General features: G+C 37.1%; 37 protein-coding genes, 3 tRNA genes and 1 pseudogene. 18 read left to right on the forward strand and 23 right to left on the reverse strand.

What is annotated here, in order from left to right:
• Nucleotides 1-309 precede the first annotated feature (309 nt).
• On the forward strand, nucleotides 310-633 hold the full coding sequence (locus CER18_RS07035; protein ID WP_245410064.1) for a hypothetical protein: 324 nt from the start codon (nucleotides 310-312) through the stop codon (nucleotides 631-633).
• 229 nt (nucleotides 634-862) lie between these two features.
• Here CER18_RS07035 and CER18_RS07045 read toward each other — a convergent pair whose 3' ends face one another.
• From CER18_RS07045 to folE, 4 genes are all read right to left on the reverse strand, one after another.
• A complete protein-coding gene (locus CER18_RS07045) occupies nucleotides 863-1,357 on the reverse strand; it encodes a hypothetical protein (RefSeq protein WP_100129361.1) in 495 nt (164 codons plus the stop codon).
• Between the two features lie 136 nt (nucleotides 1,358-1,493).
• Nucleotides 1,494-2,681, reverse strand: coding sequence for an alpha/beta hydrolase (locus tag CER18_RS07050; protein ID WP_100129362.1), 1,188 nt, complete (start codon nucleotides 2,679-2,681; stop codon nucleotides 1,494-1,496).
• Between the two features lie 196 nt (nucleotides 2,682-2,877).
• Nucleotides 2,878-2,962: transfer RNA gene (locus CER18_RS07055), tRNA-Leu, on the reverse strand.
• A gap of 137 nt (nucleotides 2,963-3,099) precedes the next feature.
• Nucleotides 3,100-3,720 carry a GTP cyclohydrolase I FolE gene (gene folE / locus CER18_RS07060; RefSeq protein WP_100129331.1) on the reverse strand — a complete coding sequence of 207 codons (621 nt, stop codon included), beginning with the start codon at nucleotides 3,718-3,720 and terminating at the stop codon, nucleotides 3,100-3,102.
• Nucleotides 3,721-3,852: 132 nt separating this feature from the next.
• Here folE and CER18_RS07065 point away from each other — a divergent pair, with 132 nt between their 5' ends.
• The 3 genes from CER18_RS07065 (at nucleotide 3,853) to thrS (ending at nucleotide 6,717) form a co-directional block, all read left to right on the forward strand.
• Nucleotides 3,853-4,311, forward strand: a complete 459-nt coding sequence (locus CER18_RS07065) for an iron-sulfur cluster assembly scaffold protein (protein WP_100129332.1) — start codon at nucleotides 3,853-3,855, stop codon at nucleotides 4,309-4,311.
• Nucleotides 4,281-4,628, forward strand: a complete 348-nt coding sequence (gene yidD / locus CER18_RS07070; protein ID WP_100129333.1) for a membrane protein insertion efficiency factor YidD — start codon at nucleotides 4,281-4,283, stop codon at nucleotides 4,626-4,628. Before CER18_RS07065 ends, yidD begins: the two co-directional genes overlap by 31 nt.
• A 112-nt stretch (nucleotides 4,629-4,740) precedes the next feature.
• The gene (gene thrS / locus CER18_RS07075) at nucleotides 4,741-6,717 is read left to right on the forward strand and encodes a threonine--tRNA ligase (protein WP_100129334.1); all 1,977 of its coding nucleotides are present in this window, start codon (nucleotides 4,741-4,743) and stop codon (nucleotides 6,715-6,717) included.
• Nucleotides 6,718-7,836: 1,119 nt separating this feature from the next.
• Here thrS and CER18_RS07080 read toward each other — a convergent pair.
• The 5 genes from CER18_RS07080 to CER18_RS07100 form a co-directional block, all read right to left on the reverse strand.
• A complete protein-coding gene (locus CER18_RS07080; RefSeq protein WP_100129335.1) occupies nucleotides 7,837-8,340 on the reverse strand; it encodes a MerR family transcriptional regulator in 504 nt (167 codons plus the stop codon).
• 181 nt (nucleotides 8,341-8,521) lie between these two features.
• The gene (locus tag CER18_RS07085) at nucleotides 8,522-8,845 is read right to left on the reverse strand and encodes an integration host factor subunit alpha (protein WP_100129336.1); all 324 of its coding nucleotides are present in this window, start codon (nucleotides 8,843-8,845) and stop codon (nucleotides 8,522-8,524) included.
• Nucleotides 8,846-8,921: 76 nt separating this feature from the next.
• On the reverse strand, nucleotides 8,922-9,896 hold the full coding sequence (locus CER18_RS07090; RefSeq protein WP_100129337.1) for a beta-ketoacyl-ACP synthase III: 975 nt from the start codon (nucleotides 9,894-9,896) through the stop codon (nucleotides 8,922-8,924).
• A gap of 49 nt (nucleotides 9,897-9,945) precedes the next feature.
• The gene (gene plsX / locus CER18_RS07095) at nucleotides 9,946-11,016 is read right to left on the reverse strand and encodes a phosphate acyltransferase PlsX (protein WP_100129338.1); all 1,071 of its coding nucleotides are present in this window, start codon (nucleotides 11,014-11,016) and stop codon (nucleotides 9,946-9,948) included.
• Between the two features lie 153 nt (nucleotides 11,017-11,169).
• Nucleotides 11,170-11,727 carry a YceD family protein gene (locus CER18_RS07100; protein ID WP_100129339.1) on the reverse strand — a complete coding sequence of 186 codons (558 nt, stop codon included), beginning with the start codon at nucleotides 11,725-11,727 and terminating at the stop codon, nucleotides 11,170-11,172.
• A 223-nt stretch (nucleotides 11,728-11,950) separates the two neighbouring features.
• Here CER18_RS07100 and CER18_RS07105 point away from each other — a divergent pair, with 223 nt between their 5' ends.
• Nucleotides 11,951-12,430, forward strand: coding sequence for an outer membrane protein assembly factor BamE (locus CER18_RS07105; protein ID WP_100129363.1), 480 nt, complete (start codon nucleotides 11,951-11,953; stop codon nucleotides 12,428-12,430).
• A gap of 75 nt (nucleotides 12,431-12,505) precedes the next feature.
• On the opposite strand, the gene nusB is transcribed toward CER18_RS07105, so the two are convergent.
• From nusB to glyA, 6 genes are all read right to left on the reverse strand, one after another.
• Nucleotides 12,506-12,976, reverse strand: coding sequence for a transcription antitermination factor NusB (gene nusB, locus CER18_RS07110; RefSeq protein ID WP_100129340.1), 471 nt, complete (start codon nucleotides 12,974-12,976; stop codon nucleotides 12,506-12,508).
• A gap of 2 nt (nucleotides 12,977-12,978) precedes the next feature.
• Nucleotides 12,979-13,434, reverse strand: a complete 456-nt coding sequence (locus CER18_RS07115; RefSeq protein WP_100129341.1) for a 6,7-dimethyl-8-ribityllumazine synthase — start codon at nucleotides 13,432-13,434, stop codon at nucleotides 12,979-12,981.
• 81 nt (nucleotides 13,435-13,515) lie between these two features.
• Nucleotides 13,516-14,133 (reverse strand): riboflavin synthase, encoded by a 618-nt coding sequence (locus CER18_RS07120; protein ID WP_100129342.1) that lies wholly within the window; start codon nucleotides 14,131-14,133, stop codon nucleotides 13,516-13,518.
• Complete coding sequence (gene ribD / locus CER18_RS07125) at nucleotides 14,115-15,242, reverse strand: bifunctional diaminohydroxyphosphoribosylaminopyrimidine deaminase/5-amino-6-(5-phosphoribosylamino)uracil reductase RibD (RefSeq protein WP_100129343.1); 1,128 nt, start codon at nucleotides 15,240-15,242, stop codon at nucleotides 14,115-14,117. Before ribD ends, CER18_RS07120 begins: the two co-directional genes overlap by 19 nt.
• Nucleotides 15,235-15,717, reverse strand: a complete 483-nt coding sequence (nrdR, locus tag CER18_RS07130; RefSeq protein WP_100129344.1) for a transcriptional regulator NrdR — start codon at nucleotides 15,715-15,717, stop codon at nucleotides 15,235-15,237. The genes ribD and nrdR overlap by 8 nt, the downstream gene beginning before the upstream one ends.
• Before the next feature lie 13 nt (nucleotides 15,718-15,730).
• Nucleotides 15,731-17,044, reverse strand: coding sequence for a serine hydroxymethyltransferase (gene glyA / locus CER18_RS07135; RefSeq protein ID WP_100129345.1), 1,314 nt, complete (start codon nucleotides 17,042-17,044; stop codon nucleotides 15,731-15,733).
• 329 nt (nucleotides 17,045-17,373) lie between these two features.
• Here glyA and argC point away from each other — a divergent pair, with 329 nt between their 5' ends.
• Nucleotides 17,374-18,306 (forward strand): N-acetyl-gamma-glutamyl-phosphate reductase, encoded by a 933-nt coding sequence (argC, locus tag CER18_RS07140; protein WP_100129346.1) that lies wholly within the window; start codon nucleotides 17,374-17,376, stop codon nucleotides 18,304-18,306.
• Between the two features lie 22 nt (nucleotides 18,307-18,328).
• Here argC and CER18_RS07145 read toward each other — a convergent pair whose 3' ends face one another.
• The 4 genes from CER18_RS07145 to hfq form a co-directional block, all read right to left on the reverse strand.
• Nucleotides 18,329-19,420, reverse strand: coding sequence for a COX15/CtaA family protein (locus CER18_RS07145; protein WP_100129347.1), 1,092 nt, complete (start codon nucleotides 19,418-19,420; stop codon nucleotides 18,329-18,331).
• Between the two features lie 130 nt (nucleotides 19,421-19,550).
• Nucleotides 19,551-21,377, reverse strand: coding sequence for a hypothetical protein (locus CER18_RS07150; RefSeq protein WP_100129348.1), 1,827 nt, complete (start codon nucleotides 21,375-21,377; stop codon nucleotides 19,551-19,553).
• A gap of 144 nt (nucleotides 21,378-21,521) precedes the next feature.
• Nucleotides 21,522-22,865, reverse strand: coding sequence for a GTPase HflX (gene hflX / locus CER18_RS07155; protein WP_100129349.1), 1,344 nt, complete (start codon nucleotides 22,863-22,865; stop codon nucleotides 21,522-21,524).
• Nucleotides 22,866-22,919: 54 nt separating this feature from the next.
• Nucleotides 22,920-23,159 carry an RNA chaperone Hfq gene (gene hfq / locus CER18_RS07160; protein ID WP_005773461.1) on the reverse strand — a complete coding sequence of 80 codons (240 nt, stop codon included), beginning with the start codon at nucleotides 23,157-23,159 and terminating at the stop codon, nucleotides 22,920-22,922.
• Nucleotides 23,160-23,821: 662 nt separating this feature from the next.
• Here hfq and CER18_RS07165 point away from each other — a divergent pair.
• The 8 genes from CER18_RS07165 (at nucleotide 23,822) to mazG (ending at nucleotide 37,249) form a co-directional block, all read left to right on the forward strand.
• Entirely contained in the window at nucleotides 23,822-28,381 is a 4,560-nt protein-coding gene (locus tag CER18_RS07165) for a hypothetical protein (protein WP_100129350.1), read from the forward strand.
• 721 nt (nucleotides 28,382-29,102) lie between these two features.
• Complete coding sequence (locus CER18_RS07170) at nucleotides 29,103-31,421, forward strand: NADP-dependent malic enzyme (protein WP_100129364.1); 2,319 nt, start codon at nucleotides 29,103-29,105, stop codon at nucleotides 31,419-31,421.
• Between the two features lie 192 nt (nucleotides 31,422-31,613).
• Entirely contained in the window at nucleotides 31,614-31,898 is a 285-nt protein-coding gene (locus CER18_RS07175; RefSeq protein ID WP_100129351.1) for an acyl carrier protein, read from the forward strand.
• Nucleotides 31,899-31,908: 10 nt separating this feature from the next.
• A complete protein-coding gene (locus tag CER18_RS07180) occupies nucleotides 31,909-33,084 on the forward strand; it encodes a beta-ketoacyl-ACP synthase (protein WP_100129352.1) in 1,176 nt (391 codons plus the stop codon).
• Nucleotides 33,085-33,099: 15 nt separating this feature from the next.
• Entirely contained in the window at nucleotides 33,100-34,374 is a 1,275-nt protein-coding gene (locus CER18_RS07185; protein WP_100129353.1) for a beta-ketoacyl-ACP synthase, read from the forward strand.
• A 67-nt stretch (nucleotides 34,375-34,441) separates the two neighbouring features.
• Nucleotides 34,442-35,470, forward strand: a complete 1,029-nt coding sequence (locus CER18_RS07190) for a zinc-binding dehydrogenase (protein ID WP_100129354.1) — start codon at nucleotides 34,442-34,444, stop codon at nucleotides 35,468-35,470.
• A gap of 6 nt (nucleotides 35,471-35,476) precedes the next feature.
• Nucleotides 35,477-36,406, forward strand: a complete 930-nt coding sequence (locus CER18_RS07195) for a lipid A biosynthesis lauroyl acyltransferase (RefSeq protein ID WP_100129355.1) — start codon at nucleotides 35,477-35,479, stop codon at nucleotides 36,404-36,406.
• 33 nt (nucleotides 36,407-36,439) lie between these two features.
• Complete coding sequence (gene mazG, locus CER18_RS07200) at nucleotides 36,440-37,249, forward strand: nucleoside triphosphate pyrophosphohydrolase (protein ID WP_100129356.1); 810 nt, start codon at nucleotides 36,440-36,442, stop codon at nucleotides 37,247-37,249.
• Between the two features lie 79 nt (nucleotides 37,250-37,328).
• Here mazG and CER18_RS07205 read toward each other — a convergent pair whose 3' ends face one another.
• Nucleotides 37,329-37,703, reverse strand: a complete 375-nt coding sequence (locus CER18_RS07205) for an iron-sulfur cluster assembly accessory protein (RefSeq protein WP_100129357.1) — start codon at nucleotides 37,701-37,703, stop codon at nucleotides 37,329-37,331.
• A gap of 588 nt (nucleotides 37,704-38,291) precedes the next feature.
• Here CER18_RS07205 and CER18_RS07210 point away from each other — a divergent pair.
• Nucleotides 38,292-38,368, forward strand: a tRNA-Pro gene (locus CER18_RS07210).
• A 213-nt stretch (nucleotides 38,369-38,581) separates the two neighbouring features.
• Here the strand turns inward: CER18_RS07210 and CER18_RS07215 are convergent.
• A complete protein-coding gene (locus CER18_RS07215) occupies nucleotides 38,582-39,049 on the reverse strand; it encodes an Hsp20 family protein (RefSeq protein ID WP_100129358.1) in 468 nt (155 codons plus the stop codon).
• Between the two features lie 281 nt (nucleotides 39,050-39,330).
• Here CER18_RS07215 and CER18_RS07220 point away from each other — a divergent pair, with 281 nt between their 5' ends.
• The 3 genes from CER18_RS07220 to CER18_RS07230 all read left to right on the forward strand — a co-directional run bounded on the left by CER18_RS07220 (nucleotide 39,331) and on the right by CER18_RS07230 (nucleotide 41,547).
• The gene (locus CER18_RS07220; protein WP_100129359.1) at nucleotides 39,331-40,248 is read left to right on the forward strand and encodes an alpha/beta hydrolase; all 918 of its coding nucleotides are present in this window, start codon (nucleotides 39,331-39,333) and stop codon (nucleotides 40,246-40,248) included.
• Nucleotides 40,249-41,011: 763 nt separating this feature from the next.
• Complete coding sequence (gene cpdR / locus CER18_RS07225) at nucleotides 41,012-41,374, forward strand: cell cycle two-component system response regulator CpdR (RefSeq protein ID WP_005773448.1); 363 nt, start codon at nucleotides 41,012-41,014, stop codon at nucleotides 41,372-41,374.
• A 98-nt stretch (nucleotides 41,375-41,472) separates the two neighbouring features.
• Nucleotides 41,473-41,547: transfer RNA gene (locus CER18_RS07230), tRNA-Val, on the forward strand.
• A gap of 455 nt (nucleotides 41,548-42,002) precedes the next feature.
• Here the strand turns inward: CER18_RS07230 and CER18_RS07235 are convergent.
• Together CER18_RS07235 and CER18_RS07240 are read right to left on the reverse strand one after the other, a co-directional pair.
• A complete protein-coding gene (locus tag CER18_RS07235; RefSeq protein ID WP_100129360.1) occupies nucleotides 42,003-44,057 on the reverse strand; it encodes a portal protein in 2,055 nt (684 codons plus the stop codon).
• Nucleotides 44,042-44,789, reverse strand: a pseudogene (locus CER18_RS07240) (PBSX family phage terminase large subunit); the annotation flags it as partial. The gene CER18_RS07235 and the pseudogene CER18_RS07240, both read right to left, overlap by 16 nt.

Raw genomic sequence — 44,789 nt, forward strand, 5'->3', positions numbered from 1 at the left:
GGGCTTTCACAGACTCTTTAAAAATCTTCAAAGGACTTTCAAAGGACTTTCAAAGGCTTTTCTCATTTTTACAATGAAAACGCACTTTTTTCTGATTTTTGGTAATTTTCGCAATTTTAGGTGTCAAAATCTATTTTGACAAAACGCGCATTTAATGCTAAATTTTATGCATAAAAACAACAAATTATCACATATTCCTAACTAATCCCACCTCTTCCCACTTAATCCAAAACCTAATGTCAAACTACAATGAAAAGAAATTGGCAAAAACTTTCATCCTTGGGAAAAAGGCAGAACAGCAAAAGCAAAATGAAAACAAATTTAAGTAGCCGCGTAAGCAATACATTTTTATCCAAAACCCATGCTTTACTACCTCTATTTGAATCAGTTGTGAACTCTATTCATTCCATTGAAGAAATGGGAAACGATTTTTCCTCAAGCTACGTTATATTTTCAGTCATAAGATCAGATCAAGCTTCACTACCACTTGAAAAAGGCAATGAAAAACTAAACAAGACAGAAATTGTAGGTTTTAAAGTAACCGATAATAGTACAGGCTTTAATGACCATGATTTTCAATCATTTGAAACTTTAGACTCAGATTATAAGGTAGAAAAGAGCCAAATCTTATAAATTAATGCGTACCTATACTGCCTTTCTCTTCTTTAAAATCATTAAATGTTCTTCAGCATATTGAATGGATAATATTTTTTCCCTTTAGAATTGCATTTGAAATGCTTTACTAGCTGATATTGTAATAAACTAAAGAAAGAGAAAAGTAACTGTAATCTAAATACATTGCTGGTTAATAAAGAGAGGATATTTTTATCAAGTGCTTGTTTTAGAAAATCTTTTTTGGGCTTTAACATTCTTTTTCAAAAAGGTGCGGACTTTCAACAATAAGCTTTTCTCGCGCTTTTTGTAACTGTTTAATGACTTCATCAATTTTTGATGGAGAACAAATGGATTCTTCGCTATTCAACAAATGTAGCCTCTCCTTTCCCTCATATAAACATTGCATCTGAGATTGAAGTATTCTAACTTCTTGAAAAAAAAGACGTCCAGTTTCCTTAAAACCATTGTTAAGTGAAAAAAGTTGTTCGGAAATGGATAGCAAAATTTGTTTTAAAAAGCGCTCGTTTTCTTGGCGTTTACGATATTCTAAAATAAGAGCATGGCTTATCTCATCTAATTGTTTTTTTGTAGAATCAATTTGACGCAATAAATTTGGTTTTTCCCCCATATCACCTTTTCTCACCTTTACAAGCATAGCATGAATTTCTAACAACTTCATTGCGGAATGAGATAAATAATCAACCACTGTAGGGGTATTGACATAGCTTTTCCGTGCAATCATCACAAACTCACCTACTAACTGTTTTTTTATACTCAACCCACTATTTCTTTTTTATTTTATAAAACCATTCTAAAGAAAGTGCTAAAAAATATTCCTCCAATACATTATTCGATAACCTTCCTTCTTCTTTTTTTGCCTATCGACGTGAAATCCGCGGAGAGAGAAAACGTATAGGTGTATAAAGGATAAGGTGTGTTGTTTTTTCCAATACACTACTACTATCTGCAAGAAGAGCTTGACTAGGAGACAATTCCGTACCTTGCATAATTGTTGAAGCCAAAGAACCTTCTCGAGAAAGAGCCATTAACGTTGGCGAAGATGCAAAAACATTGTGTGCTCCTCCATCTACATGAGAAAAATCAAGAACAGCTATTCCATTTTTACGCAACATTTCAATATCTGAGCCATCACCCACACGATGATGTCCCCCCGTAAGACGTCCTGAAACAGCGAGAGCTTTATCCGCTCTGGATACTAAAATCGCTGTTGGCTGTGGAAGTTTTTTTATATCATTAAGTTGGCGCTCAAATACATCAATATCAATGTCTGGTGCAGCCATTAACAAACTTGTAATACGACGAATAGGCTTATATTTTCCCTGTAGAGCTAAGGTTCTAAATGCCTCCATTATAACAAAATTGCCCATAGAATGTGCAATAACCGAAATTTGATCAGCATTGGTCTCACTAATAAGTGTCAAGAGTTCTATCAGTCCGTCACGGGCAAAATTAGCACTGTCACGATCATAAATGTAAAGAGGGATTGATCCAGCAGAAGGCCAAGAATAATGCACAGCGACAACATTTAAGGAATAATCGTGTGTAAACTGTGCTGTACGAAATGTACCATCTGCAAAATTATTATTATATCCATGGATAAAAAGAAAAATTTCTCTTTTTCCTTTTGGCTTTTTTGCTAAAGCAGCATTTAATTGCTGTTTGAACTGTTCTTTATTATCGTATTTTTGCAATGCTACTGCTGCAAAATACTTATCATGCGTAGGTTTATACGCATTTATTTCAACAACTCCGTTTACATGTTGCTGAGGAATTCCTACGTCAACGCGATTATAATGGACTTTATTTGATCGCTCTGCGCCATAAGGTTGAGCGTAATTATTTTGCATCATACGACTTGTTGCAACATATACTGGAACAATAGCTTTTGGAGCAATCGGTTTTCCTTCAACTTCCCTTTCTACAGCAGTCATAGAAGGAGTTGCATGCACCCCATGCCAAAGAACAGCACGCGAATCACTACATGCTGATAATAAAGAAATACAAATAAGAAGTGTTAAATACCTTAAAACCATTATACTTCTCATTGTAACGCCACCCCACTTATAAAAAATACAACGTTTCAAATAACAGATAAAGTAATAAAAAATGAAACGCTGTGAAGAAAACGCCCAAAATAACACACAAAAAAAGATTTTTCTATAAAGGGAAAAATTTTCCTATAATTTTCATAACCGCCCCCCTCTCTCTGCACAAGATCGTTACAGAGAAATTAATTGCCGATGGTGCGGTCGAGAAGACTCGAACTTCCACGGGTTGCCCCACAGCGACCTCAACGCTGCGCGTCTACCAATTCCGCCACGACCGCACGTGGTTAAACAAAACATTCTGGCTTTCAGCCTTTAACAAATCACAAAGAAAGGTACAAGCCAATTTTCTCTTTCCCACCTTATTTTATCCAGATGATTTATAACTTAGTAAAGGTGACTATAAATATGGGCTTTACTATGATCTTTGAACCATCATCATAAAATGTGCTTGTGCAGCTTGATCTTTTTCATAATAACCATGAAATTTTTTTGTAATTGTTGTAGATCCCTGTTTTTGGATTCCTCTCATAGCCATACACATGTGTTCAGCCTCAATCAATACTGCCACACCACGAGGTTTCAGGTGCATTTCTAAAGCACAAGCCACTTGCGCTGTCATAGCTTCTTGTGTTTGTAAACGACGAGAAAAAATATCTACAACACGCGCAATTTTTGAAAGGCCAACAATTTTTGCATCAGGAAGATAGGCTATGTGTGCTTTCCCAACAATTGGGATCATATGATGTTCACAGTGCGAATAAAAAGGAATATTTTTCACGATTACCGATTCATTGTATCCTGAAACCTCCTCAAAAACTGTTCCTAAGGTTTCTTCAACTGATTGGTTATAACCGTTAAAAAGTTCGCGATATGCCTTGGCTATACGTTTTGGGGTCTCTAAAAGCCCTTCTCTGCTTGGATTTTCCCCTACCCATAAGAGTAATGTACGAATCGCTTTTTCCACCTCTTCAACACTCGGACGCTTTTCTTCAGATAACAAAGAATCCTTTACGCCTCTTTTAACAACATTACGCATTCAAAAACTCCAGCCTTACTCCATACAAAACATTTGCGATAAACCTACACCGTTTTGTATAATTTCTATATAAGATATAAACGAATTAAAAGTTTAAACAATCACGTCTCTCAAAATTTCAGGCAATAGTGCATGATTGATAATATCTATAGTGATAAAATACTCGAATATGCTGCGCATATAAGCAGAATTGGGCGTCTTAATAATCCTGATGCGACATCAAAAAAATATGCATATCCTTGCGGCTCAACAATCACTGTAGATTTAAAGGTGGAAAATCATATCGTGACAGATTTTGCTCATGAAATACATGCATGTGTGCTAGGGCAAGCCTCAGCGTCACTTTTAGCATCTCATATCATCGGACAAACAACACAAGATCTTAAAATATTACGTAAAGTTATCTATCAAATGCTGACGCAAGATGGTCCTTCGCCCCAAGCTCCCTTTGAAAATTTCTCTTGCTTACAACCTATTAAAGACTATAAAGTACGCCATGCTGCAACACTACTGCCCTTTGATGCAACGATAGACTGCATTCAGCAAATTGAAGAAAATAAATGCTCAAATCACAGTTTCAAAAAAAAATGACTCGAAATTACACAGGTGCTTGGCAAAAAACACTTGGACGCTTATTAGGCATTTTCTTAATACGTTTTTATCAAATAACACTTTCGAGCCTTATAGGCAATCAGTGTCGTCATGCCCCAACGTGTTCAGAATATATATATGAAGCAATCGCACGCCATGGGCTTTGGGCTGGAGCATGGATGGGACTCTTTCGTATTATGCGTTGTGGTCCCTTTGGAACAGATGGCTTTGATCCAGTTCCTCCATCACTTGGAAACTCGTGCTGTTTTTATAAACCTTGGCGTTACTGGAAAATTTCTGACAAACACAACAAATAATCCTTTTCTTTTTTCACATGTATTGATAAAAAAATCAGTCTATAAGCTTTTTACTCAGTTTTCACGAAACCATCCGCAATCGTTGGCGGAATTGGATTAAAAGGGTGTTTTTATGTCTTGCTCTATTTCTCTTTCTTTTCCCGATGGTTCAAAACGTAATTACCCCGCCGAAATGACAGGCTTGGAATTAGCAGAATCCATTTCCAAATCACTCGCAAAAAAAGCTGTTGCCTATAGTCTTGATGGCATCACACGAGATTTATCGGATTCATTAGAACAATCTGGTCAAGTAGAGATTATTACCCGAGAAGATTCACGTGCTCTTGAGCTCATAAGGCATGATTGCGCCCATGTCCTTGCTGAAGCAGTGCAAGAGCTCTTTCCTGAAACGCAAGTAACAATAGGTCCTGTGATTGAGAATGGATTCTATTATGATTTTGCACGTCAGCAACCTTTCACATTAGATGATCTCACCGTTATTGAAAAGAAAATGCGTGAAATTATCCAACGCAATAAACCTTTTAGAAAAGAAATTTGGTCTCGAGAAAAAGCCAGAAGAGTTTTTTCTGAGAAAAAGGAATTTTATAAAGTTGAACTTATTGATAGCATCCCTGACGACCAAGATTTAAAAATTTATTATCAAGGGGAGTGGTTTGATCTTTGTCGCGGACCGCACATGCAATCTACAGGACAAATTGGAAATGCTTTCAAATTAATGAAAGTCGCAGGAGCTTACTGGCGTGGCGATGCCAATAATCCAATGCTCACGAGAATTTATGGAACAGCATTTGCAAATGAAAATGACTTAAAAGCCTACCTCCATATGCTAGAAGAAGCTGAGAAACGTGATCATCGCCGCTTAGGACGTGAAATGGACTTATTTCATTTTCAAGAAGAAGGGCCTGGAATGATTTTTTGGCACCAAAAAGGCTGGAAAATGTTCCAAAATTTGATCAACTACATGCGTAGACGCCTTGATGATCATCAATATGCCGAAGTTAATGCACCACAAGTTCTCGATAGGTCACTTTGGGAAATATCGGGGCATTGGGGCTGGTATAAGGAGAATATGTTCAAAGCAATTCCAGCAGCAGAAGATTCAGACCATGGGAATGTTTATGCCCTTAAACCAATGAATTGTCCTGGTCACGTGCAAATTTTTAAACATGGTTTAAAATCTTATCGTGATTTGCCTATTAGACTTGCTGAGTTTGGTCTTGTTCATCGTTATGAGCCTTCAGGCTCTTTGCATGGTCTTATGCGTGTGCGTGGTTTTACACAAGACGATGCACATATTTTTTGTACCGATGAACAATTAGCCGATGAATGTCTTAGTATTAATGACCTTATTTTATCAACTTATGCGGATTTTGGTTTTAAAGAAATCAGCCTTAAGCTTTCAACACGTCCAGAAAAACGCGTTGGATCTGATGCATTATGGGATCATGCAGAAGGTATCATGGAATCTGTCCTTAAAACAATTGAAACAAAATTTGCAGGACAAATCAAAACAAGCATCCTTCCAGGTGAAGGAGCCTTTTATGGTCCAAAATTTGAATATACATTAAAGGATGCAATCGGTCGTGAATGGCAATGTGGAACAACACAAATAGACTTTAATCTTCCTGAACGTTTTGGTGCATTCTACATTGATAAAGATTCAGAAAAACGCCAACCTGTTATGATCCATCGTGCCATTTTTGGATCAATGGAGCGTTTTCTTGGTATATTAATCGAAAATTTTGCTGGACATATGCCACTTTGGCTTGCTCCTGAACAAATTGTTGTCGCAACAATTACATCTGAAGCAAATGAATATGCCCAAAAAATAACAGCAAGGCTTAAAGCTGTTGGGCTTTCAGCAACAACAGATCTCCGTAATGAGAAAATTAATTATAAGATACGAGAACATTCTTTACAAAAAGTTCCCGTCATTTTAGTCTGTGGCAAACGTGAAGCTGAAACAAACAGTGTAAATATGCGTTGCTTAGGAAGTCCAAATCAAACCTTTTTATCTGTAGAAGATGCAATCAAGCAACTCTCAAATGAAGCCACACCTCCAGATTTACAACGTCTAATAAATGCATAACATCATAGAAGATCTAAAACATTAATTTTTTACTATAAATCATTGATTTTTATAAAAGATCAGACGATTTGATAGGTATGATGTCTTTCGATTTCATATATGATGACCAATCATCAGTAAAAATCATGTGATCGCACTTTACAAAACAGGTTGATGAAAAAGTTGAATATAAGAGCCATAAGCTCTTTAAATGCAACAATTATAGACAATTTAATATAAATGACTAGCTGATAACATTCATCTTTTATCATAACAGGAAGATGATGCTACTGTCATGGATAGATCGTTGCGATAATTACATCAACATCAAGTAAAAAACTAAAAATAGGATTATCATAAATACGTAAATGAGCCGAATAATGATGTGTCTTATTCATAAGATACATCATTATCAAAAAAGACAACCATTTGATTTATAAGGATAATATACCTTTGTTCATATTAAACAAGAATTTTAAATATCTTAGGAATTCTCTCATTTCAAATCTGTTTATGTTGCAGCAATTAAAATCATTCATTTGCACATGACAAGCGGAGAAGCTCGTGTGGATAAAAAACTATTTAGAAAAGACTAAAAAATGTCTAAACTATTCCAAATGCCAAGGACTTGTTGCAACATTGGCGCTGACAAAATATGTATTGCTTCTCACAAGCGTAAAAATAGTGCAGCCCAATACGTTTAACGTTATAGCATTCATTTATGGGTGCTGTCACGAAATAGGCTTGAAAAGTCTTAAAAAAGATCTCTTAAAAACAAATATGTAAATGACACCTCAATAACGTTTCTATAAAAGTATCACACAATCTATATTGATGAAGATATACAGCTTTAACTTCCCTTGAAAGTTATAAAGCTAAATCAAAGGAGAATGATAAAATTCGGCGTTCTTTCTTTTCTCTCTTTATATTTAACCAAATGAAGACCCTTTATTAAAAAATTAAACAACTATACAAGATGTTAGGTCAGTTGCTCGTTTAACATATAAAGCTCGGGCCACACTTAAAACATCTAAATATCTACACAATACATTGCTACGCTAAACATCAAATATTGATTTATAAAAAAACTTTTAAAACACATGTTCTGCTAACAAAGAAGTAGAATATAAAATATCATTGTTATCGTGCTCTATCAAGAACACGCTTACATTCTATGAGTTCAAACAGGATTTCTTGCAACAATGCTTTATCGGTTTTATCTTTGTAAAGATTCACAGAACCAATAGAGGTTTCTGCCTCATTCCTCATGAAACTCAAAAGCCCAAAAGAAGACTTCTTAGGTTTATTGCTGGTATTTTCAAAAGTTTTTCCTGCATGTTTTTTCTCTATAACAACATTCATGGCATCAAGATCGCCATTACCAAATGCAGCCACAAAAGCAACACCATTTTCTTTCAAAAGGCGCTGTACACCTTTTATTGTATAACCCTGATCGTACAATAACTGCTTAATACCATTGAGCAAATCAACATCAATTGGACGATAGTAACGCCTTCCACCCCCACGTTTCATTGGTTTAACCTGCCTAAAACGTGTTTCCCAGAATCTTAAGACATGCTGGGGAAGCTCCAATAATTCGGCTACTTCGCTAATTGTGCGAAAAGCATCAGAGCTTTTATCCATTTTGCAACACCTTATCTAAAATACGACAAATGATTTGATAATGATTCATTACGTCTCAATTTCTCAACAAGATTAGTCAAAAATAGGACTTTGACTACTTACTAAACAGTCTTTTTTTAAAAACACAGATCTTTATTTTATATATTTCTTAACAAATACCAAACATTACCATGGCGTTTATTTATAAGAGATCTTTTTTCTGTCTTGCACGATGCGAATCTAAAATTCTCTGTTTAAGGATATTCGCAGCCTTAAACGTCACAACACGTCGCGGCGGAATAGGTGCTTCAACACCTGTTTTGGGATTACGTCCAACACGCTCATTCTTACTGCGAACCTGAAAAGTTGCAAAAGAAGATAATTTAACCGCTTCACCCCTTACAAGTGAGTTGCAAATCTCATCCAAAACCAATTCGACCAAAGCTGCTGATTCAGTATGTGACAAGCCCACTTTTTTACAAACTACGCTCGCTAAATCTGCACGCGTTACTGTCTTACTTGTCATTATAACCACCTATTCAAATATTAAAAATTACAAAATGACTTATACGTTTTATTCAAATATGGTCAAGTAACCATATTTACCAACGAATAAGAATTGCTCCCCATGTAAACCCCCCTCCCATAGCTTCTAACATGATAAGATCCCCTCTTTTTATTCTTCCATCGCAAAGAGCTGTTGTTAAAGCCAATGGAACTGATGCTGCAGACGTATTACCATGTTTATCAACAGTAATCACAACTTTATCTGGTGAAATTTTCAGTTTTTTAGCAGATGCTTCAATAATGCGCTTATTAGCCTGATGAGGAACAAACCAATCTAATTGTGAAGAATTCATACCTGCAGCTGCAAAACAATCATCAACCACATCCGTTATCATACCAACCGCATATTTAAAAACTTCTCGTCCTTCCATACGTAAATAGCCTGTCGTTTGTGTCGTTGAAGGTCCACCATCAACATACAACTTATCGATATAAGCACCATCAGAACGCAGTTTTGCAGACAATATACCACGCTCAAAAGCAATTTCCCCCTCAATTTCTTGCGCTTCCAAAACAGCCGCCCCCGCACCATCACCAAATAAAACACATGTCGTACGATCTTCCCAATCTAAAATTCGAGAAAATGTATCGGATCCAATAACTAAAATTCTTTTAGCTGCTCCACAGCGTAAATAAGAATCTCCTGTTGTTAAAGCAAAAATAAAACCAGAACAAACAGCCTGAATATCAAAAGCAAATCCATGGCTCATTCCCAAAGCATACTGAATTTCAACAGCAGAAGCAGGAAAAGTGCGATTTGGTGTTGAGGTTGCTAAAATAATACAATCAATATCCTTTATTGTAAGACCGGCATTTACAAGGGCTGCTTGCGCAGCCTTAACACCTAAAGAAACCGTTGTTTCATTTTCATTGGCAATATAACGTTGATGTATTCCTGTACGTTGAACAATCCATGAATCTGACGTTTCAACAAACTTTGCAATCTCATCATTTGATAAACTTCTTTTCGGCAAAGCACTTCCTACACCACGTATAATTGATCGAATCATTCAGCTCTCACCTTTTCTTCAGATTTTTCACTTCCATTATAAGAGCGCATCATAAGGATTCCCCACTCATTGCCACTTCATCTTCCTGATCAAAAAGTGTTTCTTTATTTTCATGAAATCGCCGTAAATCAGCCGTTATTTTTTGTAAGAGTCCGTTATTAACCATTTCATAACCAACACGGATAGCAGAAGCAAAACCATTAGCATTAGCACTACCGTGACTTTTTATGACAACACCATTCAAACCTAAAAGCACTCCCCCATTTACCCTATCGGGATCCATTTTATTTTTCAGCGTACGAAAAGCACTTCGCGATAAAAAATAACCAAGAGATGTTAAAAAAGAACTGCGCAGGGCAGAATTTAAAATCTCTGCGATCTGCCGTGCGGTCCCTTCTGCAGTTTTTAAAGCAATATTACCAGAAAATCCTTCTGTCACAACAACATCCACTGTCCCTTTTCCAATGTCATTGCCCTCAACAAACCCTTTATATTCCAATCCTTCTAATTGGACTTCACGCAAGATCATTCCTGCTTTTTTTATTTCATAAAGTCCTTTAACCTCTTCCACCCCCACATTTAAAAGTCCAACACTTGGCTTTTCAATATGATATAAAGCGCGAAACATACCTGCTCCCATAACGGCCAAATCAACCAACTGACTAGCAGATGCACCAATCGTTGCTCCAATATCCAAAACGATACTCTCACTGCGAAGTGTTGGCCAAATACCTGCAATACCAGGACGTTCAGCCTCTGCCAACATTTTTAAACAAAAATAAGACATGGCCATAAGTGCCCCCGTATTACCAGCAGAAACGCAAGCATCAGCTTCACCATTTTTTACCGCTTCAATGGCATACCACATTGATGATTTACCACGTCCATTGCGAAGTGCTTGGCTTGGCTTTTCATCCATACGTGTATAGCTTTCTGTAGGATAAAAGCGCGACACGGAATCCAAACAGGGATATTTTTTTAAAACCGGCTTAACGTCCTCCTCTATCCCATAAAACAGAAAATAAATATTTGACAAATACTTTTGGACAATTGCCGCTCCTGCAATAGTTGCTTCTGGACCATAATCACCGCCCATGACATCCACAGAAATTCTAATCACGCTTCATATCCCACATCTTTTCATTTACATTTTTAAATACATATGATGATTTTTGGTCACTAAACACTCACAAAACATACCGGCGAAAACAACTTCGCAGAAGATACCGTTTTTATCATAACATACAATCGATAATTTTTTATGTTTTTACAATCACTTCCAACCTTTCAAAACAGAAAATGGCGAAAATTTCTGCTCTGCTTCTTCTAAATTTTTTACCTCATGCATCTCTATCCCCTCTTTACGTGGATAATGATCAATAGACAACTCAAAAAACTCTTCCATGATTGCACCAATATCAATTTTATCATCATAAAATACCTCCGGCGTATCAAGTCCCTCCACATCTAAAAACAATTCTCGTGTATCTTCTGATATTTTTGGTTTCATCAAATTTGAATCTTCGGGAATAAAAACAACTTCAATATTTTCACGGATAATATTTTCTAATGGTTCTAATGTAACAACACATAACTGTACGATACGTGCTTGTAACAAACCTTTTATACGCACACCACGTTTTTTCCACGGAAGAATATGAAATTTTCCCTCACAAGATTTTACTTCAACTAAATCATGATTTTGAGCTAAATGTGTACATTCTTTTTTGTTTACACAAAGATGAACTCTTATACCTTTAGCAGGGAGAGAACGCACGGATATTGGATAAGCCAAAGCAAATGCCATTTGAGAAATATTTTGAACATTCATTGACAACTCCCAAACATGAAAACCTATGAATACTGTGCTTTTATTTAGCTCAAGTACATTTCATTCATTTTTTTCTTTTCTAAAGAAATTCTATATGGCATAATTTGTTTTATAACAGGGAAACTCAATGTAAGCTACGGTAGATTAAGCTAAAATTAGAAAAAACTTGGGGTTGCCTTCTTGTCGCACATCTCAGTATAAAAAGGAGATATCATTGTTTCAAATGCCTCACACAGTGGCCTTAATCAAACGTAAATTGTTGGTTGGTCTATCAATAGCAAGCATCGTAACACTTGCGGGTTGTAGTCTTCTTGATTCTTCAGGGTCAAGTCAAATTTATAGAGAGGGCTATATTCTTGATAAAAATGCTCTGAGTTCTATTTCTGTTGGTTCAAGTCAGGAGCAAGTTCTTTTAACTTTAGGGACCCCTTCATTAAAGACAAAATATGATAATGAAGTTTTTTATTACATCTCACAAACACGCTATCGTGGGATGCAATTTATGAAAACAAAGATTATTGATCGCAAAGTTTTAGCTATTTACTTCAATGGAAACAATCAGGTTGCAAAAGTTGCTAACTATGGTCTACAAGACGGTCAAGTATTTGATTTTATTACGCAAACAACACCAACTCTAACAAAAGAACACCCTTTCTTAATTCAAATTATAAAGGGCCCTGCAAATCCACCAATCCCTAATTAAGTATAGCGTCTATTTACCATTTCAACTTTACTAGGTCTGATATTATCAGGCCTAGTAAAATAAAAAATATAGCGATTAGGGGCGGATTTTTTTTGCTATACTGTCAAGAACTGCATTAACAAGTTTTGGCTCATCACCTTCAAAAAACGCTTTGGCTATGTCAACATATTCATCCATGACAACCGCAACAGGAACATCTTTACGGTTGATCAGCTCCCATAAAGCTGCTCGTAAAATTGCTCGCAATATCGAATCAAGACGTGAAAGAGACCATTCTGCGGAAAGCTGTTGATGAAGTAGAGGATCAAGCTGCTTTTGATCTTTTACAACACCCGTTATAATCGCTAAAAACCATTGAAAATCAGCTTCAAGATACTGGTCTCCATCAATATCTTTTCCCAAACGATAAGCCTCATACTCAGAAGCTGTTTCCATCACTCCCGAACCCACAATATCCATTTGATAGAGAGCCTGAACTGCTGCGAGTCTTGCTGCTCCACGTTTATTGGCTGAACGCGGAAAATGTCTGCTTTTTATATCAGCCATATTTAACGATTATCTCCGAATCTCTTTTTTAGAGCGATCATACATAAAGCAGCTTCAGCCGCAAAACCACCTTTATTTTTGTCATCTTGTTTTGCACGCACCCATGCTTGCTCTTCATTTTCAACAGTTAAAATACCATTTCCAATAGCCAAGCACTTATGAATAGTTAAATCCATCAAAGCACGACAAGAATCATTGGCAACGATTTCAAAGTGATATGTTTCACCCCGAATAACACAGCCCAGTGCAACATAACCATCATAAGATATCCTATTTTGTTCAGCAAAAGCTATTGCCGCTGGTATTTCTAAGGCTCCTGGAACAGTTATAATATCATAACTTGCTTCAGCTTTTTGCAAAGCACTCACAGCACCTTTCAAAAGCGCATCAGAAATCTCTTCATAAAAACGCGCTTCAACAATCAATACGTGAGGATTTTTACGTATCTCTTTCATCATAATGAAATTCCACAAAAAACAAATCAAAAACTCAAAGTTTATAGAGCATAAAGTTCTAAAAACAATCAATAGAGCTGTAACTTATTCATCTTCTTTTTTAAAAGCAAAAAACTTAGCAGCATAACGAGCAAGTTGATCAATTTCCAAATTAACCCAATCTCCAATTTTAGCGTATCCCCACGTTGTCACTTCAAGTGTATGACGAATAATAAGAACATCAAAAACACAACCCTCAACACCATTAACAGTCAAAGATGTCCCATTAAGTGCAACAGATCCCTTAGGAACAATGAAAGGCATAAATTGTCTTGCAACTCTTAGATAAAAACGAATGGCATCCCCTTCATTTTTTTGTTCAATGATCTCAGCCAAGCCATCAATATGCCCAGAAACCAAATGCCCTCCCATTTCATCACCCAATCGAAGTGAACGTTCTAAATTAACAAAAGTTCCTTTTTTCCATTGGGCAAGATTTGTTAAACGTAATGCTTCTTCCCACGCCTCAACAACAAACCAATTGGAAGCTTCTTGGTTAAATCCTCTTTCCACAATTGTCAGACAAATTCCTGAACACGCAATTGATGCACCAATTGCTAAACTTTCTACAGCATAGCGTGTAGAAATCTTTAAACGTATCCCCTGTTTTAAAGATTGAACATCTTCAACACAACCGATATCCGTTATAATTCCTGTGAACATAATGTCTTACGTCTCCATTTATAAAAACGGTCATTTCCAAACATTTTTGTCTCAACTTCATGAAATTGCGAGAGATAATTTCCAAAATGGGGGGCTTCAATACGATTTTTCCCTAAAACAATAGGACTATAAAAACATATCAAATGATCAACACAACCCGCATTCAAAAACTTTTCTCCTGTCTTTACGCCCCCTTCCAATAAAACACTATTAACCCCGTGGTTATAAAGCATCTGTAAAAGAACAAAGGGTTCTACATAACCATTATTCATCTCTACCGAATAAACAAACACACCGTATTGCTTCAATGCATTTTTTTTACTTTCCTTTGAAAGACCTACATCACAAATAACCCATGTAGGAATTTTTATGGCTGTTTGGACAACTTTCGCATCAAGGGGAATCGATAAATCTGCATCCAAAATAATACGAATTGGTGAACGCATTTCCATTCCTGGCAAACGACAATTGAGTTGTGGATCATCTGCTAGTATAGTACCAATACCAACGAGAATCGCATTGTTTTGAGCCCGTAGAATATGCGTATGGGTATGAGAAAGCGTTCCACTAATCTTTATTCCCCCCTCCTCTCTTTTTCCCACACTATTATCAGCAGAAACTGCCATTTTAAAAGTGACAGCACAGCGTTGCATCTTTCTTATACACCAATGCGTCCATAAAGATTCAAAAGCCTCTTCAGCTAAAATGCCCTCAACGACTTCAATATCAGCCGCCCGCAAAAGAGCAAGACCACGACCATCCACACGCTTATCACAATCAGTAAGAGCAACAACAACTCGGGAAATACCTGAATGAATAAGTGCATTGACACACGGAGAAGTTTTTCCATAATGGGCGCAGGGTTCTAAAGTAATATAAGCAGTCGCTCCTTGAGCCAGAGAACCGGCCATGTGTAAAGCTTGCACTTCCGCATGAGGTCTCCCGTGAAGAGCTGTTACGCCATAGCCAACAATAAATGGTCCCGCACCATCATTATTTTGTACAATTAATGTACCAACCGAAGGATTTTCGCCTGTAAGCCCCACATGACGCTCTGCTAAACGGATAGCAGCAGCCATAAACCGCTCATCTTGTACTTTTTTATTCATCAAAACAAGATTCTGTATCCGCTATACCCTTTGACAACTCATCGATAATATCGTGAAAATCGCTTGCATTACGAAAATCTCGATACACAGAAGCAAAACGGATATAAGCGATATCATCAATTCTTTTTAATGCTTCCATCACAAGATGTCCAATTTTTTCTGAAGCAATCTCTGGTTCCCCCAAACTCTCAAGCTGGCGTACAATACCAGAGACTGCTCGTTCAATACGATCAGGATCAATATTGCGCTTACGTACAGCCACGTCAACAGATCGCATTAATTTATCACGATCAAATGGCTCACATCGCCCACTTTTTTTAGTAACCAAAAGCTCACGCAATTGAACACGTTCAAAAGTTGTAAAACGGCCACCGCAAACGGAACACACACGGCGGCGGCGAATCACCGCCCCCTCTTCTGCTGGACGTGAGTCTTTGACCTGTGTATCCTCATATTGACAGTAAGGACAGCGCATCTCTTTTTCATCCTTAACGCGTGCTGAGATAAGAGTAAAGAGGAAATTGACTCGTTATATCTTCCACCTTTTTCTTAACAACCATTTCAACGGCATGATTATCTTCATCACTTTTTGCGTTCCGAAGACCATCAAGAACTTCTGCAATCAGATGCGCAACTTGAACAAACTCTTTTTCTAAAAAACCACGCGTTGTGGCAGCAGGTGATCCCAAACGAATTCCCGATGTTATAGATGGTGTTTCAGGATCAAAAGGAATGCCATTTTTATTGCAGGTAATATGAGCGCGTCCTAAAGCCAATTCGGCACGTTTTCCTGTTAGATTTTTCGAACGTAAATCAACCAATAACAAATGATTGTCTGTACCGCCAGAAACAATATTAAAACCATTACTCTGTAATGTTTTTGCTAAAGTTTTTGCATTCGCGACAACATTGACACTGTAATTCTTGAAAGAAGGATGCAAAGCCTCCCCAAATGCAACAGCCTTTGCCGCAATCACATGCATTAAAGGCCCCCCTTGAAGACCAGGAAAAATAGCAGAATTAATTTTTTTGGATAAAGCCTCATCATTTGTCAATATCAAACCACCACGGGGACCTCGAAGCGATTTATGTGTTGTTGTCGTTACAATATGCGCATGTGGAACAGGTGAAGGATGTACGCCACCAGCAACAAGACCAGCAATATGAGACATATCAACGAGGAGATGAGCACCGATTTCATCTGCAATTTCACGGAATCTTTCCCAATCCCAGAATCGAGGATAAGATGAGCCCCCTGCTATAATAAGTTTTGGTTTACGTTCTTTTGCAAGCCGCTCAACTTCATCCATATCAATAATCTGATCTTCTTGACGCACACCATAGGAAACAACATCAAACCATTTTCCTGACATATTGACAGATGAACCATGCGTAAGGTGACCACCAGCATTTAGATCCAATCCCATAAATGTGTCACCAGGCTGGAGTAACGCCAGAAAAACAGCTTGATTCATTTGGCTACCAGAATTAGGCTGTACGTTTGCAAAAGCAGCACCAAAAAGCTGTTTTGCTCTTTCAATGGCTAAATCTTCAACGACATCGACAAACTGACACCCGCCATAGTAGCGCTTTCTTGGATAACCTTCTGCATATTTATTGGTTAAAACAGACCCTTGCGCTTCAAGAACCGCTCTTGAAACAATATTTTCTGAAGCAATCAGTTCAATCTCATGTTGTTGACGCCCAAATTCCCCTCTAATGGCGTTAAAGATTGCACCATCAACTGTCTGTAAATTATCATTAAAAAAGCGCTTTTGTGCGTCATTTTCTTGCTGAGTCATAAAACACGTTCCTAACATTAAAAAATAAAGTCACTAAAAGATAACACAGCAAACCATGCAAACCAAACATTTTAAACCACTTACACTCAAAAATGCTGATACAAACATTTATCTTATTCCTCGTCATAGAAACAGCAAAAAACTTGCCCCACAAGAAGAGTGAAAAATGAAATTAAGTTTCTTCTTTTATGTTCTTATTAATACCTTTTACAAAAAATATTTATAATCTAAAGAAATTCAATAAGTTAATGATTATGATTTAAGTTGGTAATGATTTATAATGAGAAAAGCTAGATATCGTAGAGAAAATTAAGATAGGGCGTTTAAGAATGGTAACCAAAGTTTTTATTGATGGTGAACACGGCACAACCGGACTACAAATACAAAAACGCTTAGAAAAACGTACAGATTTAAAACTTCTCTCTCTTGCTCATGAGGATCGTCATAATGTTTATCTGCGGCAAGATTATCTTAATCAAACCGATATAGCTATTTTATGTCTTCCAGATGATGCAGCACGCGAAACCGTTCATTGGCTAAAAAAAAATAAAAACATTCGGGTTATTGATAGCTCAACAGCTCACCGTATTGCACCAAACTGGGTCTACGGTTTTCCAGAAATGACAGCAGGCCAAAAAAAACGCATTCAAGCAGCCCATTATGTATCTAATCCTGGATGTTATCCTACTGGTGCCATAAGCTTAATTCGCCCACTTCGCGAAGCGGGATTGCTAGACGCCAATTATCCCATTTCGATTCAGGCAACCTCCGGCTATACCGGTGGTGGGAAGCAATTGATTACACAAATGGAAAATCAATCTCAAGAAAATATTCAGGAAAATTATTTTATCTATGGACTTAATCTTGAACACAAACATGTGCCAGAAATTAAACTTCATGGACAAATTAACCAAACGCCACTTTTTATCCCCAGTGTTGGTCGTTTCCCTCAGGGAATGATTGTGAATCTTCCACTGCACCGTCGTCTATTCACAAAATCAGCAAACTGTTCTGACTTGCGCGAAATTCTTGCAAACCATTACGATGGACAAAACATCATTTCAGTTGCATCACAAGATGAAACGGCTTCCCTTCAAAGACTAAATCCAGAATGTTTTGCCCATAAAGATGGTATGAAACTGTTCGTATTTGGAAATGATCGCGAAGGAATTTTTAATCTCTTTGCCCTATTCGATAATTTAGGAAAAGGCGCATCAGCTGCTGCTATCCAAAACCTTGATTTAATGCTTTCAGCCAATTAAACGTTATCTAGATACAACCTGTTTACTCAACAACGCGATATGCCCCTTTTGTTGCTCGCCAGTGCGCAACTGCAAAACATAACACGGCTAATGCCATACTTTGATGAATGAGCCCTAAACTTATCGGAACCTCATGTAACAGTGTCAAGATACCTAAAAGTGCTTGGATAATGATCATAAAGCAGATAAGAAATGCCCGACGAGAGTGAGTTGAATGTGGAACACTCTTTTGTACATAGAAAGCATGAAGAGCCGAGATGATCAATAGAAAATAAGCAAAAAACCGATGAATAAATTGAACCGTTAAGGGATTTTCGAATAAATTGAGCCAAATAGGACGTTGCTGCAACAATCCATCAGGAATAATCTGACCATCCATAAGGGGCCATGTATTATAGACTTTTCCAGCATGAAGCCCTGCAACCAAAGCCCCCAGATAAATTTCTATCAAAACGAAAACAACGATCCAAGCCGCAAAATATTGCACCTTTTGATTGGCTGGTTTTTCTGAATACTCTGCAAGTCCTCGAGATAAATAAGTAACAAAAATAATAACAAAACACGCTGTTATAAGATGAAATGCCAAACGATATTGGCTCACACTTGTTAGATTACTTTGTCCAATTCCTGAGGCAACCATCCACCAACCAATAAAGCCTTGAAAGGCGATAAGGATCGGCACAACAATAAGCGAGAGTAAAATATTTTTTTCAATACGCTTTGTCGCCCAAAACCAAATTAATCCAAATAAAGCGACAAGACCAACAAGACGCCCCAGAACACGGTGCGCCCATTCCCACCAAAAAATGACCTTAAAAGCACTTAAAGTCATATCACGATTAAGCAGCTTATACTGTGTGATCTGTTGATATTTTAAAAATTCCTCTTGCCATTGCTCCTCACCGATCGGTGGAATAACGCCATGAATTGGCTTCCATTCCGTTATCGATAATCCTGATCCCGTCAAACGGGTTGCTCCCCCTACCAAAACAATTGCTAAGCAAAGCAATAAAATAGAATAAAGCCATACCTGAATTTGCTTTCGATTTCTCTTTTGCACAGGTGTTAAAAAGTTATCGTTTAATCTTTTTACTGCTATCTCTGATTGCCCCACGCTTCTCTCCAACTGCAATGCATTTTAAAATTTAAACATAAAATCTTCGTATTTTAAGTATGTACTATAACTTTAGCAAAAAACAAGCATACCGCGAGAATACACGATACATATTTCTTGTTTACGAAGTTTATAATGCAACAACGCGATAAACAATCTTTGGAAAGCTACTGACCATCCGCATCATCCAATCCTGTTTATTAAGAACAGTATGACAAATATAATAGTCTGTTAGTTCTGCAAATTGCTCAAATCCATATTTAGGTTCGCTAGCCATCTCTAAAATGATAAAATCATACTCTTTTTTAAATTCTTGTAATATATGAGAAATATTATCTGAAAAATCTTGTGCAGAAACAGCGCTCGTTAACCCTTGAGGAAGAATATCAACCCCTGTATCATAATCACGGTAAATAACATCATGTAACTGAGCATTGCCGGTTAAAATATCACTCAGTCCCCGATGTGGACCAATAACTTTCTCTATTTGTTGGCCAGAGATATCGACCAACAAAATTGTTTTGTTCTCTTTTATAAGATGAAGTGAAAGCTTTGCCGCTGTCCGCGCTGCTTCTGGTCCAATGATTGAAATAACGCTCGAGGCACGCCATTTCAAAACATCAGATAATCCCTCTATCGTAATAAAAGCTTCAAGATTTTTCATTTCTTGAGAGACTAAAATACTCTCATTTTTCTTGAAAACATTTTCTTTTGATCTCAAATCCTCTTCTGAGAGTTGATCTTTTTTGCTTTTAAAGCATGGATAAAATAACACTATTCCAAGCAAAAGAGTAAGGAAGCTTGCCAATGCACTCACAAGAATATTTTTTCCATAAAGAGCGATAAAAGAAATTGGCACTAACGTTGTTGGCACAACCACGTGGATCTTTGTATTTTGCAAGAGAAGAGAATCATCATTCAATCCCCGATATGAACCAGTAATTTTTTCTCTCCCTCGAGCAAACTTACCCATCGCTTTATTTTGTGCATCGATCTCTACCTTTATTTTATTTTCAAACTCGTTAAATATTTGATTTAAAGATTGGGATTGATCTTTTACAAAAAAGCTCACCCTTTTTTTGAGCTGCTTTTCCAACTCTGTTGCAATAATCTCATCAGAATGGACTTGATAAACGATCTGTAAAATTTTATTTTTTAATTGCTGAGAAACCGCCTCTAATTCCGCAGTCATTGCCTTAATTTGAGGATGAGTCCACCCCAATTGTGCCGCCATATGTGCTCTTTGTGTTTCTAAGAGATCACGTTTAGATTCCAGAGCTACAATGGCTGAATTGTCCGCAATAAACGATAAAGACAGCAAAGACTGCCCATTTTCACGCATCATATTAATCGTTGAATTCAAACTTGTTAAATGAATACGCTTTAAAGTTGCTTGCGTTAATTGCATTGAAAGATCATGAAGCTCTGTTTGTTTTACACCATGCTGAATAAAAGAATCAACAGAGGCACGAAATCCCTGCATGATATTAACGATCGCAGTATTATCATATTGTTTATCTTCTAATTTCTCATTTAATAAAGACTGTTTCTGTTTTATGATTACTTGTGAAAATGCAGAAAACCAAGTTTCCACCCCCCGTTGAGCGGCTTCACCTGTCTCAGCTTCAAAAGTAAGATGGATAAGATCACCATGACGCGATAAACGAATATTTTCCTGTTTTTTTTTCTTATAAGAAGTATTTAAAGAAAAATTCGAATCATCTAAAAATACAGGCTGTGAAAACAAAAAGGCGATAATGTTGTCTTGTTTTTCAGACGGTAATGGCTTTCCTACAGAATCAGATAATGAAAATACTAAAGTTGCTTGGTAACCACGGGGCTGAATAAAATAATAAAACCAAATCAAAGAGATAGACAGCATTTGTAACAGCAAAACAATTAAAATGTTTCGCCATACTGTACATATGAACAGTCTTTTATTACATTTAAGACTCATCTTTATTTTAACCAGCAAAATACTTCTTCATATTGTTTTATTAAGAGAAAGTAGTAACTATCCTCTTAACTTGCTGTCATATTATTTTGAAATAACAAAAACATAAAATTTGAGCAAAAAAGTTCAACAATAGCTTTTAAAGACTTAATGCATATTTTTTTTAATGTTCTCTAATTGTTTTTTTGCTTCAGAAGTAAGAACAGCTCTAATGGTAACAGAGCCATCATCATGCCCCTCCTGCTTTATTTCCGCAGAGTTTTCATAAAACCAATCAATCAGTGACATTTCATGAGGTTTTAAAAGATATTCAATGCTTTGCACCTCTCCAAAAATGCGCTTTTCAATGGTTTTTAATAATTGATCGACTCCATCCCCATTAAGGGCTGATACTATGAGCGCAGGATTTAACCGTGACTTTGCGCTCGTTTGTAAAACATTCAATGCTTGCTCATCTAACATGTCAATCTTATTCCAAACTTCTATAATATGCTCTGTATCGTCAATATCGATATCAAGACTTGAAAGCACTTCTAAAACATCTTGGGCATGGGTTCGATGATCAAGATCTAACATATCTCTGACATGAAGAATAAGATCCGCTTCAACCACTTCTTCAAGAGTTGCTCTAAAAGCTGCAATCAAATTTGTTGGTAAATTAGAGATAAAACCTACAGTATCAGACAAAAGAATAGTTTTTCCATGGGGAAGAACAACTTTGCGCAAAGTCGGATCAAGCGTCGCAAATAACATATTCTTTGCTAAAACATTAGCACCACTTAAACGATTAAAAAGAGTTGATTTTCCTGTATTTGTATATCCTACCAGGGCAACAACAGGATAAGATGTTTTTTTTCTTTTCGCTCTATGAAGTGCACGTGTTTTAATAACTGTTTCTAATTCGCGGCGAATACGAATAATTTTCTCTTGCAAAAGACGCCTGTCTGCTTCAATTTGCGTTTCACCAGGTCCACCTAGGAAGCCTCGCCCACCCCGTTGCCTTTCCAAGTGCGTCCAACTCCGAACAAGACGCCCTTTTTGATAGGATAAATGCGCTAATTCTACTTGCAAAACCCCTTCTTTTGTTCGTGCACGATCACCAAAAATTTCAAGAATCAAAGCCGTTCTATCGATAACTTTACAATTCCATAATTTTTCTAAATTACGCTGCTGTACTGGCGTTAAAAAGTGATCTATAATCGCAAGCTCAATAGAATATTCATCGATATAATCGGTAAGCGCATCTACTTTACCTTTTCCAAAGAGAGTTGCAGGACGAGGTGTTAAAATGTTAATTGTTTCATAATTAACAACTTCTAGCCTTATAGCACGTGCTAACCCCAATGCCTCTTGAACGCGGGAAGATATAGAGCACTCTCTTAGAGAGTTTTCATTTCTATTCTCTTGAAAGATCGGTATCAAAACAAGTGCGCGTACCTGTTTTATGTTTTGCGAAAACACCCCTTCTAATCTCTCATTTTCATTTATCATAGCAATCTAAGTACTTTTAAAATGGGATAAGAGGTTTATCTTAAAATGATGTGTTTACTCAGGACTTTCTCCTTCAAACATCTGTACAGGCTGTCCAGGCATAATCGTAGAAATAGCATGCTTATAAACCAATTGCGCGTGTCCATCTCGGCGCAAAAGGACACAAAAATTATCAAATGAAGTTACAATACCTGTCAGTTTAACGCCATTAACAAGAAAAATTGTAAGGGAAATTTTTTGCTTACGCACCGTATTTAAAAACACGTCTTGCAGGTGTTGTGATCGCTCTGCCATTATTCTTACACCTTCATCTCGATTGCATAAAATATTCGTGCATGCATATCGACTGAAAAATATTCAATTGTCAATGTAGAAGCTTCAAATTTTAGCAACAAACAACTGAAATTAGAGAAAAAACTGCTCTTTAAGACAAAAATCAAAATGCAGCTTATAAAAATCTATCATTAAATTCAAAAATTTTCCATGTTTACTTTTTTATAAACTTACAGTTGCCAGATTTTTATACCTTCCAAACCTATACAAGAGGTCGAAGTCCCTTCTTTTAGAATCAATAAAAGTAAACAGACCACAACATTTATGGTCGATATTCAAAAAATCATTCGCACCGCATTGTTTTTTTATATCAATATATAATCAATATATATAAGTGCCATTAAATTGTCCTTATCTCAAAGAAAAGAGGCCGATAAAGCTTTTTATAAGCACAAGTTGTGAACAGTATTTTTGTTTTTAATTAAAACCAAATAATAATTTGTTTTTATTATATTTTATAACATTTTTAAACAGAGTGTAAGATACCGCGTTAACTTTATTTTGATAAGTTTTTAAAATTTTTTCCTCAGCATATTCCTTTCTAAATAATTAACAGCTAGTATGCGGAGATTATGTGGAAGAGGACGTATCCCTTTTTCGGTCTGTAAGAGTACGAGGCGAGTATGGCACGCAGAACCAAATTGCAAACATTTGAAGTTGAAGTTGAAGAAGCCCTCACAAAAGCGATGAACTTTGATTTCGATGACACAGCATTTGAGACAATAGAATCCAATAATTCTGAAAATATTGTTAATGTTGATGATTTGATTCAAAAAATTGCAATGGCTGAAGAAGAATTTTTTGCTGAAAATGGTTCTTCAACTTTTGTCTCTAATATTAATGATGACGCAGTCATTGACAAATCCGTTGTTGAACAGATTTTTGCTCCAAAACCTTCACCTGATGTTTCAGGGGGAACGGTTCACAATACATTGTTGTCGACAAAGCTTCTGCCTGCAAATGATGATATAACAACCCCTGTAAATTTTGGACTCTTTAAACAGCGTTCTTCCTCTCGAATCTACTGGTATACAACAGCGCTTAGTGCTTTATGGGCAACAGGGGGAGCTTTTATTGCGCATAAACTCGCCCCTACCGGACTGGGCTCCTTATCCAATATCAGCACTTTTGTGACATCCCCGACAGGGCTCGTTGTAGCGGCCGGAACAGCAATTCCTATCCTTATATCTTGGGGTGTTGCTCAATTAACAAAACGTTCAAACGAACTACATAATATTGCCCTTCTTATGACAAATGCTGCTCAACGCCTTAGTGAACCACAACAATTATCTGAAAAACAAGCTATTGCTATAGGGCAAACCATTCGTGAAGAAGTAGCGGCAATGAACGAGGGTATTGAACGGACACTTGGACGTGCTGTTGAACTTGAAGCAATCATACAAGGTGAAGTTCACAACCTAGAACAAGCCTATGCTGAAAATGAATCACGTATTCATACACTCATCAAAGAATTGAGTAATGAACGCATAGCCATTTTGAATCACGCCGATCGCGTACAATCAACGATTAAAGGAACCCAAGAACAACTGAGTGATGAATTTGGCTTGGTTACCTCTAAAATCGTAACCAATGTTGAAAAGCTTGCACAAACCCTTTCTCAAACTTTACAAAAGCAAGGTGAAGACCTTGTTGAAAAACTTTCCCATGCCGGTGATGGTGTAACAAATCAGCTTGTTTCAAAATTTAATGAAACAACAACACAAATTCAGCAGAAAAACACAGAATTTTTCGATGAATTAGGAAAAAACTTTGATGGTTTTGCAAAACGATATGATCATAATGAGAGACAAATAGAAAAAACTTTTAATGAAACAGCAGTAAAAGCAGAAGCGCATGCTGCTAAAATTGCAACACATATACAAACAGTAACAGATCAAACTTTGCACGCTGTCGATGAAAAGTTCAAAGCCTTAGATAAAGCTCTTATTGATCGCAATAAGCAATCTCTACAGAATTTTGATGAAAAGATCTTAAAGCTTGACGACCAAGCCCATAAACTCTCTTCTAAATTTGATCATGTAACCTCGCAAGCAATTGGAGCCTTTGAACAACGTTTAGCAACTGTTGATCTTTCTCTTAAAGAACACAGTGACTCCATTATTGATTCCTTTATAGAACGCAGTCAAGCTTTAGAGAATAATGCTGAAAAACTTGGTAACTTCTTGGAAGCTCATGTCTTGAAAATAAATGAAGACCTTCAAGAAAAAACAGCAGACATTACTCATGCATTTACAAATGGACGTGAATCTATTCTTTCTGCAATTGATAAAAGCAAAGAAAATCTGAGAGAAGAAATTCAACATGTCGACAATGCCATTATTGATATTATACAGGAACGTTCACAAGATTTTAAATTACAACTTTCTGATCAACGAGCTCTCATGGCAGACATGCTCGATAACGAGAAGAATAAAATCGCTGATGCATTAAGAAATCAGATTGATGTCTTCACTCAAAATACTTCTCATATTGAAAAAGTTTTGACTGACAATGCTCAAGTCGTTGATAAACAAGCTGAAAATCATATTGCAAATATTATTCAATGCACTGATAAACTACAAGAAGTCATTGTACAAAGCTGCAATACAACACAAGATGCTTTAGAAGCACAAGCGAGAAATATTGATATCCGTGCCGATGCTCTGCGTGACTCTTTGGCAATTAATAGTTTTTCTCTTAATGAAGTTCTTGCTGATCAAGCACGCACACTCGAGCAACGCATGGAGACAATCCATAATCTCATCGCAAAAAGTGATATACGTGTCGATGTTGCATTGAAACAACAAATAGATTTAGTTGAGAATGCAATTATTGCCAATAATAAAAACATTACTGAAACAGTTCAAGATCATATAAAAAACCTTGAAAGCCATGCCGAAATTCTAAAAAATACTCTCTCTCAATCGAGTGGTGTTTTCTTTGAAACCCTTGAAACGCGTATGGAATCATTCGATACAAATTTAGAAGATCGTGCACACAAAATTTTTGAACGGACGACAACGCTAGAGGAAACATTATCTGAAAAATTTAGCCAAGTCTGTGAAGCCATCGATATGCAAACATCTGTTATTGAGGAACGTTCTGACACATTAAAAACGTCTCTCATGCTTAATAATGAGCAAAGTCAGATAATTCAACAAGCGCTGGAAAGCAGTGTTGACAATATGCGTGTTAGCTTAGAAGATTCTGTTAATACAGTTACAGATAATCTGCATAATAAGGTTATAAAAGCTTCTAATATTCTTTCTTCTACGGGTGAACAAATTCTCTCATCTGTTACGAATGTTACCGCACAAGCTGAAAATATTCTCGCAGAATCAGGCAACCGCATTGTATCAAACGTTAAGAAAACAGTTTACGATACCAGTGAAAAGGTTCTGTCCGTTCTATCTGAACAAACAGCGCATACTGTCGAAGCTTTCACAACAGCCAGTCATAACGCGCAAGCATTATTAAATGAAACAATTCACACATCAACAACAGCAATAGAGCAAGTTCTTAATGAACGTTGTGATGTTCTTCATCACTCTATGCAAAATCTTAAAAACAATTTAGGATATCAGCTCTCTGATGTAACAAGCCGTCTGGAAAACGCAAAGAATCAGACAGCAACACAAATTTCAGAACATGTTGGAAAAATAACAGAGCTGACAAATCACTTAAATCAAGCAGCGCAAAGTACAACAGAATCAATTGATTCTTTAACGCAGCATATTGGTGAACAACTCTGTCTCTCCACACAAGATGCTGAACAAAGAATTTACGCATATAATGAATCTTTAGTGAATAGCTTGAACAAAGCGAACTCTGAAACACTTCAAACAGTAACGGCTATGAAAGAAGAGCTTGTTAATAATGTCTCATCCATCTTGAAACAATTGAATCAATCAATTTACAACTTCCAGGAAAACAATAATGTTTTATTATCGGCTGTTCAAAATATTGACGGTCAACTTAATGAGACGACGAACAATTTTTTCCGCAACACGAACCAAGTCACAGAGTGTTTATCAGCCTCAAATCAAGCACTCAATAATAATGTTGAAATTCTGCAAGGGCTCTCAAAAAATACCTTTGAACAAATTAATCATATAACGAGTAGTTTTGGTGAACATGCAAAAATACTTTCCCAAACGATTCACGTTCTTGAACAGTCTGAAAATTCACTGAATGCAACACTTGAAGAGAAACATAATACGCTTTCTGTATTGAGCGATGCTCTTGTTTTAAAGTCTCATGAAATTAATGAAATGATTGAGCATTATGAAAAAATCTTTAACTTAGCCCTTGAACGCTCTGATAAGAATGCACGTAATGCCACAGATTCATTCCAACAATCGCTTAATAGGCTTATTAGTGAAGCCTCAACGCGTTTTTCAGGAGCAGCAGAAGATATACGTCGCTCCGCGGATGAAGTTCGTTTAGAGCTTTCAAAGATTAATAATGACATTCATGAAAATGCTAAAAAGCTTCCAGAAAAAACAAAAGAAACAACGCAAACAATTCGTACGGCTTTGAATGAACAAATTACAGCATTAAAAGATCTCGTCAGTGTTATACAAAATGATCAAAAGGGGGCAAAAGAACACTTAATATCGGAATTTCCTACATCATCAATGCTTAATAAAAGAAGTGAGAATTCTTCTGAGTCCATTAAAAAGATCATCCCCCCTAAACCTGTTTTGCAACAAGATCAAAGCAAAAAAAGACCCAATAAATGGGTATCGAATCTCTTAGAAAGAGCCTCACGTGATGAAACATTTTATGATGAAACCCCAAATAATGTTGTTTTAACACCTGTGCAAACCAAACCACGCTCTGCAAACAGTTCTCTTAACGCATTAGCATCGGGTATAGTGCAAGCTATTAATCACAATGCCATTGTTGAGCTATGGGATCATTATCAACGTGGACAAAAAAACATTGTAACAGAACACCTTTATACCTTGAATGGAAAAACAATATTTGAAATGATTAAGAAAAAATACATGAGCGATTTTGAGTTTAAACGTTCAGTGAATCAATATGTTGCGGATTTCGAAAAGCTCTTACGTGATATATCGCGCAGCTCTAGTTCTTCCAACTCAGTTCGCAAATACCTGATATCAGATACAGGAAAAGTTTATACCATGCTTGCTCATGCAAGTGGACGAATCCAATAAGCAATAAGAGAAGTGGAGAAAACATTTTTCCACTTTTTCTCCCTCCCGTTGTTTTAATTTCTTATCATAGAGTGCTTTGCAATAAACTTAAAGCTTTGTACTTTAAAGACTGATAATTGGCATACGTTTTTTTGATAGCCTAAGCGATAATCAAAAAAAGAATATTTTTTACTTCTTTTTATTCTTCATAGCTTTATAAAGGCACAAAATCGGTAATATTACTTTTATTTGCTAACTTTCAAAGTTTTTCGTGCTTTTTGTTAAAACAGCTCATAAGAAATATCTCTATTCCTTTCTTAAAGTTTTTTTTATCCACATATTACTCTTTCTTGCAATACGTAAATCATAAAGTAATGCGTTATACGGAATATATGAACTTCATATATCAATTGCACAATAAAAGCTCTTTTATTCTTTCCTTATTTTGTAAGCATTGCAAAAAGAATAATGGCTTGGTAATGTAATCATTATTAGATATTTTATTTGTTTGTAGATTAATCAATTTTTACGCGTTTTATTAAGGAAAGAAAAACAAGCGTGCTGTTATCAATAAAATTTATTCATGCGCACAAATGAAAAGAAACATCAAACTGGTTTTATAATCTAGAAGAATTTTCTCATGCGTTTTGATATTCAGAGAAATGAGGATTTATTAGTGAACAAAACCTTATTGTAGATGGAACACTCAATATAAACACATACTAACTTGGATATCATAAAAATGTCTAGAGAACAAAATAATAATTTCAGTTCACCAATAGCTGAACTTGACAGTGCTGCACTTTTTTATCACCAACACCCCAAGCCTGGAAAATTGGAAGTACAAGCAACAAAACCTCTTGATAATCAACGTGATTTAGCTCTTGCTTATTCCCCAGGCGTTGCAGCACCATGTCTTGCAATTCATGAAGATCCCAATCTTGCTGCTCAATATACGTCTCGTTCTAATTTAGTTGCTGTTATATCCAATGGAACAGCTGTACTTGGTCTAGGAAATATTGGCCCACTCGCTTCAAAGCCAGTTATGGAAGGCAAGGCCGTTTTATTCAAAAAATTTGCGAATATTGATGTTTTTGATATTGAAATTCATGCATCCGATATAGAACAAATGGTACAGACGGTATCGAGCCTAGAACCTACATTTGGTGGTATTAATCTTGAAGACATTAAGGCTCCTGAATGTTTTGAAATTGAGGAAAAGCTGCGCACTAAGATGAATATTCCAGTTTTTCATGATGACCAACATGGAACGGCCATTATTGTTTCAGCGGCTGTATTAAATGCCTTAAATCTTTCAGGAAAAAAAATTGAAAAAGCAAAAATAGTTACCTCAGGTGCAGGCGCTGCCGCTCTAGCTTGTCTTAATCTTTTGGTCCGTCTTGGAGCAAAAGTTGAAAATATTTGGCTTAGCGACTTAGAAGGCGTTGTTTATGATGGTCGCAAGACCCTTATGGATCGTTGGAAAATCAATTATGCACAAAAAACTGACGCACGAACTTTATCCGATATTATTGAGGATGCAGATATTTTTCTAGGCCTATCTGCGGGTGGTGTTTTAAAGCCTGAATATCTTAAAAAAATGGCTGAAAATCCATTAATTTTAGCGCTGGCTAATCCCGTACCAGAAATTATGCCTGAAAAAGCACACTCTATACGGCCCGATGCAATGATCTGCACAGGACGCTCTGATTATCCCAATCAGGTTAATAATGTCCTTTGTTTTCCCTATATCTTCCGTGGTGCATTAGATGTAGGCGCTACTGCAATTAATGAAGAAATGAAAATGGCTGCTGTTCATGCAATTGCTGCCCTTGCGCGTGAAGAAACTTCAGATGTTGTAGCACGTGCATACTCAAAAGAACCACCTAATTTTGGACCAGACTATCTAATCCCCTCTCCTTTTGATCCACGTTTAATACTACGTATTGCTCCCGCTGTTGCTAAAGCAGCAATGGCAACGGGAGTCGCACTTCGTCCCATTGAAAATATGGAAGCCTACCATGATATCCTCAATCGATTTGTCTTTCTTTCAGGTCTAACAATGAAGCCTGTTTTTGCTGCTGCAAAAACAGCAAAACGTAAACGTGTCATCTATGCCAATGGTGAAGATGAACGCGTCCTTCGTGCAGCGCAAGTTGTCATTGAAGAACAAACAGCAACACCTCTCCTTATCGGCCGTCCACAGGTCATAGAAGCAAGATTAAAACGCTTTGGTTTGAAAATTCGCCCTAATATAGATTTTGAATTAACAAATCCTGAAGATGATCCACGTTTTCGTGATTATGTTAATTTATTTTTTCATTATACAGGAAGACGTGGCGTTACGCCTGAAATGGCAAAAACAATAGTGAGAACATCAACAACGGCTATTGCTGCCCTTGCCGTCATGCGTGAAGAAGCAGATGCGATGATTTGCGGCTTAGAAGGACGTTTTGAACGTCAACTTGAATTGATTGAACAAATTATCGGACTTGATCCTCATGTCCACCGTTTTTCTGCTATGAGTTTGCTTATCTCTCAACAGCGTACTCTTTTTCTCACAGATACTTACGTTAATGAAAACCCTTCTGCAGAAGAAATCGCTGAAATGACTGTATTGGCTGCTCAAGAAGTTGAAGCATTTGGAATAACACCCAAAGCAGCCTTGTTATCGCACTCAAACTTTGGTTCTAAAAACACAGAAAGTGCACGTAAAATGCGCCGTGCAACAGAAATTCTTGCCAAAGAACACCCTCATTTAGAAGCAGATGGCGAAATGCATGGTGATGCAGCCCTTTCCAAAGCTTTTCGTGATCGTGTTTTTCCTGATTCTCGTCTTAAAAGTGAAGCGAATTTGCTTGTCTTTCCAACACTTGATTCAGCCAACATCACGCTCAACACAGTTAAAAGCCTTACAAATGCACTCCATGTTGGTCCTATCTTAATAGGGGCAGCACGTCCCGCCCATATCCTAACGCCTTCAGTAACTTCACGAGGCATTGTTAATATAACCGCCCTTGCCGTCCTTGCTGCAAATAGAAAAAATAGTCTCGTAAAATAAACATGTCATAAAACTTCAAATTTTTCTTAAATATTGAAGTGTATTATTTCACGTACTTTAAAGCTCTTTGCTCTATAGAAAAGACAGTTATATTCTGGATTAAGGCTTTTTTTTAAAGAGAAAAAAGGCTAGAAGGATAAAAGTCTATTTTAAATTTACTATTTACTAATGCTATAATAAGGAATCCGTACATTGCCTTCCACGTTTGATAAAGTTGCTGATATTATTGCAGAAATCAGTGAAATTGATCGCAGTACCATCACGCCTGAAAGTCATACAATTGATGATTTGGGAATCGACAGTCTTGATTTTCTTGATATTGTTTTCGCTATTGACAAAGCTTTTGGAATAAAAGTTCCCCTAGAACAATGGACACAAGAAGTCAATGAAGGTACAGTTGCTACAGAAGAATACTTTGTTCTTAAAAACCTTTGTGCAAAAATTGATGATCTCGTTGCCTTAAAAAAGGCGGAGTAATTTTTTCACTATGCATGATCAATCTGTATTCATCACTGGTATAGGCCTCATAAGCTCTCTGGGGGAAGGAACTGATCAACATTGGAATCTTTTAAATGATCCAATCTGTACACCAAACCTAGATTGTACAACTTTTCCACCCTACACAGTTCATAATTTGCCTGAAATTGATTGGAGTTTACAAATCGCGAAAAAAAGCGATCAACGGCAAATGGGAACATGGCAACGTCTTGGTACCTATGCGGCGGGTCTTGCTCTTGATGATGCTGGCATGAAAAACAATGAACAATTCACGTCAACAATGGACATGATCGTAGCAGCAAGTGGAGGAGAGCGTGATATTGCTGTTGATACACAGATTCTTTCCAAAGCGCGCACAGTCACCGATCATGCTTCTATGTTAAATGTTGCGCTTTCAACTGAACTTCGTCCGACATTATTTCTGGCACAACTTTCAAATCTTCTGGCAGGAAACATTTCAATTGTTCATAAAGTCACAGGGTCATCTCGCACATTTATGGGAGAGGAAGGCAGTGGACTTTCTGCCCTTCAAATTGCTGTAGCCCGTATTAAATCAGGACAAAGTACCCATGCTCTTGTAGGAGGTTCCTATAATGCACAAAGTTATGATATGTTGCTGGCTCATGAGCTTGGGGGGCTTTTAACTCATAATGGGTGGAGCGCTGTGTGGAATCGTGAAATTCATCCTGGTGGTGGTATTATCACTGGTTCTGGCGGTATTTTTCTTGTTCTTGAAAGTGGAGAACATGCAAAAAAACGTAACGCACGTGCTTATGCTGAAATTAGCCAAATTATTACAGACCAAATAGATAGAACCAAAACGCCGCTTAAGGAATCAATTGCAACAATGTTGAAAACGGTAGGCGTTAAAGATTCCTTAGCCATTTCAGCAGCCTCAGGTGCTCACGAAGCAACAAAAGCAGAACAAAATGCTCTTGATGATGCTAATCTATCTTACCGTGGTATTACAACATTATTTGGTTATATGCGAGAAGCACAACTTCCTTTAGCTCTTGCTCTTGCAGCACTTTCGATTGAAAAAAAACACTGTTTTCCAGCGTTAAGTTCTCATGAAAAATCTTTTTCTAAAGAAGTACATGAAATATTTGTTACAACGATTGGTATAAAAAGATCTGAAGGTATCGTACGTCTTACTGCTGTTTGAAGGGGAATTTCTATCGTGAAATATCATGACCATTTTGGGCGTCCACTTGTAGCAATAACTGGGGCAGGCGTTGTCACATCACTAGGACAAGGAAAACATGAAAATTGGCAAAAATTAACAAGCGGTATAAGCGGAATCCACAAAATAACGCGTTTTCCCGTTGAGGGATTAAATACATATATTGCTGGAACAATTGATTTTCTCAAAGAAAGTACGCTTGGTGCTTCGGCTCTTTCTGAAAAGCTTGCGCATCTTTCTGCTGAGGAAGCTTTAGAGCAAGCTGCTCTTGATAAAACAAATTTTAATGGACCACTCTTTCTAGCGGCTCCCCCTGTTGAACTTGAATGGCAAGCACGTTTTAGCCTTGATCAAGAGGAAGGATTTAATAATGAACCTTCTTATGCCCATCTTCTTAAAATTTGTGAGCATAAACTCCATGAGGCGCTTTTTGAAACCACACAATTTGGTGCAATTGCAGAAAAACTGCAAAAAACATTTGGCACAAAAGGACTTCCCGTTACACTTTCCACGGCTTGTGCATCTGGTGCAACAGCAATTCAATTAGGCGTTGAATCTATTCGACGAGGAGAAACAGATCGCGCTCTCACCATTGCGACAGATGGATCAGTTTCAGCAGAATCTCTCATTCGCTTTTCATTATTATCTGCTCTTTCCACTCAAAATGAACCTGCAGAAAAAGCAGCAAAACCCTTCAGCCGTGATCGAGATGGCTTTGTTATGGCAGAAGGTTCAGGCGCTCTTGTCCTTGAATCTCTTCAAAGCGCATTAAACCGTAATGCTACAATTTTAGGAATTTTAGCGGGCTGTGGAGAAACAGCTGATGATTTTCACCGTACACGTTCAAAACCCGATGCATCACCAGCAATTGGATCCGTTCGCAAAGCCTTAAACGATGCACAAATAACCATCCATGAAATTGACTATATTAATGCTCACGGAACCTCTACACCTGAAAATGAAAAAATGGAATATCTTGCGTTATCAACAGTTTTCGGTGACATTCTAGAGCATATTCCAGTTTCTTCTAATAAATCAATGATTGGACATACCTTAACTGCTGCTGGTGCCATAGAAGCTGTTTTTTCGCTTTTGACCATTCAATCGGGGATACTTCCACCTACAATAAATTACGATAATCCTGATCCTACGATTCCATTAGATGTTGTTCCTCATCATAGCCGTAAAGCCGATGTCAATGCGGTTTTGTCAAACTCATTTGGATTTGGTGGTCAAAATACAAGTCTTGTTATCACAGCCTATAAAGGATAATTTTTTTCATACTGACCAAAGTTAATCGTACTAAAGCAATAGCAATTATCATTGAAGGGGAATAATAATGCGTGCACTACAATTGCTAAATGAACGCCAACTTGAAATTACCAATATTGCACCACCACCATCTCCACTTCCCAATGAGGTAACAGTACGAATAAAAGCTGTTGCTCTTAATCATATTGATGTATGGGGCTGGCGTGGGATGGCTTTCGCGAAAAGAAAAATGCCCCTTATCATTGGTGCCGAAGCTTCCGGTGAAATTACGCAATTGGGAAGCCATGTTAAAAATTTACACCTTGGACAAATCGTCTCAATTTATGGTGCACAAACCTGCGGAGTATGCCAAGCTTGTCATGAAGGACGGGATAATCTTTGCACAGATGTAAAGGGAGTCCATGGTTTTCATCTTGATGGTTTTGCTTGTGAGCTTGTCAATTTGCCTGCACGTTTATTGGTTCCAGCCCCTCCCCAATGTGATGAATTCCAAGCCGCTGTTGCTCCCATTACTTTTGGTACCGTAGAACATATGCTTTTCGATAACGCAAAACTACAAGCAGGAGAAACGATTCTGATACAAGCAGGTGGTTCCGGTATTGGCTCTGCAGCCATTCAACTTGCAAAACATATGGGATGTACTGTTATCACAACGGTAGGTTCAGATGAAAAAATTGCAAAAGCACAATCCCTTGGAGCAGATCATGTGATTAATTATCGTAAAGATCGTTTTGAAGGTGTGGTGCGTAAATTAACGCAAAAAAAAGGTGTTGACATTGTTTTTGAGCATGTTGGTGTCGATACATGGAACGGTTCTTTGTTGTGTATGAAAAAAGGAGCACGCTTAGTGACTTGCGGTTCTACCTCTGGTGTTTCAGCATCCATAAATCTCATGCAATTATTCCAGCAACAACTTAAGATATTTGGTTCTTTTGGCTGCCGTATGGAAAATATGAAAAATGCCATGCAAAAAATGGCACAAAAAGCTGTACACCCTGTCATTGATACAATCGTTGGACTTGATGAAATGGATACAGCTTTAAAACGAATGGAAAGCCGTGATGTTTTTGGTAAAATTATTCTTAAAATTAATTAAATCATGATGAATCTTTTTCTTAAAAAAATCATATATCATATTAAAATTATAGCTAAAAAAATATCCTACTTGTTGTGGGCATATCTGCTCTTTGGTTCTTTATTTATTTTAAAATGTTTTCCAGCCAAAATGGGAATTTCTTTTTTTTCTTGGTTGGCAAAAAAAATTGGTCCCCTTATCCATCGTCATCAAATAACACTTGCAAACCTTAGGTATGCCTATCCAGAAAAAACAGAGCAAGAACGCCATGCGATTGCAATAGAAATGTGGGAAAATATAGGGCGCTTTCTCGCCGAATATATTTATCTTGATAAAATTTTTGATTTTGATCCTCATGCGAACGAACCAGGTTTTATTGAGGTTAAAGGAGTTGAAATCTTTAAACGCTTAAAAAATGAAAAAAAGCCACATATTTTTTTCACAGCGCATACTGGAAATTTTGAACTTCTTCCTATTTGCGCACAAAGTTTTGATCTGAATGTTACGGTATTATTTAGACCACCCAATAACCCTTATGTTGCCAAACGAGTCCTTAAAGCACGACAAACGTCTATGGGACATCTTGTTCCCTCTAAAGCCGGTGCAGCGTGGGCATTAGCAGGCAAATTAGCAGAAGGTAAAAACGTTGGTATGCTCGTTGATCAAAAGTTTCGTCGCGGTATCATGGGAACATTTTTTAACAGACCCCTTAAAACAAATCCCTTAATTATAAAGCTTGCACGACAATATAACTGTGATATTTATCCAGCACGTTGTATTCGTCTTCCTGGAGGGCGTCATCGTTTGGAATTATATGAACATGTAGAACTTCCACGTGATGAAAAAAATGATATTGATATAGCTGCTTCTACGCAAAAATTAAATGATATTGTTGAAACTTGGGTCCGTGAATATCCTGAACAATGGATGTGGTTACATAGACGTTGGGATATCTAAACATAAGCTCTATTGCTTACAGAGGAAGTGCAAATGTTAGCCTCAAAAGATATCAAAGATCTCACCGCAATTATCAAAGCATTACGAAATCCTGACAATGGTTGTCTCTGGCATAAAAAACAAACTTTTGAATCCCTCATACCCTATATGCTCGAAGAAGCTTACGAAGTCATTGATGCCATTGAACGAAAAAATCAAAAAGATCTTTGTGAAGAACTTGGTGATCTTCTTTTACAGGTTGTTTATCATGCAACCATTGCACAAGAAGAAGGCAGCTTTACTTTTGAAGATGTTATTTATGCAATCACGGCAAAAATGATTCGCCGCCATCCTCATGTTTTTGGCAATGCTGAGCAAAAAAAACGAGGACTTATAAAAGAAGATTGGGAATATATAAAAAAAGAAGAACAGGCTGAACAAAAGAAATTATGCAAAGAAAAAAACAACAATTCAAGCATTCTTGCAAAAGTAAAACCAATCCAGCCAGCAAACCAAGAGGCCCTTTCCTTACAAGAAGCTGCGGCTACAGTGGGATTTGATTGGCAAGAAAGTGATAAAGTTTTTGCAAAAATAGAAGAAGAACTTGAAGAACTCAAAGAAGCCATCAAAAATAAAAAGAAATCAGAAATAGAAGCAGAATTTGGAGATCTCTACTTTATTCTTCTTAATCTCGCACGCCACTTAGCGATTGATTCACAAAAAGCATTAAAAAAAACAAATACAAAATTCCGAAATCGTTTTGCCTATATCGAAGAAAAGCTATCCTCTCAATCTAAGACACTCACTGAGACATCCTTAAATGAAATGGAAGCACTTTGGAAGCAAGCTAAAAATGAACAATAAAAATACTAGATTTTTTCCTACCAAAAAGAACTAGCCTCCTAGAATTACTCAATGATAATTTCTCTAAACTTGGATAATTTCACGAAGCACGATTGGTTTTATATTGATCTTCGGGAACAGGACGAAGTTCTACCGACTCGCCACACCCACATGCTGAAACTTGATTAGGATTTTTAAAAATAAAACCAGAACGAAGCGTTGTCACTTCATAATCCATCTGTGTTCCTAATAAAAATAATACGGCATCATGTGCTACGAAAACACGAGCACCATTCACTTCAACAACATCCGCATCTATTCCCTCTTCTTTGACGAGAGTAATTGTATATTCCATTCCTGCACAACCGCCTTTTTTGATCCCAACAAGAATACCTCGTGCATCTTTTGCATCCATAATCGCTTTAACGCGATTTACAGCAGCTTGTGTTAAACTTATTACCGAAAAACGACTCATTGTTTACTCTTTTCTTGGTTCAATAGACACTTGGAACGTTTTTTCTCTAGCATATTCTATCTGATACTTTAGAAGAAAAACAACAAGACATACATTAAAACATTCTAACCTTTTTATAATCCATCCTCATAAAATGAGATTTTTCATTGTAAAATCTAGAACTTACAATTTTTTGCCCACATAAAACATAAAATATCTCTGCTATAAAAACTCTAAACGAAAGAAAACGTTTCAATGCCATACATTCAATTTTACCCCTTTGAAAATATTTATTTTTAATAACCTATGAGATAAAGAAAATATACCTCTCCCACACTTGTGAGCACTCTTCTTCTCCAATACCCCTAAAATTACAAATCTCTCCCCTTCACAATCTTCAAAAGGAGTTAAACGATAAAACCCTATTGATTATAGAGCTTAAAACTTAACGATAACAAAGAACTTTACAGATTCGTGAGAATAACAATATATCGATAGGCAAAAATTTCGCTTTCAAAAGCTGTAAGTGTAAGAGCATTTTAGATTTTGTTCTGTTTATTTTTTCTCTTGCCTTTAAAGAAACAGTCATTTAATCGTTTCACACAGACTCGGAGCGTAGCGCAGCTTGGTAGCGCACTTGACTGGGGGTCAAGGGGTCGTGGGTTCAAATCCCGCCGCTCCGACCATTTTTAAAACGCTATAAAATAAGCTTGTTTAGACTCTTTTATTTTAATTGCACATACATGTTTTTTTCTTCAACACAGAGTAATATGCAATAAATATTTTATTATTAATTTGAAAAACACAGTCTTTATGAGAAATATCTTCCACGAGGATTCGCAGCAAACGCGAGACCTTTGCCTCGCGTTACTTTATTCTTTTAAAAATTTATAATTTTTTTATGCGATAATGCTGCTCTTATCATTTTTTGTAATGGAAGGTGACGTTTGAACGGTTATTTTTTTTGGTTTTAATTCAGCCGGCATTTCCCTTTTAAGCTGAATATGAAGAAGCCCATCTCCAAGCTCTGCCCCAATAACCTTCACATGATCAGCCAAATGAAAACGCCGCTCAAAAGCACGCGAAGCAATGCCTCGATAAAGAAACTCTCGTTCTTCATCATCCTTTTCAGGCTTTCTCTCTCCCTTAACAATCAACTGATTACAATGTATTTCAATATCAATCTCATCTTGAGAAAAACCAGCGACAGCCATAGAAATTCTATAAGAATCTTCGCTTAAACGCTCAATATTATATGGGGGATAAGAAGAAATTTCCTCTGGTTGTGTTCTAGAATCAAACCAGTTTAAAAGATGATCAAAACCTACTGTGGAACGATAAAATGGTGAAAAATCTACTTGACGCATAATACTGCCCTCCTTTAGAGCGACTATAATTTATGATTGACTCACAAAGCTCCCAAATGGCAAACTTACTTGTGAACCGGTGGCCCCATCATGGCAACCACATATATTATCTGGTAATCATTTTCCCTTATTTCAACTCTTTTGTATCTGAATTGATAAAAACGATCTAAAAAACAACCTCCCCCTTTCTTAATCCTTCTTCTTCATTACATAAATATCAAAGCTTTCTCATTATCTCATGATGCGACAAGTTGCAAAAATACACTTGTAAAGGATGTCCATTGAAAACACCTCTTTATCCCACAGACTGGAATTCCACTCCTCCTAATATTCATCATGGTACCCTTAAAATAGCAATAGATCGCGAAATTCGTTTTGCGATAACGTATCCTGAAGCAAAAAAATCTAAGGGAACAATTGTTATTCTTGAAAGCGAGGTAAATACTTTAGAAACATATTTTTTAGCCATGAATGAAATTTCTCAACGTGGTTTTCATACAGCAATATTTGACTGGTTTGATCAAAAAAAACCAGCCTTTAAGATAAGAAAAAAAAGCCACCTTCATTACTTTGATATAAATAATGATATTAATGACCTATATGAATTTCTTAAAAATATTGTTTATCCTAATTGTCCACCACCTTACTCTATGCTCACCTATGGTATGGGGGGATTGATAGCACTGAGCGGATTAGATCTCATTAATCATCAGTTTAATAGATTGCTCTGTATTTCTCCCCTTTTTGCTCCATTCGGCAATAAAACGAATGGTTTTCAACATAAATTAACACAATTTCTTTCTGATATAGGTTTTGGCTCTATACCAGCAAAAGATGGGAAAAAATTAAAAAAAATAAACTTCCTAAATATACAATTGGGGCACATGCGTCAAGGATCACTGCCTTCCACTAAGCCCCCAACATCGCGATGGATGGCAGCAGTATTTAATGTGATTAATTCTGTGAAGGAAAATATACGCCACCAACATTTACAAATTCCAACACTCTTTATTCTTGCCAATCAAGACAATCTAGCCAACAACATTGAAGTACGGCAATTATGCCAACACACACATCTTACAGAAAGTATTACTATTACAGGTGCCAAACTTGATACAATTATGTATAATGAAAATTACAAAAAACAATTTTGGGCTGCATTTGATGCATTTATCCCTGATAATATATCTATAAAATAATATGAAACTTTAACTTCCATTTTGCTCCACTAAAAACGAAGCTTTCTATGAGCGACACCATTCTATAAATACTCCTTATATAATGGATTATTCCATCTTCTAACAACTCATGTGATTCATTTTATAGACTCTATAGAGAAACCATGAAATAAATATTCACTCACAATTCATAACAAAAGTAATAAATGTAAAAAACTACCTTAATACATCATAATGCGTTTTTATAAATGAGACATCAAAATACTTTTTTTGATATATTATTAAGGAATAATTTTATAGTATTTCTAAAAAATAATATCCTTCATCCACTTAAATAAAAACTCTAAAATAAACATTTTTTATAAAATTTATTTAAAAATCTCTAAAAAAATAAATAACTACAAAAATTTTATTTTTTAGGATAATCTTTTAAAAACAATAAATTAACATAATATACTTCTAATTTCTTGCTACAATCAACCCCTACAGTAACGGTTTTCACAATTTTTTTAATGGAATTCTGATAAGAAACAGATAATTTAAAAGAAAAAATAGCAATGAATCATCTTAAAAGTTTTAGATCATTCCTTCTTTTTTTAAATCACATAGAGTTCGAATTTAACCAACTTACAACGAATATGTTGTATTTTGAATAAGGATATAAGAATTAACCATTTTGCCATTCATTTCAATTATGAGTATTTTACCATCTTTTTTATAAATACTCTGTATTGTATAATGATGCGGCAAAAACTCTGACAAATGGAGCCATTGGAACACAATCATGAAACGAATCCTGCTTGCAGAAGATGATAATGATATGCGCCGATTTCTTGTAAAAGCCTTAGAACGTGCAGGCTACGAAGTCGCCGATTTCGATAACGGTATAAGCGCATATGAACGTTTACAAGAAGAACCATTTTCTCTTCTCCTGACTGACATTGTGATGCCGGAGATGGACGGAATCGAGCTTGCACGACGCGCTACTGAGATTGACCCTGATTTACGCGTAATGTTTATTACAGGTTTTGCAGCGGTTGCACTCAATTCAAATAGTGATGCTCCTCCTGATGCAAAGGTTCTCTCTAAGCCATTTCACTTACGTGAACTCGTCAATGAAGTTGAAAAGATCCTTATTGCTGCTTAAAGGGATATTTTTCTAAATTATTTGTATCTGTTGTAAAAGAAAATGAAATTAAGCATTGACGTTTGTCATTCTATATGGTGTATGCAACATCGGTGAATGGGCGTGTAGCTCAGCGGGAGAGCACTACGTTGACATCGTAGGGGTCACAGGTTCAATCCCTGTCACGCCCACCATTCGCACTTTATATCATAAATAATTTAGTGTTTTGTCGTATTCTTTTCAGAGTACGAGATGCGTAAATAAAGGTTAGGGAATAGGATTTAGCAACCTAATTCTCCAAAGAGCATGTTCTACAGGATATTCTAATATTTTTTGGATTCTGATAAGAATTCTCGGGATAAGCCATCTAAAAAGCATCATAAATGCAACAACAGTTTCAATTGCGACGAATTAGAAGGTTTTATTGTAAAATTCTTTCGACAAAGATAAGCTCTTTTCTAAAAAACTTTTTTATCTTCTAATCGGTCCCCTATTTTTTTGATTCTCTCTTCTCTATTGACGCACCGCTGTTGTCAAAATAAGTAGAGATATAAAAATAAACTCAACAGCATGATCACTGGCAAAATGTTCGTCATAAATTGCTTGTTCTTCAGGTGTAAACTTTTCTTCCATATTCTCTTTTGCTCCTTTAATAGATTTGCGCTCTTGCTGTTGTTGCTCGATACTGTTCCAACTGCGCTCGATACGCCTTTCGCTCTAAGTCACGCTGCGCTATCTCATTTTTTGCCCGTTGAAGTTCGAGCTGCATGCGGGCTTGTTCTTGTTTCAAGAAAAGCTCAATATTTTTCTGCTGCAATGCTACCTGCTTTTGTTGTGCATCAAGTTGATAAAGTGTGCCCTTTGCTTGTGCTTCTTGCTGGAGAGCAGCAATCTTTGCTTGTTGCTCTGGAGTTAATTGTGCTCCTTGGTTTTGTTGCATCATTTTCTGCTGCTGTTGTTCTTGTTGTGCCTGCTGTGCTTTTGCCGTTAAATTTGCCACCAATGTTGCCGGTAGTGGAGAAAGCTTTAAAAGATCTGGAATCATCTCCGGTGTTAAGAAACCACCAAGCAACGGCAACATTTGCGTAATTGCCGCAAAAGTTCTCTCTTTTTCATTGGGGCTTGTTGGTGAATCATCAACAATAATGTCGTATTCAAGCGTTGTGACAGCTTCACGTGTTAAGGGAACATACTGTGCATTTTCTGGTCCAGAAATCCGAACCAAACGCCCATCGGAAAGATAGTTTTGAATCAGATAAAGGATAATTTTTCCCTGTCGACATCGATAAAGCTTAAGATTATCAAATAAACCTGCAAGCAAATTAAGCGTTGATTGCCGGCGTGTATTTTCCAATACATTCGCTTGATTAACCTCTCTTGTGCCTATAAACTCTGCCGACAGTCCTGTAACATGTGTTATCGCTTCACGCGATTCATTAAACAACTGAAAGAAGCCATTAGGGAACTGTGCACTTGGCTTTGGTTGGATTTTTCCTCCTGTAAGCGCCCCATTTTTAACCCACGTAATCGTATCGGTTCGTGTCCAATTTTCTAATGCTTGGCGCTCATCATCAAAAGCGTCACGCTCTGCCATCAAACCACCTTTGGCTTGGCTGTTTAAAATATACATGACTTGGCTAAAATATTTATTCGACCATTTTTGCGGATCTTTTGCGGGGCGAACAATCCCGTAAAACTGGTTTTTAAGCTTATCCAGTGTGCCTGTGATACATTCCCAGCCAAGCTGTCCATCTGGTGCTAAGGGTTTATCGGGCTTTGCTAAAAGACGCCGTCCCAGAAAAGCGCGCTTGACCACCTTTTTATTAAAACGCACCCCTTGTAGTTGTGGCGCCACCCTTTGAATCTGTTCAAACTCTTGTTTACTATAATTGCGCATCTGTCCGGTTTGAAGATCAAGTGCCTTGTAATAAGCTTCATATTCAAACCAACGGCATTCAACCAGCGTAACATAGCGTTTTTCAGAAGCCGACTGTGAGAAAGAATCTGCATTGGCATGATCATTATAAGCATCGAGTGAGACATGATATTCCTCACAAGCGGTTGTATTATCTGTTGCCCAATCAGCATGGAGATCTTCAACTGCTACATCAGGAAAAAGACTTTTAGCATCCTCAATGGGTTTACGATCAACATACCACATACGCTGCGCATCAATGAGATTGGGTCTTACAGCATTGGCATCCCAAACCATTTTCAGTGGATCTAAGCGTTGAATAGCAGGAATTCCTTCAGGATCTATTTCATAATCAAGCCGTGTATCTGTCCAGCCCATGCCGCAAATGACCATATCTTGAAAAGCATCGGAATCGGCATATTCCGCCTCTGCCTCATCACGAAACCATTCTGCTGCTCCAGTGAGTAATTCATTGGATATTGCGGCTCCTGCTTGCCTTGGTTGAAACTGTACTTCACGCTTGTTATTACGTTCAGCCCCAACAATTGCGTTAACAAGGGGGGCAATACGGTTAAAGGTCATAACAGGGCGGCGTTGTGCTTTCAAAACCGCAAGATCTTCTTCAGCCCATTGACGACCATTATAAAAATCAAAATCTTCACGCGCTTGTTCACGCCATTCATTGACGTGTTCAATATCTTCCTTATACCAAGATTTTAAACGCCTATAGAGTTCATCTTCATCAAAATCTGTCGTTTTTTTAGAGTTATAACTTAGAATGCCATCCATGATGCCGCTTCTCTTTCTATAGCGCGATAACGTTCTTGTTGCGGTTTAATGCGTGGTGCTTCATAAACAATGCACATCAATCCAAAGGCATCCGCACCATGACTGGACCAATCATGTTCTGCCCCCAAACCAATACCCCGCTTCTCATCCCATTTCTCATGATACCAATTGAGTGCCTTACGCCCCGCTACGGTCGTCTCTTCATTAAACCAAACTGAAGGCAAAATCCGTCGCACTGCCTCGATACGCATTTTGACAGCACCTGCCCCTTGATTAGGAATGACCTGCGTTTCAAAACCCGCATCATTTAAAGCGCTCTCAAAACTCACATTGTGCACACGGTCTCTGGTCGCACCATCATGGGGTAAAACCATGAGTGCCTTCTCATAGCCATTGTGACGCAACCAACCGATATGCTCGGATAAAGGCTGCCCTTGCGCTTCGTAATAATCAAGCACTCTAATCTCTCTACCAACAAATTGCGCTATCCATATCGCTGTTGCATCTGCCTTGGCTCCTGTGCCCCCAATATCCCAAAAGGCGCGTATCTGCATTAAAGGATCACGAGAAACACGCCCTATCCGCCCCTCTTGCTCGGCTGCCAACATTTCCCTCTGATAGTAAGCACCTTGAACCGCTGTAAGATAAGCCCCTTCCCATATATGCTTATAAGTCTCGGGGCGGTTTCTCAAATCATCAAGCCGTGCTTCATTTAAGATCTTGGGAAACTTC

Source organism: Bartonella tribocorum (assembly GCF_002777915.1).
GTDB lineage: Bacteria > Pseudomonadota > Alphaproteobacteria > Rhizobiales > Rhizobiaceae > Bartonella > Bartonella tribocorum_A.

Excerpts from the sequence above, each read along its gene's own strand:
- CER18_RS07035 (WP_245410064.1), top strand. The coding sequence starts at position 310 with ATGAAAACAAATTTAAGTAGCCGCGTAAGCAATACATTTTTATCCAAA.
- CER18_RS07045 (WP_100129361.1), bottom strand. The coding sequence starts at position 1,357 with ATGATTGCACGGAAAAGCTATGTCAATACCCCTACAGTGGTTGATTAT.
- CER18_RS07050 (WP_100129362.1), bottom strand. The coding sequence starts at position 2,681 with ATGAGAAGTATAATGGTTTTAAGGTATTTAACACTTCTTATTTGTATT.
- folE (WP_100129331.1), bottom strand. The coding sequence starts at position 3,720 with ATGCGTAATGTTGTTAAAAGAGGCGTAAAGGATTCTTTGTTATCTGAA.
- CER18_RS07065 (WP_100129332.1), top strand. The coding sequence starts at position 3,853 with ATGATTGATAATATCTATAGTGATAAAATACTCGAATATGCTGCGCAT.
- yidD (WP_100129333.1), top strand. The coding sequence starts at position 4,281 with ATGCTCAAATCACAGTTTCAAAAAAAAATGACTCGAAATTACACAGGT.
- thrS (WP_100129334.1), top strand. The coding sequence starts at position 4,741 with ATGTCTTGCTCTATTTCTCTTTCTTTTCCCGATGGTTCAAAACGTAAT.
- CER18_RS07080 (WP_100129335.1), bottom strand. The coding sequence starts at position 8,340 with ATGGATAAAAGCTCTGATGCTTTTCGCACAATTAGCGAAGTAGCCGAA.
- CER18_RS07085 (WP_100129336.1), bottom strand. The coding sequence starts at position 8,845 with ATGACAAGTAAGACAGTAACGCGTGCAGATTTAGCGAGCGTAGTTTGT.
- CER18_RS07090 (WP_100129337.1), bottom strand. The coding sequence starts at position 9,896 with ATGATTCGATCAATTATACGTGGTGTAGGAAGTGCTTTGCCGAAAAGA.
- CER18_RS07100 (WP_100129339.1), bottom strand. The coding sequence starts at position 11,727 with ATGAATGTTCAAAATATTTCTCAAATGGCATTTGCTTTGGCTTATCCA.
- CER18_RS07105 (WP_100129363.1), top strand. The coding sequence starts at position 11,951 with ATGCCTCACACAGTGGCCTTAATCAAACGTAAATTGTTGGTTGGTCTA.
- nusB (WP_100129340.1), bottom strand. The coding sequence starts at position 12,976 with ATGGCTGATATAAAAAGCAGACATTTTCCGCGTTCAGCCAATAAACGT.
- CER18_RS07115 (WP_100129341.1), bottom strand. The coding sequence starts at position 13,434 with ATGATGAAAGAGATACGTAAAAATCCTCACGTATTGATTGTTGAAGCG.
- CER18_RS07120 (WP_100129342.1), bottom strand. The coding sequence starts at position 14,133 with ATGTTCACAGGAATTATAACGGATATCGGTTGTGTTGAAGATGTTCAA.
- ribD (WP_100129343.1), bottom strand. The coding sequence starts at position 15,242 with ATGAATAAAAAAGTACAAGATGAGCGGTTTATGGCTGCTGCTATCCGT.
- nrdR (WP_100129344.1), bottom strand. The coding sequence starts at position 15,717 with ATGCGCTGTCCTTACTGTCAATATGAGGATACACAGGTCAAAGACTCA.
- glyA (WP_100129345.1), bottom strand. The coding sequence starts at position 17,044 with ATGACTCAGCAAGAAAATGACGCACAAAAGCGCTTTTTTAATGATAAT.
- argC (WP_100129346.1), top strand. The coding sequence starts at position 17,374 with ATGGTAACCAAAGTTTTTATTGATGGTGAACACGGCACAACCGGACTA.
- CER18_RS07150 (WP_100129348.1), bottom strand. The coding sequence starts at position 21,377 with ATGAGTCTTAAATGTAATAAAAGACTGTTCATATGTACAGTATGGCGA.
- hflX (WP_100129349.1), bottom strand. The coding sequence starts at position 22,865 with ATGATAAATGAAAATGAGAGATTAGAAGGGGTGTTTTCGCAAAACATA.
- hfq (WP_005773461.1), bottom strand. The coding sequence starts at position 23,159 with ATGGCAGAGCGATCACAACACCTGCAAGACGTGTTTTTAAATACGGTG.
- CER18_RS07165 (WP_100129350.1), top strand. The coding sequence starts at position 23,822 with ATGGCACGCAGAACCAAATTGCAAACATTTGAAGTTGAAGTTGAAGAA.
- CER18_RS07170 (WP_100129364.1), top strand. The coding sequence starts at position 29,103 with ATGTCTAGAGAACAAAATAATAATTTCAGTTCACCAATAGCTGAACTT.
- CER18_RS07180 (WP_100129352.1), top strand. The coding sequence starts at position 31,909 with ATGCATGATCAATCTGTATTCATCACTGGTATAGGCCTCATAAGCTCT.
- CER18_RS07190 (WP_100129354.1), top strand. The coding sequence starts at position 34,442 with ATGCGTGCACTACAATTGCTAAATGAACGCCAACTTGAAATTACCAAT.
- CER18_RS07195 (WP_100129355.1), top strand. The coding sequence starts at position 35,477 with ATGAATCTTTTTCTTAAAAAAATCATATATCATATTAAAATTATAGCT.
- mazG (WP_100129356.1), top strand. The coding sequence starts at position 36,440 with ATGTTAGCCTCAAAAGATATCAAAGATCTCACCGCAATTATCAAAGCA.
- CER18_RS07205 (WP_100129357.1), bottom strand. The coding sequence starts at position 37,703 with ATGAGTCGTTTTTCGGTAATAAGTTTAACACAAGCTGCTGTAAATCGC.
- CER18_RS07215 (WP_100129358.1), bottom strand. The coding sequence starts at position 39,049 with ATGCGTCAAGTAGATTTTTCACCATTTTATCGTTCCACAGTAGGTTTT.
- cpdR (WP_005773448.1), top strand. The coding sequence starts at position 41,012 with ATGAAACGAATCCTGCTTGCAGAAGATGATAATGATATGCGCCGATTT.
- CER18_RS07235 (WP_100129360.1), bottom strand. The coding sequence starts at position 44,057 with ATGGATGGCATTCTAAGTTATAACTCTAAAAAAACGACAGATTTTGAT.